Origin of the sequence: Lysinibacillus xylanilyticus (assembly GCF_001183605.1) — a bacterium.
Taxonomy (GTDB): domain Bacteria; phylum Bacillota; class Bacilli; order Bacillales_A; family Planococcaceae; genus Lysinibacillus; species Lysinibacillus xylanilyticus.
Window position 1 is genome coordinate 1 of the sequence record NZ_LFXJ01000007.1, and the last position, 57,671, is coordinate 57,671.

Below are 57,671 nucleotides of genomic sequence, written 5' to 3' on the forward strand. Positions count from 1 at the left end.
GGGGGCTTCCCCCTGTGAGAGTAGGACGTCGCTAGGCACAAAGCAACCACTGAGAAATCAGTGGTTTTTTATTATTTTAAAAATTCAGTAATAGACCCCTAAAAAATGTTAAAATTTAGTTGATCTAAATGAACAAATAAAGGGGTGTATAGAAATGGCAACAGGGTTATATAGTGAAAATATTCAAATTGAAAAAGCAAAGCTACAGGAGTTTATTCAAAATAAAGGGGAATGGGCTGTACTAATACCCGGTTATTTACATCATGAATTACCAAGTGAACAAAATATGATTTGGGTATTTAAAGGGGATTTTGGAATTATCCAAAAAGCAGTAAAGGTTGAGCTTAAGGACAAAGAATCAAATCCAAATAAAGTGATGTTTGATTTGGTAGGTTTGTCAGATCCGATAAATGGTGATGGTTACTTTGAAATTACACAAGATCAGGATGGTACATGTCAGTTAGTAGGTAATTTAACAATGAAGGCAAGTGGCTTCTTAGCGGGGATGATGAATCCAATTTTAGAGAAGTTTGTACCACTATTAGTTGAACAACTAGTACAAGAGATGGTGGTAAAGGCTAGTATCTAGTATGTTAGTAGAGAAATTAAAGCCTCCGGCAATTATACCGAGGCATAATTGATTATAGTTTGTAGTGATAAAAGTAGAATGTCATGAAATATAAAAGATTGTTGCTATTAGTGGCAATGATCTTTTTATGGTTCATCATCAAAAGTGGTGGATGACATTAGTTAATACGTATACCATTTATCTTCATTCAGTAGAAGACTCCTACCTTTGAAGGTGGTGAGATGAATGCGGATGTAGTTCCCTTTCAGTTTCAAATACCTACTGAAATATTGGAGCCCAGTCTAAGATCACCACGCCCTGTGGCAACGACTGAGTGCCCAACATTATGTTGTTGCTGTCGCTTCGTTAGCACTGCGCTTTCGCACAAAAAACATCTGCTGCTGACGCTACGCTTTCGCGCAAAAAACATCTGTTTGCCTAAAGCTTCTGGAATGCAATTATGCTAAGGCGAAATTGATATAAGTTGATTGGAGTGGAGATCGGACGCCCCCTTGGGGATTAGCGATAGAGGAACGGAGGCTAAAACCATCACGTCCTGTGATAACGGCTTCGTGACCAACATCGTGTTGGCCCGAGAGACCCTGCAGCGAAGCGAAGCGGCTCATCGGACGCCCCCAGGAAGCTCTGCTCTACGCGAAAGCAACAACAAAGCGCCCAATCGGAACAAAAATCAACCACACGTTATGATGATGAACTATTTTTTGGGGGAAACATTTGAGCGATTAAGCGATTACTCAATATATTTTATAAAGGAGGAATCATCATGGAACAATGGATAGGTATTCAAACACTTATCTGGCTATTTCCTATTATGTTTATTCTTCATGATTTTGAAGAAATTATTATGGTTGAAAAGTGGCTAAATAAGAATTCTATTATTTTGTACGAAAGATTGCCGAAAAAAATTGCTGATCGAGTTATGAAACAGTTCTCGATGTCGACAGCGCAGTTTGCGGTAGCAGTAATCGTAATATTCATCTTTGTAAGTAGTTCCACTTTTATAGCAAATCAGTATGTGAATCAAGGGCCATATGGAGATATCTACTTTTTTACTGTTGTTACGCTAACCTACTTTCTACATGCGTTCACTCATCTTGCTCAGTCTATTTTTCTTCGTTCTATTACACCCGGTGCACTCACATCTTTGATAATCGTCATTCCATACAGTTTTGTTTTGTATCATTCGTTATTAGTCAATAAAGTCATAACTTGGGACATTATTTTTGTATGCCTGCCATTTTGTCTTTTAGTGATTCCTATTGCATTACTAGCGCATTGGATTGGGAAAAAGCTTATCTGAATTTCACCTTATTTATATCCATTCAGCAAATGTTTTAGTAACGTAAGTGTTATAATTAACTAAGAATATAACGGAAATGGGTGTTTTGCTTTGCAAAAGAAAAAGCCGATTGTAGAAGGGTTAGAGCGCTTTCGACAACAACAAAATATTTCCTTTCATGTCCCAGGCCATAAGCATGGAGAACTATCTCATCTCCCTCAGCCCTTTAAAGATGTAATGCGATATGATGTAACTGAATTATCAGGTCTTGATGACTTACATCACCCAGAAGAAATAATATTAGAGGCAGAAAACTTATTGGCAGATACATATGGGGCAATGAAAAGTTTCTTTTTAGTAGGTGGATCTACAGTTGGAAATTTAGCGATGATATATGCCACATGTAAAAAAAGTGATACGATCATTGTCCAACGTAATGCACATAAGTCTATATTTCACGCAATCGAGCTTGTGGGAGCAAAGCCTGTATTTGTTTCCCCGCTATGGGATGAACGTACATTAACTGCAACACATGTTTCTTATAAAGATTTAAAAGAAGCAGCTGATTATTATCCAGAGGCCCGTGCAGTAGTTTTAACGTATCCTACTTACTATGGTATGACATCTAAAGAAATACAGCAGCAGATTGCGTATTGTCACGAGAAAGGTATTCCTGTTTTAGTGGATGAAGCACATGGAGCCCATTTTAGTGCATGTACCTTATTTCAGCCATCAGCAGTGACATTTGGTGCGGATGTAGTAGTACAGTCTGCACATAAAACATTGCCTGCTATGACAATGGCATCCTTTATGCATGTTAATTCTAACTTAATCGATGTCGATAAAATAAATCACTATTTACGAATGCTACAATCTAGTAGCCCATCCTATCTATTATTGGCTTCTTTAGATGATGCACGCTATTATATACAGACATATATGGAGAGTGATGGTGCATATATAATAGAAAAAAGGAATCAATGGATAGAGGCATTACGAGCTATTGGCTCTTTAGAAGTTATAGAGGTAGACGACCCTATAAAATTATTGTTACGTGTTGATGGTTATAGCGGTTTTCAATTACAAGAAGCGTTAGAAGCAAAGCATGTATATGCAGAACTAGCAGATGCGAATCAAGTGTTGCTTGTGCTACCTTTGTTGAAACAGGGACATAACTATCCATTTGCAGAAATACGTGTCCGTATTAAGGATGCTGTAACACTGTTATTAAGTATATCAAAGATGGAAACAATGACTGCTTCACAAACAGCTTATAATTTTGTGGCTATTTCGGAACCAGCCTATACATTTGATGAAATTGAAAAGTCGGAAAAAGAATGGTTACCGTATATGCGAACAATGGGACGTATCTCTGCTAGTATGATAATTCCTTATCCACCAGGTATTCCATTGCTTCTTCCAGGCGAAAAAATAACAGTAGCAAAGCTGAGCCAGCTAGAGGAATTACTGGTTAGTGGTGCAACGTTTCAAGGAAATCACCGTTTAGAAGAAAAGATGATTGAGATCATTAAATAGTTGGAGGCAATAACAGCATGAATTGCAATTTATTTATTACATTTGAAGGTCCAGAGGGCGCTGGAAAAACAACAGTCATTCAAAAAATAGCCGAGCGACTTGCAGAAGAAAATATTGATGTATTAGCAACGAGAGAACCTGGTGGTATTGAAATTGCTGAGAAAATTAGAAGCATTATTTTAAACCCTGAACATACAGCCATGGATGAGCGTACAGAAGCATTATTATACGCAGGGGCGAGAAGTCAGCATTATTTTGAAAAAGTAAGACCCGCGTTGGATGCTGGTAAAATGGTTATTTGCGATCGATTTATCGATTCCTCATTAGCATACCAAGGATATGCACGTGGTATCGGCGTTGATGAAGTATTATCTATTAATGAGTTTGCAATCGGCAAGAAGTTGCCTGATATGACAATATTATTTGACCTTGCACCAGAGGTTGGCTTGGCACGGATTCATGCTCATGGAGATCGAGAAGTAAATCGCTTAGATGTTGAAAGTTTAGCTTTTCATAAGAAGGTTCGAGAAGGATATTTACAGTTAGTGGAGCGTTACCCAGAGCGTATACATGTCGTCAATGCAGACCAAAATATTGAGCGTGTGGTTGAAGATGTATGGTCATTAATATATGAAGCAATACAGTAAATGCATGAAGTTGTCTACCACAATGTGATATAATGGTAACATCTATAATCATTCGGTGAATGTCTTCTGCGCGTAAGCGAAGCGACAGCAGCTGAATGCGGATATTGTTCCTATTCAGTAGATATACAAACTACTGAAATAGAGGAACACTGGCGTATGTCACGGAATCGAAAAGGAGTACTTTGTGCAAGCATAAAGCCGAATCCGGACACAATTATGCCGAGGCATAATTGATATAAGGTAACTAAAATTTATTTAGATGAATTTTATCAAAGGGGTGAGTGCGAATGAAGTTAGTCGTAGCTGTAGTGCAAGATCAGGATAGCAGCCGTTTATCGAATGCTTTAACGAAAAATCAGTTTCGCGCAACTAAATTAGCGAGCACAGGAGGATTTTTACGCTCTGGAAATACGACGTTTCTTATTGGAACGGAAGACTCTCTCATACCCAAAGTTTTAGATATTATTCGTGATAATTGTCGAGCACGAGAACAAATGGTTGCCCCTGTTTCGCCATTAGGCGGGAATACAGATTCCTATATACCTTATCCTGTAGAGGTAGAGGTAGGAGGAGCGACGGTTTTTGTATTACCAATTGAACAGTTTCATCATTTTTAACTTCTTTTAGCAAATGTCTTTTGTAACGTAAGTGAAACGGCAGTTACAGAAGTCTTCCACCTCAATAGGTGGTGAAATGAATGCGGTTTTAAGTCACTTTTCAAAGGATAACCAAACACCACTGAAATAGAGGAACTCAGTCTAAGAACGCCACGTCCTGTGGCGATGACTGAGTGACCGACATCACGTTGGCCCAAAGCCTCCGGCGGATGTCGCGGAATCGGAAAGGAGTACTTTGTGCTAGCACAAAAGCCGATTCCGGACGCAATTATGCCGAGGCATAATTGATATCAGTGCTGCGTTAAATGAGAAGTACAGCACAATATATGTATTTGATAATGAAAGCAAGTGGGGGCGAAACAGCTTGAAGATCAATCAAGATTTACGTGTCGGGTTAAATACTAATCGTAAAGAGCCACTGCATAACAATAATCAAAATAACCGATTTGGAGATATGGTCGTCAAGCAAGGAACCAAATTACAGACTGAACAGCTTACACGATTGCTAGGGGATATTTCTACAGCAGGTGATCGTGTTGCAAGATCGCGAAATTTACGAGAACTTGCTCGTTTTAAAATGCTTGTTAAACGATTCCTACAAGAAACTGTAGAGCATGGTATGGATTTAAAGCAATCACATACATGGAATCGTTTTGGTGAAGGAAGACGCTTGAAAATAATTGAAACTATTGATACGCGTCTTGTAGAGCTTGCGCAAGATATTTTAGATGAAGAAAAGGAAGCAATTGACCTTCTTGATAAAATCGGTGAGATTAAAGGCTTATTAATTAATTTGTATATGTAAAACCCGTGTCTCGTTCTCTTGTAGGCGCGGGCTTTTTTCAAATCTATTCAGCAGGCAATTTTTTTTTTGCTGAATGACATAAAACTAATCTATTTGCTCTGAAACCGCAGATATTTCTGTACTAAAATTGAGCAATAGGAAACAATTATGCTATGAGTGTAATTGATATAGGAAGGAATATAAATATATGGCCAAGAATGTTGAAGAGCTATTCACACTACAACCAGTCGTAATGAAGCAGCTTCAAACGATTTTTGACAAAAATAGATTAGCGCATGCATACATTTTTGATGGCGAAAAAGGGACAGGCAAAGTAGATATTATGCAGTTCTTTGTCAAATTAATGCTATGTGAGCAACCAAATCAAAATGTTCCATGTGAAACATGTCGAAATTGCAGACGTGTTGATTCGGGTAATCATCCAAATATTCATCAAATTTATCCAGAAGGTCAATTTATAAAAATTGATCAAATACGTGAATTAATTGCAGAAATGAAGATGATGGGTGTTGAAGAGGGGCGTAAGATTTATGTACTTCATCATGCAGACCGTCTCAATATTGCATCTGCAAACATGATACTTAAATTTTTAGAGGAACCTGAGGGTGAGGTAACTGCAATTTTGTTAACGGAGCAAATGCAGTCAATTTTACCAACGATTCGTTCTCGCTGTCAGCATATTAAATTTCAAAAAATGCCTCGACACATATTATTAAAGCATTTGCAAGATAACAATATTTCTTACTCAATGGCTTCTACAGTAAGCATGATGACGAACGAGCTCGAAACAGCTATGATTTTAGCGAATGATGAGCAGTTTGCACATGCTCGAAAAACAGTGTTAAAATTAGTAGAGGCAATTCGTCAGAATGTACATGAGGCAATGCTTGTTGTACATGAAGAATGGTTGCCACTGTTTAAAGAAAAGGGCGAGATGGAGCAAGCATTAGATTTACTACTATTTGCTTACCGTGATATAGTGTCAATAAAAGCTAATCCCGAAGCAGCTTGTACTTACCCAGACATGTTACAAACATTTAAAGAAGCTGCGCTACATTCGACTTATGAACGTCTATCTAGTCAAATGGAGTCCATCTTACAGGCACGTTCATCTTTACAGCGTAACATGAATAGGACGTTAATGATGGAGCAGTTAATGCTAAATCTGCAGGAGGGGTATACATTTGTATAATGTAGTGGGAGTCCGTTTTAAAAAAGCGGGTAAAATATATTATTTTGATCCAGCATCATATCTACTAGAGGACAGTCAATATGTCATTGTAGAGACAGCTCGCGGTGTAGAATATGGTAAAGTAGTTGTCCCTCAAAAGGTTGTTGAGGATAATGATGTTGTATTACCACTTAAACAAGTTCTACGACCAGCGGATGAACGTGATCGTATCCAAGTAGAGGAAAATGCTGCGGAATCAAAGCGCGCATTTGAACTAGCAAGTACAAAAATCATTGAGCATAATTTAGAAATGAAGCTCGTTGATGTTGAATATACATTTGATCGTAATAAAATCATCTTTTATTTTACGGCTGAAGGACGCGTTGATTTCAGAGATCTTGTAAAAGATTTAGCGTCGGTTTTTAGAACACGTATCGAACTTCGTCAAATTGGTGTACGTGATGAAGCGAAGTTGTTAGGTGGCATTGGTCCATGTGGCCGTATGCTGTGCTGTTCAACTTTTTTAGGAGATTTTGAGCCGGTTTCTATTAAAATGGCTAAAGATCAAAACTTATCTTTAAATCCATCTAAAATTTCAGGTCTTTGCGGTCGTTTAATGTGCTGCTTGAAGTATGAAAATGATGAATATGAGGAAGCAAAAGAGGGCATGCCAGACGTTGGTGAAATGACGATGACACCAGATGGCCGCGGTAAAGTTGTAGGTTTAAATGTACTGGAAAGACTCATTCAAGTATATTTACAAGAGCAGGAGCGCACAGTTGAGTATACATTAGAAGAACTGCTAGCATGCGAAAAAAATCTTATTTAAGATAGAGAATTGGACGAGGTGGCTTGGGTGAAGGACCGTAATTTCTTAGATACCGTTATGGAGTTCGAACAACAGCTCGAAGCAATGCAGGAGCAATTTGGTGCATTGAAACAATTTGTAGCGTTAATGATGGAGGAGCATAAGGCACTCGAAACAGAAAATCATCACCTTCGTACACGTCTAGAAGAACTACTTTCTAATGAAAACTCTGTACAGGCTGCTGATGAGAAGAAAGAGAATCCGTTAGATATTGGCGAAGGTTATGATAACCTAGCACGTTTATACCAAGAAGGCTTCCATGTTTGTCATGTTCATTTCGGAAGTTCCCGTAAAGGTGAAGACTGTCTGTTTTGTCTATCATTTTTAAATAAACAAAATGTGTAATAGAAGGCTGATTCCCACTATGGTGGTGTCAGTCTTTTGTTTTGTATAGTAGGAGGAAGAAACATGGAAAATTGGTTGAAGGGTGATGAACGATTAGACTATTTATTGGCTGAGAATTTACGTATTATTCAAAGTCCCTCTGTCTTTTCGTTTTCATTGGATGCAGTGCTACTTTCGAAATTTGTCAATGTTCCATATCATAAAGGGAAAATTGTTGATTTGTGCTCAGGTAATGGTGTAATCCCACTTTTTCTAAGTGCCAGAACAAAGGGACATATTACAGGAGTAGAAATTCAACCACGTTTATTTGATATGGCTGAGCGAAGTATCCGTTACAATAAATTAGAAGAACAAATTCATATGGCCCTTGGTGATGTGAAGGAAATTCCTAAGGAGCTTGGTATTGAAAAATATGATGTTGTAACGTGTAATCCACCATATTTTTTAGCACATGAAGCTAGTGATAAAAATTTAAGTGAGCATTACGCTATTGCACGTCATGAACTATATTTAACGTTAGAGGAAGCAATACAATCAGCAAGTAAATTGTTAAAACAAGGCGGAAAGGCGGCTTTTGTTCATCGTCCTGGTCGCTTACTAGATATTGTTACGGCAATGCGTGCAAATCGTTTAGAGCCTAAACGTATGCAACTTATTTACCCGAAAGAAGGTAAAGAGGCCAATACACTATTAATAGAAGGAATTAAAGACGGTAAGCCTGATCTGAAAATATTACCGCCCCTGTATGTTTATGATGCGAATAATGAATATACAGCAGAAGTGAGAGAAATCCTTTATGGAAAAGAACAATAGCCATTATTTTTATGTGTTAGAGTGTGCCGATCAATCCTTTTATGCTGGCTACACGAATAATGTAGACAGGCGTGTCGATATACATAATGCTGGTAAGGGAGCGAAATATACGAGAGCGCGAGGACCAGTGGAATGTATTTATGTAGAGGAATTCGATACAAAACAAGAGGCGATGCGTGCAGAATATGCTTTTAAACAACTAACACGAAAGCAAAAAATGAAATATATAGGGAGAGATGACGCATGATATCACAGAAAAGTACAATGCACGGTCATACAGGTTGTTTATATTTAGTGGCTACGCCTATTGGTAACCTAGAGGATATGAGCGTACGTGCGCTACGTATTTTAAAGGAAGCAGATATTATTGCTGCCGAGGATACACGTAATACAAAGAAGCTATGCAACTACTTTGATATAGAAACACCACTGATAAGCTATCATGAACATAATTTAGAGGTGGGGGGAGAAAAGCTATTAGCCTTCTTACGTGAAGGAAAAACAGTCGCATTAGTTAGTGATGCTGGTCTACCTTGTATTTCCGATCCTGGTGCAGATATAGTCGAAAAAGCAATCGAGCAGGACTTTCCAGTTGTGCCGGTGCCAGGTCCCAATGCAGCAATATCAGCATTAATCGCTTCTGGATTAACACCGCAGCCATTTTTCTTTTATGGATTTTTAAATCGAGGAAAAAAGGAACGTCGACAGCAGTTAGAGCAACTAAAAAAACGTCAGGAAACCATTTTGTTTTATGAGGCTCCGCATCGTATAAAGGACACTTTAAAAGATATGGAAGCTATTCTTGGTAATCGTCGAATTGTATTAGCTCGCGAGTTAACTAAAAAATTCGAGGAGTTTTTACGTGGTACGTTGGCTGAAGCAGTGGAATGGTCACAAACAGAGGAAATTCGAGGGGAATTTTGTATTGTCCTTGAAGGAAACGAGAATGCCGAGGAAGAAAATAGTGAAGAAGCTTATTGGATGACAATGTCTATTGTGGAACATGTCGATTATATTATTAATGATACAGGTGTTACATCAAAAGAAGCGATAAAAGAAGTAGCAAAACTACGTCAAGTAGCGAAGCGAGAAGTCTATAATGAATACCATAGTTAATGGAAAGAGGTTGCCTAAATAGGGCGACCTCTTTTTTGTATATCTATTCAAATAAGTGGCTTATTACCAGCAGTTCGGGAAGATACTGTTAAAACGCATGCCATATATCAGTTGATTGAAGCGGCTCATCGGACGCCCTAGGAAAGCGCCCAGCCGGAACGGAAATCAACCACACGTTAGATGTGAGCATATAAATCATTTAAATTGATAATAATTGTAAAAAATAGTACCCTTAATTATGAAAGGTCTGACATGGACATTATAAGGGTCTTAATAATTGGTTATATTATATTTTATTGCACTTTAAAAAAGTTAAATATTCGAACTCGATAATAAAAACAAAACACCCAAATCACTGTTCTGGATTTAGGTGTGTTTCAAATTAATTTTTTAAGTTAGATTGGATTTCTTTTACTAACATTTCTGCGCCTTCAGGGCTTAAAATTAATTTGCCTCCAACTAGACGGAAGTTATCATCAGAAACTTCACCAGTTACAGCACATGTCATGTTAGGCATATATTTTTTTAAGATGATTTTGTCATCATCCACATAGATTTCTAAAGCGTCTTTCTCTGCGATACCTAATGTACGGCGAAGTTCGATTGGAATTACTACACGACCTAATTCATCGACTTTACGAACGATTCCTGTTGATTTCATAATTATTTTTCCTCCTAATATTAAAAAGTTATATTGGTATTTCGTCAAATTTCGACATAATTTCTTTGTCTGATAGTTATCATACCAAGTAATGCCATAAACGTCAATTAATTAATACACTAATATTATTGCTTTGAAAAAATTTTTTGAGGAGAAAATAGATATTTTGGTTTTTTTAAAAGGTTTTTATTATATATTTTAATTTATAGTAAAAAAGCTTCTTATTTAAGACATTAAATGGATTGATTCTATCATTCGACATTTTTCGCCGTAAGATAAACTATTAATCAATTGTGCCTCGGCATAATTGCGTCCGGAATCGGCTTTGTACTTGCACAAAGCTGATTCTGTGACATCCGCCGGAGCCTTTAGGCCAACAGATGTTTTTTGTGGGAAAACGAAGCGGCAGCAACAACACGATGTTGGTCACTCAGGCGTTTTCACAGGATGTGAAGGCCTTAGCCTGAGTTCCTCTATCTCAGCGAGTGTTTGGACACCCGCTGAAAGAAGTTGAAACGAATTTCGTACTTAGTTAGAATAGATAGTATACTGTGAAACAATGGAGGCAGTTCTTGTGAGCGAACAAAACAAAACATTCTATATAACAACCCCTATTTATTACCCAAGTGGGAAATTCCATATCGGTACAGCGTATACAACTGTAGCATCAGATACAATTGCACGTTATAAACGTTTACGTGGTTATGATGTACGTTTTTTAACTGGAATGGATGAGCATGGGCAAAAAATTCAAGAAAAAGCTGCAGAAGCGGGCAAACATCCTCAAGAATACGTGAATGAAATTGCAGATGCTGCGAAGAAACTTTGGGCATTAATGGACATTTCATACGATGACTTTATTCAAACAACGCAAGAGCGTCATACGAAAACTGTCGAAAAGATATTCCAAAAGTTTTTAGATAATGGTGATATTTATAAAGGTGAGTATGAAGGTTCGTACTGTACGCCATGTGAATCATTCTTTACTGAGACACAATTAGTAGATGGTAACTGTCCAGACTGTGGTCGTCCAGTACACAAAGTTAAAGAGGAATCTTACTTCTTTAATATGAAGAAATACGCAGATCGCCTATTAGCTTATTATGAAGAAAACCTTGGTTTCATTGAGCCTGAATCTCGAAAAAATGAAATGATTAATAACTTCATTAAACCAGGGTTAGAAGATTTATCTGTTTCAAGAACTTCATTTGACTGGGGTATCAAAGTTCCTGGAGATCCTAAACATGTAATTTATGTATGGGTAGATGCCTTAACTAACTATATAACGTCTTTAGGTTATCTTTCAGAGGATGAAACATTATTCAATAAATATTGGCCGGCAGATGTACATGTAGTTGGTAAAGATATTGTTCGATTCCATACTATTTATTGGCCAATTTTCTTAATGGCACTAGATTTACCACTTCCGAAAAAAATATTTGCCCATGGTTTTATAATGATGAAAGACGGAAAAATGTCTAAATCAAAGGGCAATGTTATTTATCCTGAAATGTTAATAGAACGTTATGGCTTAGATGCGACAAGATATTTCTTATTGCGTGAGTTACCATTCGGATCTGATGGTGTATTTTCGCCAGAATCTTTTGTTGAACGTACAAACTTCGACTTAGCAAACGATTTAGGCAATTTATTGAATCGTACTATTTCAATGATTAATAAATATTTCGACGGCATTATTCCAACTGAAAATCTTCAGTCGACAGAATTTGATGCAGCTTTAAAAGAACAAGCGGAATCGGTACGTATTAAATATGAAGAAAGTATGGAAAAAATGCAGTTTAGTGTCGTATTAGCGGACGTATGGACGCTTGTTTCGAGAACGAATAAATATATAGATGAAACTCAACCGTGGGTGCTAGCAAAAGAGGAATCAGATAAGCCAAAACTAGGCGCTGTTATGCGAAATTTGGCGGAAAGTTTACACCAAATCGCTGTCATGTTACAACCATTTATGACATCTACTCCCAAACGAATTATTGAACAGTTAGGCTTGGATGACAAATTCTTAGCATGGGAAACAATTGAAACATTCGGCAATACTATTCCAGCAAACATTAAAGTGGTAGAAAAAGGTATTCCGATTTTCCCACGTTTAGAGAGTGAAGTTGAAATTGAATATATTCGTGAAGAAATGCGTGGTTCAGTGAAAACTCCACAAGTGGAAGAAACAAAAGATGAGCAAAAAGCTGCGGATATTCCAGAAATTCCTGAAATTACTATTGATGATTTTATGAAAGTTGATTTACGTGTAGCTACTGTAACAGGATGCGAAACTATTCCGAAGGCAGACAAATTATTAAAGCTTCAAGTAGATCTTGGATATGAGCAACGACAAGTAGTTTCAGGTATTGCAAAGTTTTATTCTCCAGATGAATTAATTGGTCAAAAAGTGATTGTAGTCACTAACTTAAAGCCAGTTAAATTACGCGGTGAATTATCGCAAGGAATGATTCTAGCTGGTGAGAAAGATGGAATTTTAAAATTAGCATCGGTTGATCCGAAACTAGAGAACGGCGCAAAAGTTAAGTAAAAAATTTTAAGAAAGCCTGCTGAGTGTAAAAAGTTCAGCAGGCTTTTAAAATCCGCTTTGAAAATAAGTAGTTTATTATCTTGAAATAATTTATACACATTATTCATTGGGTTTTTTTAGGTATATAGTAACAAGTGAGGTGTCTGAGGTTATGAGTAATGTTATAATACTAAATTGTTTGTAACAAAATTGTAACACTGGCGAAAAATATGAAATAATATTTTTTAATAAAATCTATGTTAGGAGAATGACGATGTTCATTGATACACATGTACACTTAAATGCAGATCAGTATGAAGACGATTTACAAGAGGTTATAGATAGAGCTCTTGAAGCCAAAGTAGAAACGATGGTTGTTGTTGGTTTTGACCGCAAAACTATAGAAAAAACAATGCAACTGATTGAACAATATGATTTTGTTTATGGTGTCATTGGTTGGCACCCGGTTGACGCCATTGATTGTACAGAACAGGATTTAAAATGGATTGAGGAATTAGCGGCGCATCCAAAAATAGTTGGTATTGGTGAAACTGGGTTGGACTACTATTGGGATAAATCTCCGAAAGATGTTCAACAAGCACTATTCCGCAAGCAAATTCATTTAGCGCAAAAGCTGAATTTACCAATCATTATTCATAACAGGGATGCTACTGGAGATGTTGTACAAATTTTGCGTGAGGAAAACGCTGCTTCCGTGGGAGGTGTTATGCATTGTTATAGTGGCAGTGTGGAAACCGCACAGGAATGTATTGCTATGAATTTTATGATTAGTCTTGGGGGGCCGGTGACATTTAAAAATGCACGAATGCCGAAGGAAGTGGCGACAGAAATACCTTTAGAGCATTTGATGATCGAAACAGATGCACCGTATTTAGCACCTCATCCATATCGAGGAAAACGTAATGAGCCAGCTTTAGTGCCATTAGTTGCAGAAGAAATTGCCCGTTTAAAAGAATTAACAATTGAGGAAATTGCACAGGTAACGACAGCCAATGCGAAAAAATTTTTTAGGATTGACAATTAACTAGCTGAGATGCCTCCAATACTGAGTTTGTGGTCGGCTAAAAAGGTAATGTCAATTTTCTTTGAAATACATTCGGGTTGACAGTGCCAAATCTAGTACGTATAATCCAACTTTGTATTAAGGAGGCGTTTTTTCATGTCAAATAATTCCATGAAAAACTTGTTCTTAGGATCATTGAGGAGTAAGCAAACAGTGATAAGCATTATTTCACTTGTCCTGTTTGTATCTGTAATTTCATTTGTACTTTATCAAGGTACTAAAAAGTCCGTAACGCTTGATGCGGACGGTGAAAAAATCGAAGTAACAACACATGCCAAAACTGTAGAACAATTATTACAAGATCAAAATATAGACGTAGCAGAGCATGACAAAATATCACCCTCTCTGAACACCAAAATTGTTAATGGATTAGCAATTTCATGGGAACAGGCAAAAGAAGTAACTATTTCAGTTGATGGAAATCAGTCAAAAGTTTGGACAACTGAAACACAAGTGAAAGACATTTTGAAAGAAGCAAATATCGAAGTATCAGAACATGATTCATTAGCACAAGGTCTAGATACTGAAGTAGGGGCAGACAACAAGATCGATATTCAAAAAGCGTTTCAAGTATCGCTTGTCGATGGCGTAAACAAAAGACAAGTATGGTCCACTTCGACTACGGTCGCTAACTTTTTAAAACAACAAGGAATTCAACTAAATGAATTCGATCGTGTCGAGAATAACCTGAAGGACGTAATCATTCCGCAGAGTAAAATCACAGTAGTTCGCGTAGAAAAGGTTATCGATGTAGTGGAAGAATCTTTAGATTTCGCAATTGAAAAGAAGCAGGATGCTTCATTGCAACAGGGAAAACAAAAAGTTGTAACAGCTGGCCAAAAAGGAATAATGACTAAAACGTATGAAGTCGTGAAAGAGAATGGCCAAGTTGTAGCTAAAAATCTACAATCTAAAAATGTTGTAAAAGAATCGAAAAAGCAAGTGGTTGCAGTAGGTACTAAAACTGTAGTAGCTAGTGCTGCGACTGTATCACGTGGTTCATCGGAGCCAGCTAGCGGTAAAGAGTTTTATGTAACGGCAACTGCTTATACTCCTAATTGTACTGGTTGCTCGGGGATATCTGCCACTGGCATTAATTTAAAATCAAACTCTGGATTGAAAGTAATTGCTGTGGACCCTTCTGTTATTAAGCTTGGCTCAAAAGTTTGGGTTGAAGGCTATGGAACAGCTATAGCAGGGGATACTGGTGGTGCAATTAAGGGTAATCGGATCGACATACTTGTACAATCTGAATCCCAAGCTAGTAATTGGGGAGTAAGGAAAGTGCGTATAAAAGTATTAAATTAAAAAAATTGTAAAATTAATCAAAAATTAAAAATGTTTTTCACTATTATTAGCTTTCCTGTTTTGACTGGCGGGAAAGCTTTTTTATCTTTTTTCAGTAATTTGTTCTGGAGGATAAAACCTAGCTATATCTACATAAAGTGCTGCTCGAAGGCGAAGTGTCAACGATAGCAAAATTAAGAGAGACTATTATAAGAAGGTGAATAGCCGTGTATTTCTGTACAATCGTACAGTGCAGTTGTAAAATGGTCTGAAGATAAGGTAGAAAAGAGGAGCCTTTTTGCAAATAAAAGAAATCATTGTAGTTGAAGGAAAAGATGATACAACAGCTATTAAGCGAGCTGTACAAGCAGATACTATAGAAACAAATGGATCGGCTATTTCAGAGGAAACACTGAAGAGAATTCAACATGCACAGGATAAAAGAGGCGTTATTGTTTTTACTGATCCAGATTATCCAGGACGTCGAATTCGTGCCATTATCGAAGAGCATGTAAAAGGTGTAAAACACGCTTTTTTACCGAAAGCCAAAACAATTGCGAAAAACGGTAAAGGACTAGGCATTGAGCATGCAGCAGATGAGGATATACGTGAGGCTCTGCAACATGTCTATACCCCTAATGAGGTTGTGCCAACGACAGATGATATCACTCTCGAGGATTTAATGACGGTGCATTTAATTGGCCATCCACAGGCAAAAACTCGTCGTGATCGTCTTGGGGAGATTTTGAATATTGGTGCAACAAACGGTAAACAACTTCATAAAAGATTAAAAATGTTTCAAATCACAGAAAAGCAATTTGGTGCGGCAATCGCACAGTTAGATCAGGAGGAAAACGATGCATAAGGATATTGCAACACCAATTAGAACACAGGAAATTTTAAAAAAATATGGATTTTCATTTAAAAAAAGCTTAGGTCAAAACTTTTTAATCGATCCGAACATTTTACGAAATATTGTTAGTCATGCAGATTTAACTGAAAATAGTGGTGCAATCGAAGTTGGTCCTGGCATTGGAGCGTTAACAGAGCATTTAGCAAGAAGTGCAAAAAAAGTTGTATCTTTTGAAATCGATCAGCGATTATTACCTGTATTAGAAGATACACTTAGCCCATATAATAATGTAACTATTGTACATTCAGATATTTTAAAGGCGGATGTTGAGAAGGTAATTCAGGAAGAGATGCCAGGTATTGAGGATATTATGGTTGTAGCGAATTTACCTTACTATGTGACGACACCGATTTTATTGAAATTACTTAATGATCGTTTGCCAATTCGCGGTTTTGTTGTCATGATGCAAAAAGAGGTTGCAGATCGTATTACGGCTAAACCAGGAACGAAGGAATACGGATCTTTATCAATTGCGATTCAATATTATGTAAAAGCTGATATTGCCATGACGGTACCGAAAACTGTTTTTATGCCTCAGCCAAATGTGGATTCTGCAGTGATCCGTCTTATTAAGCATGATGAACCTCCAGTAAAAGTGATTGATGAGGATTTTTTATTCGTTGTTACTCGTGCATCGTTTGTACAACGACGAAAAACAATCTTCAATAATTTACAATCAGGTTTACCAAATGGTAAGGTACACAAAGAAAAAATTATGGATGCTTTAAAAGCAGTAAATATTGAACCAACGCGTCGAGGAGAGACCCTAACCATCCAAGAATTTGGAAAATTAGCCGATGCACTATACCCTACATTTGCAAAGTGAAAAATTTTTGTTAACTTTTTTGAATATAAGTAAAAAAAACATGTTTTTTTTTGAAAAATAAGTTGACAATATTTATTAGAGGCTGATAAAATATTATATTTTGTTGACTTTTTTGGGCGAATCGCTTATACTATTTAGTAGTGAGGTGTAAGCGAAAATGCCAAAAACTTTAGCGGACATTAAAAAGTCGTTGGATTGTCATTTGGGTAAACGTTTGCAGTTAAGAGCAAACGGAGGTCGCAAGAAAACGGTCGAGTGTGCAGGGGTATTGCGTGAGACATATCGCGCTATCTTTGTAGTTGAGCTTGATCAAGAAGACAATACGTGCAAGCGCGTATCGTATAGTTACACAGATATTTTAACTGAAGCAGTAGAGATTACATTTTTAGACGAAGCAAAAGCTGCTATCGCAAAATAGTTTCTAGTACTTATTTCTATATTTTGAAACACTCATGTATGAAAAAAACTACATGAGTGTTTTTCGTTTTCTGGGACATACTAAAATCGTCAGTTGTTAAGGAGGAGTTTATATGCCTAGAAAAGGTATCATGTCACCTCGTTTAAAAGAAGAGATCGCTAAAGAACTTGGATTTTATGATGTTGTGCAACGAGAAGGCTGGGGCGGCATTAAAGCTCGAGACGCCGGTAATATGGTCAAACGTGCCATCGAAATGGCTGAAAGAGCAAATAGTGAGCAAGAGCATAATAAGTAGCCTCTTTGTGAAAATAGACTACTTATTATTTTGAATCTTTTTATTTTGCAGGAATGAAAACTTCCTGTAAACACAACAACACAACTGACGAGAAAGAACCGTTACACCAAATAGGGGTATACGGTTCTTTTTTTCCATTTTCGCTTTCCCATTATGGTAAAATAAAATGAATAATCTTGTGAAAGATGAATGACAGGTTTATCTTCACTCAGAAAATGTTTTATATAGCGAAGTGAACGCCAGCTACTGACGTTTTGTAACAGTTACAGAAGACTCCTACATCTAAAGGTGAGAGCGTGTAATTTCTATTCAGTGTGTATTAAAATATCGAACTGAATAATCTATGCGAAGGCGAAGCGTCAGCCGATTACGCTAAATGCGTAATTGATAAGTGTAGCTATAAGGAGGAAGAAAGATGCTTTATGTAAAGGCGCCTGCAAAAATAAATTTAACATTAGATGTACTTTATAAAAGACCGGATAATTATCATGAAGTAGAGATGGTCATGACAACTGTGGATTTAGCTGATCGTATTTGTCTGGAATCTCGAGAAGATGGAGTAATTGAAATATTTTCGACTGATAATTTCGTGCCAAATGATCACCGTAATTTTGCTTATCAGGCAGCGCGTCTAGTTAAAGATACATACGGCATTGGACAAGGTGTATCCATTACTATAGAAAAAGAAATACCCATCGCAGCAGGATTAGCAGGTGGTAGTAGCGATGCGGCTGCTACACTGAAGGGTTTAAATGAGCTGTGGAATTTAGGGTTATCTATAGATGAGTTAGCTGAATTAGGTGCGAAAATTGGTTCAGATGTTTCATTTTGTGTCTATGGTGGCACAGCATTAGCAACGGGGCGTGGAGAAAAAATTCAGGAATTGCCTGCACCGCCAAACTGTTGGGTAGTCTTAGCTAAACCTAAAATAGGTGTCTCTACTGCAGAAGTGTATGGAGGATTAAAGGTTGATGGGTTAGAGCATCCAAATACGAAGCAAATGATGCATGCTATTGAGACGGAAGATTATGAGTTACTATGTAAATCATTAGGGAATGTTTTGGAAACTGTAACATTTACGCTACATCCAGAAGTAGTAATGTTAAAGGAACAGATGAAACGCTTTGGAGCAGATGCAACATTAATGAGTGGAAGCGGTCCGACGGTGTTTGGATTAGTAGATAGTGAAGCTCGAGTAAGCCGCATTTATAATGGTTTACGTGGTTTTTGCGAAGAAGTATATGCCGTTCGGATTTTAGGCGAGCGAAATACGCTTGCTTAAAACCGCAAATTTATGTTAATTTTACCTATAAATATTCGTGTTTAGGAGAGGGTCGCATGAAATGGAAGCGTAGTGAACGACTAGTTGATATGACGTACTATTTACTAGAACATCCACATCAGCTGATCCCGCTAACTTATTTTTCTGAACTATATCAATCTGCAAAGTCTTCCATTAGTGAAGATTTGACGATTGTAAAAGAAACTTTCGAAGAAAAAGGAATCGGGTTATTGATGACAGTACCGGGCGCTGCAGGAGGAGTTAAGTATATTCCTAAAATGTCCGAGGCTGAGGTCCGTTTAGTTATTCATGATTTAAAGGCGGAGCTTGAGCATTCAGATCGTTTGTTACCAGGCGGTTATTTATTTATGACGGACTTACTCGGCAATCCAGATTTAATTAATCGAGTTGGAAAGGTATTTGCATCCGCATTTGCTGATCAACAAATTGACGTCATAATGACTGTCGCAACAAAGGGAATTTCTATTGCCCACGCGATTGCAAGACATTTAAATGTACCAGTTGTTGTTGTCAGAAGAGATAGTAAGGTAACTGAAGGATCTACAGTCAGCATCAACTATGTATCTGGTTCTTCCAGAAGAATTCAGACAATGGTATTATCAAAAAGAAGCATGAAGAGTGGACAACGAGTGCTAATTACTGACGACTTTATGAAGGTCGGTGGTACAATGAATGGCATGAAAAATCTATTAGAGGAGTTCGACTGTCAGCTAGCTGGTATTACAGTGCTAGTAGAGGCTGAGCATGCAGACGAAACTTTGGTAGACGATTATTATTCACTAGTAAAGCTTCATGAGGTCAATGAAAAAGACCGTACAATTGCATTAAGTGAAGGTAACTATTTTTCTAAAAGGGGAAATGACAAATGAAAGTAGTAGCAACAACAAATGCACCAGCAGCAATTGGACCATATTCACAAGGGATTATTGTTAATGGCATGTTTTATAGCTCAGGCCAAATCCCACTAACAGCAACAGGCGAATTAGTGGAAGGCGATATTACTGTTCAAACAAATCAAGTATTTGCAAATTTAAAAGCAGTTTTAGCAGCTGCTGGATCATCTTTGGACAATGTTATTAAAACAACCGTTTTTATGAAGGATATGAACGACTTTGTTGCAATGAATGAAGTATATGCTAGCCACTTTGGCGATCATAAACCGGCTCGTTCAGCAGTAGAGGTTGCACGACTACCGAAAGATGTAAGCGTAGAAATTGAAGTTATTGCCATCGTTAAATAGAAATTTTTTAGCTCACTAGAAGAGAATGATTAGTTCTTTTAGTGGGCTTTTTTTATTTTCAATCAGCTATGCTTTTTGCGCGAAAGGAAGCGAAGCGGCAGCGGCAAATGTTTTCTGCGCAAAAGCAAAGCGACAGCGGCAAATATAAACCGTTGGAATCATTAACCCAAAATTATGTTCAAAGTCATACCAATGTGGGCAACATCGTATAGGGCAACTGACAAACAATTGTCAAAATTTAAGTAAATTAAAGGAAAAATTATACTAATAAGTATTCAAATTTTTTAGAAAATTTGATAGACTATAAAAAGGAAAATATTCGGTAATAAAGAATATTATTTTTTCATTTAGGCATCTAAGAAGAGAGGTGGTGAGAAAATGGAAGTTACTGATGTGAGGTTACGTCGTGTACAGACGGAGGGTCGCATGCGTGCGATTGCTTCCATTACACTCGACAATGAGTTCGTAGTTCACGATATTCGTGTGATTGATGGCAATACAGGTTTGTTCGTTGCTATGCCAAGTAAACGAACGCCAGACGGTGAATTTAGAGATATTGCGCATCCTATCAATTCTACTACTCGTAATAAAATTCAGGAGATAATTTTAAACGAGTACCATAATTCAAGTGAAGTAGAAGCTACGGAAAAAACAGAAGAATTAGAAAGTATTGGCGTATAGTTAATAGGGAATAAATGTCGATTTAACTATCGAATTAATACTTATGGTGAAAGTAAATAAAAAGAGCTCTTCTTAATTTGAAGAGTTCTTTTTATTTTGAGAATAAGAGAAAATGAGCAATTTTAGGACATACATATTAACATTCGAGCATAAGGTGCATTTGATTTGGGAATTCATCTTTTTGTCAAGTCAACATGCCTTGAAAATAGATGGGTTTTGCTATATAGTCATAAGAGAAAATGAGCGTATTGGAGGACTTACAGATGAGCAACATTTTTGCTGTCATTTTGGCTGCAGGTCAAGGTACACGTATGAAGTCCAAATTATATAAAGTGCTCCATCCAGTATGTGGGAAGCCAATGGTGCAACATGTGGTGGATCACATTCAAACGTTAGATGTGAATCGCATTGTAACGGTTGTAGGACATGGTGCAGAAAAGGTGAAACAACAGCTTGGCGATAAAAGCGAGTACGTTTTACAGGCTGAACAGTTAGGGACAGCTCATGCTGTACAACAGGCTGAGGCAATTTTAGGTAGCGAAGAAGGGACAACATTAGTTGTTTGTGGCGATACACCACTTATTCGCCCTGAAACAATGCAAGCTTTGTTCGAGCATCATCAAGCAAAGAATGCTAAAGCAACTATTTTAACAGCTATTGCTGAAAATCCAACAGGCTATGGTCGTATTTTACGTGGCGACAATGGACAAGTGGAGCAAATTGTTGAGCAAAAGGATGCTTCAGCAGAGCAGCAATTAGTTAAAGAGATTAATACGGGCACATATTGCTTCGATAATAAAGCGTTATTTGAGACATTGAAGCTTGTGAAAAATGACAATGCACAGGGTGAGTATTATTTACCTGATGTGATTGAAATTTTACAAAAACAAGGCGATGTCGTTGAAGCATATGTAACGCGAGATTTTGAAGAAACACTGGGTGTCAATGATCGTGTTGCTCTGTCTCAAGCAGAGACGCTAATGCGTACAAGAATTAATGAAAAGCATATGCGTAACGGTGTCACAATTATTAACCCAGAAGCAACATATATTAGCGTTGACGCAATGATTGGTCGAGATACTGTCATCCAACCAGGCTCTATGATTGAAGGTACAACTGTAATTGGAGAAGATTGTATAATCGGGCCTAACACACAAATCGTAGATAGCCGCATCGGTGATCGAACAACTGTGCATTCTTCTGTTGTGCGTGAAAGCGTTGTAGCAGAAGAAACAGCTATTGGACCGTTTGCACATATTCGACCACTTTCTGACATTGGTAGCCATGTGAAGATTGGTAACTTTGTAGAAGTGAAGAAAAGTAAACTGGGTAATGACACGAAAGTATCACACCTAAGCTATATAGGTGATGCTGAAATCGGGAGTAATGTCAATATTGGCTGTGGTTCCATTACAGTAAACTATGATGGGAAAAACAAGTTCCAAACAATTATTGAAGATGATGTATTTGTAGGATGTAACACTAACTTAGTAGCGCCAGTGAAAGTTGGAAAAGGTTCATTTATTGCAGCAGGATCTACAATTACAAAAGAAGTTCCTGAGGATGCACTTGCTATTGCTCGTGCAAGACAAGAAAACAAACCGAATTATGTAAGCAAATTAAATTCAAAATAATTATCAACTAAACAGGAGGCCATCATGCCGTATCATTATGCAAACTCACAATTAAAAATATTTTCGCTTAATTCAAATAATCCACTTGCTCAAGAAATTGCGCAAGAAATGGGTGTTGAATTAGGTAAATCTTCTGTTAAGCACTTCAGCGATGGAGAGGTTCAAATTAGCATTGAAGAAAGTATTCGTGGTTGTGATGTGTTTATCGTGCAGTCTACTTCTGCACCTGTAAACGAACATTTAATGGAGCTTTTAATTATGGTAGATGCTGTAAAACGCGCATCTGCTCGTACAGTAAACGTTGTAATGCCTTACTATGGTTATGCTCGTCAAGACCGCAAAGCAAAAGCACGCGAGCCAATTACAGCTAAATTAGTAGCAAACTTACTTGAAACTGCTGGTGCAACACGTGTTATCGTTTTAGATTTACATGCACCACAAATCCAAGGCTTCTTCGATATTTTAATTGACCATTTGATGGCAGTACCTTTATTATCTGATTACTTCAAATCAAAAGGTATCCCAGAAGAAGAAATCGTTGTTGTTTCTCCAGACCATGGTGGTGTAACACGTGCTCGTAAAATGGCAGAACGTTTAAAAGCACCTATTGCAATTATTGACAAACGCCGTCCAAAACCAAACGTTGCAGAGGTAATGAACATTGTTGGTAATGTTGATGGTAAAGTGGCAATCTTGATTGATGATATTATTGACACTGCAGGAACGATTACAATCGGCGCGGATGCATTACGTGCTGCTGGTGCGAAAGAAGTTTATGCTTGCTGTTCTCACCCAGTATTATCAGGTCCAGCAATCGAGCGTATCGAAAACTCTTCAATTAAAGAATTAGTTGTAACAAATACAATCCAGCTTCCTGAAGAGAAAAAATCTCCAAAAATTACAGAGCTTTCAGTAGCTAAATTAATGGCAGATGCAATCTCTCGTGTCTATGAAAATAAATCTGTAAGTACTCTATTTGATTAATATAAATAAATAAATCCCAATATATGTCTTATTAAGGACGAATCTACGCTTGTAAGTAGATTTGTCCTTTTTTTCATGTCTATTTTGTTTGAATTTTCTTATAAAAGGGTATATGGTAATTGTGACTTAATAATATTTACACTACTTTATAAAAAATAGTTTACCGCCTAAAGTTGGGATATATTTTGTTAAAACGTAAGTTATGAATAAGTTGATTGGAGTGAAGGCTGGGCTACTCCTTGGGGATCAGCGATAGAGGAACGAAGGCTAAGAGCATCTGATAACGCCTTCACGACCTACATCGTGCGTTAGCACTACGCTTTCGCGCAAAAGACATCTGTTGCCCCAAGCAGCTTATCGGACGTCCCCAGGAATCTTTGCTCTGTGCGAAAGCGAAGCGACAGCAACAAATATTTTCTGTAGCGACAGCTACAATGTTTTAACTGTGCGAAAGCGAAGCGACAGCTACAAAGCGCCCAGTCGGTACGGAAATCAACCCCACGTTATGGTGATGAGCTAGGTAAATATTATTATAGCCTTAACAAATGTCATTGATTTTATCGAAAGCAGTGAAGCAGTGACATTTATAATAAGGCGTAAATAAATTTTTCTTGGAAGGGGAAGTATAGTATGAGTACAGTATTAAGTGTTAAAAAGCGCGAAGCTGGGCATCGTTCGACATTAACCCAACTTAGAAAAGGGGGAGCCATTCCTGCAGTTATTTACGGCTATAATTTAGATTCAACCCCAATTTCTATTTCAGAGAAGGAATTCAGAAAGTCCGTTCAAAAGAATGGGCAAAACGGTGTGTTTTCCATGGAGTTAGATGGGAAAAAAGTGAATGTTGTTGTGTCAGAAATCCAACAATGCTCTATGAAAGATGAAGTAAATCATATCGACTTTTTAGCAATTAATACGTCCGAAGTGATAGAGTCTGAGGTGCCTATTAAACTTGTTGGAGAGTCAGTTGGTATTAGTGTGGGTGGCATATTAATGCAACCTAACTTAGACGTAAAAATTAAAGTAAAGCCAGCAGATATACCAGAAGCTATTGAAGTTGATATTACTGAGCTTAAAATTGGTGAAACAATTACGGTAGCAGATATTCGAGATAAGATTGAATTTGATATTATCAGTGAAAATGATCATACATTGATAACGATTATGGCTCCGGCTGTAGTTGATGAAGAAACAGCAGACATTGCACAGGAGTAAGAGTAAATAGATATGTTAAGGAAAGGCTACTAAGGAAGGCTAAAAACTTCTTTAGTAGCCTTTTGTATCTTACATAATTGAATTTATGGCGACATTATTCGTATATTAGCTTTTGCTTCTTTAATTACGACATGTGTTATTTTACCGATATGTATGGTTAAAGTGAGGATTTCTAATAATATCAAGCTATTATTGAACTGTTTACTTTCAAAAACTGTACAAACTGCTTTCTTAGTGCATGATATGGTAAAATAATGACTATTAGATTTGAAAGAAGAGGGGTACTTATGAAAATTATCGTTGGTTTAGGAAATCCGGGTAAGCCTTATGAGCATACAAGACATAATATTGGCTTCGATGTTATCGATGCTTTAGCTGAAAAATGGGGTACGCCTTTAACTAATTCGAAGTTTAATGGTATGTATGCAACGGTACATCGTCCTGAAGGAAAGGTTCTACTTGTTAAACCTTTAACATATATGAATTTATCGGGGGAATGTGTTGGGCCCCTTATGAACTATTTTGATATTGATGTGGAAGATTTAATCGTTATTTATGACGATTTAGATTTAGAAACAGGGAAATTACGCCTTCGCCAAAAAGGAAGTGCGGGTGGACATAATGGTATTAAATCATTAATTCAGCATTTAGGCACACAAGAATTTGATCGCATACGTGTTGGGGTTAATCGCCCGCCAGCTGGGATGAAGGTAGCGGATTACGTGTTGTCAAAATTTACAAAAGAAGATCAAGTTATTGTTGGCGAAGCTATTGAAAAGTGTGTAAATGCTGTAGAAGGATCTCTTTCAAAGCCATTTCTTGATGTGATGAATCACTTTAACGGGTAACAATAAGTTAAAGTGTAGTATGGATATTAAAGTAATCTAGGATGACGATTAAAATGGTTTTTCCTGCGACTACAGCTAATTAAATATATAGTATAGTCTTAAACACAATGCAAAAACTATTCTCTATTCTAAATGGCGCTAAGGCAAAATTGGAAGTGCATAATCTGTTTTAGAAATGTCTATACTTTAAGTAGTAAGTTGCTTAAAGGAGGATGATTTGGAGATGTCAGTTCGCTATCGATGTCGGCATTGTGAAGTAGAAATAGGAACGCTACCATTTGATGCAGATGATACAATTCGAAAACTTCATATTTTCGAATTGGGTGAAGCGGATGATTATGTTGAAAAAGATCAGCATGGTCACACAACGGTGCACTGCATTTGTGAGCAATGTGAGGATTCGCTGAAACAATATCCAGATTATCACGCACTCAATAAATGGATTCAATAATTGGAAGGATGCTTTGGCGTACATCACGTGCGTTCAAAGCTTTTTCCATTGATAAATATACAATAAAGATGCATATTATAGTACTAGATTACTAGTAATGGCGAATAGAATTATGCGCTGAAAGGAGCTTTTGACATTGGAAGTTTTACGACAGCTTGTGATGCAGGACAAACATATCACATCATTTTTACAGGAGATTCAGAGCGGTCAATCTGCTACACAGCTTATAACAGGATTAACAGGAAGCGCGCGCCCGGTAATGGTCGATGCGTTATTTGAATATGTAAAAAAACCTATTTATATTGTATCTCCTAATCTATTGCAGGCACAAAAAATGGTTGACGAGCTGGCGGGACTTTTAGGTGAGGAGCATGTCCATTATTATCCTGCCGATGAGTTTATTGCTGCCGATTTGGCTGTTGCCTCTCCAGAGTTACGTGCTGAGCGTATCGCTACACTTGATTGCCTAGCTAGAGGTGAAAAAGCTGTTTATGTGATACCAGTTGCGGGCTTACGCAAAATGATGCAGCCTAAAGAGCATTGGCTACAGTATTTTTTACAAATTGCAGTAGGCGAAGATATTCAAATTGATGAATGGTTACAAACGTTAGTAGAGATGGGGTACGTGCGTAATTCGATGGTGACAACACCTGGAGAGTTTGCGCTACGTGGGGGCATATTAGATATATATCCACCATATTTAGAGGCGCCGATTCGTATAGAATTATTTGATACGGAAGTTGACTCAATTCGAACATTTTCTGCGGATGACCAACGTTCCATTGATAAATTGCAGAAGGTTCGTATTCTACCAGCATCAGAAGTTATTTTGACGAAAGCAGAAAGAATAGCATTGGCAGGCCGTTTAGAAACTGCTTTAGCGACAAGCTTAAAGAAAGTCAAAAAGCAGGAGACGAAGGAATTACTGTATCAGCATATTCAATATGATATTGAGTTGTTACAGCAAGGGAATTTGCCAGATTACGTAAATAAATATGGTTCGTTATTGTATGAGAAAACATCATATTTAGGAGATTATTTTGTACATGATGGCATTGTATTGTTTGATGAGCTCGGACGTATTCAGGAGGTTATGGATGCCTGGGAGCGTGAAGAGGATGAATGGTTTTTATCATTAATTGAAGAAGGAAAGATGGTGCATGATGTCAAGCCAGCATTTTCTTTGAAAGAAATTCTAGCAATGTTGTCTCAGCAAAAACTATATTTCTCATTATTTTCACGAACATTTGCAGGTGTATCCTTTAATAAGACGACGAACTTTTCTTGCAAGCCAATGCAGCAGTTTCATGGCCAAATGTCATTATTACAAAGTGAGGTTGAACGCTGGCTATTTGGTAAATTTACAGTACTAATTGTTGCGAGAGATAAAGATCGTGTTAAACGTGTACAGCAAATGCTTGAAGAATATGATATTCATACGACAGTCGGTAATCCGACAGAAGCGGGTATTTATATTGTAGATGGCTCACTATCTAGTGGCTTTGAATTACCACTACAACGCTTGGTGATTGTCACAGAGGATGAGCTATTTAAACAACAGGCGAAGAAAAAAGCGCGTCCTCAAAAAATGACAAACGCAGAACGTATTAAAAGCTATACAGAAATTAAACCAGGTGACTATGTTGTACATGTACATCACGGTATTGGGAAATATATTGGCCTGGAAACATTAGAGGTAAATGGTACACATAAAGATTACTTACACATTCGATACCGCGCTGATGATAAGTTATATGTTCCAGTAGAGCAAATAGATTTAATCCAAAAATATGTAGCATCTGAAGACCGAGAACCGAAGCTACATAAACTAGGTGGAGCAGAGTGGAAAAAAGCTAAAGCAAAGGTATCCTCTGCTGTACAAGATATTGCAGATGATTTAATTAAGCTGTATGCGAAACGTGAAGCAGAGAAAGGCCATGCATTCGCGATTGACAATGACGATCAGCGCAGTTTTGAGGATTCTTTCGCTTATGAAGAGACAGAGGATCAGTTACGTTCAATTATCGAAGTAAAACGTGATATGGAGCGTGAGCGTCCGATGGATCGTCTTGTATGTGGAGACGTAGGATATGGTAAAACGGAGGTAGCGATTCGTGCGGCATTTAAAGCAATTCAAGATGGCAAGCAGGTAGCTTTCCTTGTGCCGACAACGATTTTAGCGCAGCAACATTACGGAACGATTCGTGAGAGATTCCAAGACTTTGCTATTAATGTAGGTCTCTTGTCTCGTTTCCGCACAAAAAAAGAGCAAACAGCGACGTTAAAGGGTTTAAAAGAAGGGCAAGTTGATATTGTCGTTGGAACGCATCGCATTTTATCTAAAGATTTAATATTCCAAGACCTTGGACTGCTGATTGTTGATGAGGAGCAGCGTTTTGGTGTAACGCATAAAGAAAAAATTAAACAACTAAAGACGAATGTTGATGTACTAACGCTAACGGCAACTCCGATTCCAAGAACACTTCATATGTCGATGGTAGGTGTTCGTGATTTGTCGGTAATTGAAACGCCACCAGCAAACCGTTTCCCTGTGCAAACATATGTAATGGAGCATAGCGGTGCATTAGTGCGGGAAGCTATTGAGAGAGAAATGGCGCGTGGTGGGCAAGTATTCTACTTATACAATCGTGTAGAAGATATGGCTCGTAAGGTTGATGAAATTCAAATGCTTGTTCCAGAAGCGCGTATTGGGCATGCGCATGGCAAAATGACGGAATCAGAATTAGAATCTGTCATATTAGCCTTTTTAGAAGGTGACTATGATGTGCTTGTAACGACAACCATTATTGAGACAGGCGTGGATATACCAAACGTTAACACATTGATTGTTCATGATGCTGATCGAATGGGCTTAGCGCAGCTTTATCAATTGCGTGGGCGCGTTGGGCGTTCTAATAGGGTGGCATATGCTTACTTTATGTATCAACGAGATAAAGTTCTTACAGATGTAGCTGAGCAAAGGTTACAGGCGATTAAAGAATTTACAGAGTTAGGTTCAGGATTTAAAATCGCTATGCGTGACTTATCTATTCGTGGTGCGGGTAACCTGCTTGGAGCGCAACAGCATGGCTTTATTGATTCTGTTGGTTTTGACTTGTATTCACAAATGCTGCAAGAAGCGATTGCTGAGCGTCAAACAGGTGTGAAAAAAGAAGAGAAGCCTGACATTGAAATTTTATTGAGTGTTGATGCATATATTCCGGATGTATACATTCCTGATGGCTATCAAAAAATTCAAATGTATAAACGTATTAAAGCAATGGATCAAGTGGAGGAGTACAGCGAAATCATGGAGGAATTACAAGATCGTTTCGGTGATCTTCCAATTGAAACAGAGCGTTTATTGCGAATTGCACGTATGAAGGTATGGGGCTTAGGTACAGGCGTATTTTCTGTAAAAGAAAAGCAAAAAATTATCACAATATTGTTGTCTGAAGAAGGTACAGGACAAGTTGACGGTGGTAAAATTGTGGAAGAATCCATGAAATTTGAACGTGCTGTCGGTTTTGGTATGGATGGTATGCAATTGAAATTAACGATTGATGAACGAAAGTGTGGGAAATATCAACCCTTTGATATTTTAGAAGAAATGATGCATATTATTGCTAACGCCAAAAAACAACAGTAGAAAAAAGCTGATCTTATTCTCTAGGAGAATGATCAGCTTTTTTTGTTGAAGAACAAAAAATACAAGGAAATCTTTGTGAATGTTGTGGCACTTTATCTTCATTTGATTATTGGACTTTAGACTGTATGACTCCTTAGAGATCGATATCGCAAATTGAGACTCATAAGCTAGATAGTAGGGAAAATAAGGTTAAAAGTATTACCTGTTGTGGTGGTAATTTTATGATAAACATCCTTTTGTCTTATTGACGAAATGATGAAGGTTGAATTATTATTATTTTTTGTTAAAAATATTTTATAAAATATTTATAAAAATTTGTTTTTGTGGTTAATCTAATATAAGTTGATTGAAGTTGAAAATTCTACATGTTTTATGTATTCGCTTAGGGGTTTTTAAGGCCTTTTGAAAATATTGTTGGGTGTGAAATCCTTTTTCTTCAGTTTTTGCATAGATTGCTTCATAAAATACCATACTAAAATTGAAAAAAATTTCATGTAGCGAAAGCGAGGATTTAGAATGAAGGCAACAGGGATTGTTCGTCGTATTGATGATTTAGGGCGTGTGGTTATTCCAAAAGAAATCCGTAGGACGCTACGTATTCGTGAGGGTGACCCGCTAGAAATTTATACAGACCGTGAAGGCGAAGTCATTTTAAAGAAATATTCTCCAATTAATGATTTGGGAGAATTTGCAAGAGAATATGTAGAAACATTATATGAAACGTTAGGTACTCCAGCATTTGTAACCGACCGAGATGAAGTAATTGCTGTCTCAGGAATCGGTAAGAAAGAGTATATTAATCGTCGTATTACATCCTTTGCGGAAGGTTTTATGGAAGAGCGTTCAACAAAAATAGAAAAAATGGAAACAACTATCGAGATTGTTCCTGGTCAATATGAGCAAGTGAAGTCTTATTGTGCAGCGCCAATTACGGTAAATGGTGATCCGATCGGCTGTATTATCGTATTGTCTAAGGTACATTTTGTCGGCGAGGTTGAAGTAAAAGTCGTAGAAACAGCTGCCAACTTCTTAGCTAAACAAATGAATAGTTGATGAGATTTGAAAGTTATTGCGCTGACCTTTTTAGGGATGACAATAACTTTTTTTTCGTACATAGTTTAATGATAGTGCTACCCGCGCGCGTCAAACTTTGGGGATATGCTATACTATTGGCATTGTTAAGAAGGAAAGAGGGCAATTTATGTCGGAACGTTTTGGCATGAAAAGCTACATGAAAGGCGCGGCCTTACTTACAATTGCTGCTCTTATTGTGAAGGTTCTTAGTGCAATTTATCGTGTGCCTTTTCAAAATCTTGTTGGTGATGAAGGGTTTTATATTTATCAGCAGGTATATCCAATTATATCTATTTTTGTCGTATGGACATCTAGTGGATTTGCAGTAGCTATTTCTAAAATGCTTGCAGATAATGATTGTAATTTAGATCCGCTAGAGCGAAATCAGAAGCGAAGCAGTATTATGCGTATTGTTTTTCGTTATTTAACAATGCTTTCGTTGTTATTTTTTGTTGTTTTATTTAGTGGTGCTGAAATAATTGCACAACTTATGGGCGATACCCAGCTTGCGCCTTTAATACGAACGGGTTCATTTATAGTTCTTGTCATGCCTGCTCATGCTATTTTAAAGGGCAGCTTCCAATCAAGAGGCATTATGGAGCCAATTGCTTATGCGCAAGTCCTAGAACAAGCTGTGAGAGTATTTGTCATTTTAGCAGGAACATTTATCATTATGAAGACGACAGAATCACTCTATAGTGCTGGACAAATGGCCATTATAGGTACAGTTATCGGTGAAATTGTGGGCTTTGTATTACTTGCGTTAATCTTTAAGAAACGTTTTGGTCTATTGAAAGATAAGAAACAACAGCAACGTATCGAAAGTTTTACCGTTATTAAAGAAGTAACATTGCTAAGTTTAAGTGTAAGCATGAGTGGCCTGTTGTTACTTGGCTATCAACTAGTTGATTCCTTTACAATTTATTCACTATTAATCGATGGTGGAATGGATCAAACGGTAGCTAAGGCGACAAAAGGCGTTTATGACCGTGGGCAGCCATTGGTACAGCTCGGAGTTGTCATTGCTTCTTCGCTTTCGCTTGCTATTGTGCCACTTGTCGCGCATATGTCCAAAAAACAGGAAGGGCGTAGTGCAATACCATTTATACAATTAACGTATAAAGCGTCTGTATTATTTGGGTGGGCAGCATCTCTAGGTTTAATACTCGTTATGCCTTATATTAATGCAATGCTCTTTAAAACAGATACACTGTCGGAAGTACTTATGGTATATGTATTACAAATTGTGCCTTTGTCGATTATTTTAACATTTACAGCTATTTTGCAAGGCTATGGAAAATTAAAAAAGCCGGCTCTATTTTTGAGTATCGGTTTTTTATTAAAAATAATATTGAATGTGCTGACAATTAGTTTATTTGGTGTATTAGGTGCAGCTATTGCTAGTAATGCAGGTCTTTTGTTTACTGCCCTAATGCTTATTTTCTATTTAAAAAGACTGACTGCCATTCAATTAGCGCCAGCCAATTTTTACAAAAAAGTTGGGATTGCATCACTTAGTATGGCAGCTGTAGTGTTAGTTTGGCTACAGTTTATACCATCGTTGTTAAACCAATTTTTATCACCTCGATTTGTCGCGGTGGTAGCAGGTTTTTCAGCCGTGTGTTTAGGAGCGTTTGTAATGATCACAATAATTGCTAAGTTACGAGTACTAGTCGAAAAAGAGTGGTACTTACTACCGTTTGGGCGCAAAATGGCAGTTTATCAATTATGGTTAAATCGAAAGAAGTAGGTGGATTGATTGAATACTTTAACAGTTATTGGTCTGGGTGCGGGTGATTTTAATCAGCTGCAAATGGGCGTCTATAAAAAACTCAAAGCGGCTAGAAAATTATATGTTCGTACAGTGGACCATCCTGTATTAGAAGAATTATCGGCTGAGGGCTTACAATTTGAAAGCTTTGACGCAGTCTATGAAAAACATAATTCATTCCAGCCTGTGTATGAGGAAATTGCAGAAAAGCTTGTGGCTGCTACAGCAAATGAAGATGTAATGTACGCTGTACCGGGGCATCCACTTGTCGCGGAGCAGACTGTGCAATTGCTTATTGCCGCTGCGGATGAAGAAAAAGTAAAACTAGTTATTGAAGGTGGACAAAGCTTCTTAGATCCAATATTTGGCGCGTTAAAAATCGACCCAATTGAGGGTTTTCAATTGTTGGATGGCACTAGCTTTTCTATGCATGACATTAACATGCGTCAACATATTTTAATAGCCCAAGTATATGATACATTTAGTGCATCAGAAGTAAAGCTAACTTTAATGGAGAAATACGATGACGAATACCCTGTTACAGTCGTTACAGCAGCGGGCTCGTCGCAGGAGAAGTTAGTGACGGTACCACTTTATGAGCTCGACCAAAGCGTTGAGGTGGACAATTTAACAACGGTATATGTGCCACCTGTGAAATCACAAGAGGACGCTTTACGAGACTGGACAACTTTCCGTCAAATTATTGCTGTTTTACGAGGTCCGAATGGCTGTCCGTGGGATCAAAAGCAAACACATGAGTCACTGAAAAAATATTTACTAGAAGAAGCGCACGAATATTTGGCGGCGGTAGATGCAGAGGATGACTTTGCGATGATCGAGGAGCTTGGGGATGTACTGTTACAAGTGTTCCTTCATGCACAAATCGGAGAAGATCAAGGTTACTTTACATTGGAAGATGTATTGGCTTCAATAAGTGAAAAAATGATTCGTCGACACCCACATGTATTTGGAGATGTATCGGTGGAAGATGCAGAGGGTGTTGTAGCAAATTGGGAAGTTATAAAAGCAGAAGAAAAGGGTATAAGTGATAAGCCACTATTAAAAGAGGAATACCGGGCTTCCTCTGCTCTACAAACAGCATATAATTATCAAAAAAGAGCTGCGAAGGTAGGATTTGATTGGCCTGATGTAGATGGAGCATGGGACAAGTTTGCGGAGGAATGGCAGGAATTTCGTAATGAGGTGACGAAAGGTACAAGTGCGTCACGTCTTGATGAATTTGGAGATGTCTTGTTTACACTTGTGAATTTAGCACGTTTCTACAAGCTATCTCCGGAAGAGGCTATGTTACATGCGAATGAGAAGTTTGCGAGCCGTTTTGGCTATGTGGAAGCAAAGGTAAAGGAAAGTGGAAAACCGTTTTCTGATTATACATTAGAACAATTAGATGCTTTCTGGAATGAAGCAAAGCAGTTAGAAAAGGAGTAAAAATATGCGATTAGATAAATTTTTAAAGGTATCGCGTTTAATTAAACGTCGTACATTAGCGAAAGAAGTGGCAGACCAAGGCCGTATTACAATCAATGGTAAGATCGCAAAAGCTAGTAGTGCTGTTAAAGCTGGCGATGAGCTAGCCATTCGTTTTGGACAAAAAATTGTGACAGCACGTGTAGAGGAATTACGTGATACTGTGAAAAAAGAAGATGCCGCAAAAATGTTTACAATTTTGAAGGAAGAACGTCTTGAAAAAATTGAACCTGAATTTATTGATGACGAGGACTAATTAATAATAGTGTAGGAGTCTTCTGAGGTTGTCGCTTGGCTTTTGCCATAAACGTGCTGGAGATAAAAGTGTAGCAACTTTAATAAAGTTTGTCATGCTTTTAAGGTTGTCCGCATAAAGTGAACAGAAGCTAGGACGACTAAAGGAGGAAAAAAATGACGCTACATCAAGAAAGTAACCGTTACACAATTCCATCTGGAGAGCATATTTTAACGATTCGTAATCGTAAAAGAATGGACATGACTTCTGTAAAATCGATTGAACGCTTTGATCAGGAAGAGTTTTTTATCAAGACGTCCCAAGGGCATTTGTTAATCCGTGGAGAAGAACTGCATATCGTTCATTTAGATGTTGACAAAGGGTTATTGACGCTTGAAGGAACTGTAAAAACCTTGCAGTACGACGAGGAGGAAAGTGGCTTCTCGAAAGGTTTCCTTCATAAATTGTTTGGATGATTGTTAGTGAACAATTTGTTCAGCTATTAGTCATGGTTTTGAGCGGTATAGCAGTCGGGTTCATTATTGATAGTGTAAGGCTCATTGTTTTTTCAACTCCAAAAAGGTCAAGCCTTCGAAGATGGATGATGGTATTTGAACTACTTACCTGGATTCTGCTCGGAGGCCTGACATACTATTTATTATTTTGGCTAAAAGATGGCGCTTGGCGGGCTTATGACCCGCTAGCGCAAATAGCCGGAATTTTTTTGTATCAAACGTTTTTTCAAACTTTTTTACGTTTCGTCGCAAGGGTTTTAGTGAATATAACATGGAGACCCCTGTGGTTCATCATACGATTAATAAGTGCTATGATTCGACAAATATTTAAATTCTTAATAAGTATTGGAGCGTTTCTTTTAAGACCTTTTGTCAAAATTTATTCGTATTTGTCCAACACTTTTTTTAAAAAAATTCGATTTATCAAGTATAATAAAAGACAACAATAATTTTCGGAGGTGCGGGCATGCCTAAACGTCGTTCATCAAATGATGACCAACAAAACTATACTAAACTTGATAATGACTATGTCCGTAACACGGATAAAGCTATGAATCGTAAAATTCAAGCGCGGAAACGGAAAATGCGCCGTATTGTCTTTTTTGCGATTGTGCCAGTCGTTATTATTGCCTTTCTCATTAATATACTTTTGAGTCAAAATGAAACTCTAGCTGCTAAAGAGCAAAAAAAGGTTGAAGCGAAGGAACGTCTTTCTGAATTGAAAGATGAGCGAGACTCGTTAAATCTTAAAATTAAACAGTTAGAGGATCCTGAGTATATCGCAAAGCTATTACGCAAAGATTATTTTTTATCCGAAGAAGGTGAAGTGATTTTCATTATGCCGGACGAAAAAGATAAAAAAGGCGATATACCGGAGAAAAAAGATAAAAAAGACAGCATAACAGAAAAGAAAGGTAAAAAAGAAGACTGAAAAGCTATGTATTGTTGACACTCTTTTATTGTTATATATAATGAAAAGAGAAACTTATTGCAGTAAAAAGTTTGAATAAATTGATTACATGACTCAAATGAGTCGCTTAATTTTTAAGGAGGAGCATTTTTTTTATGTCAATTGAAGTAGGCAGCAAGGTACAAGGTAAAGTAACAGGAATCACAAATTTTGGAGCATTCGTTGAGCTGCCAGACGGCAAAACAGGCTTAGTACACATCAGTGAAGTTGCTGACAATTATGTAAAAGATATCAATGAGCATCTAAAAGTTGGAGATGAAGTTGAAGTAAAAGTGATGAATGTTGAAGCGGACGGAAAGATCGGTCTTTCAATCCGTAAAGCAAAGCCTCAAGCAGAGCGTCCAGAGCGTCCAGAGCGTCCGGAACGTCCAGCACGTCCACGTCGCGATAATCGTTCTAATGATCGCAACGATCGTCATCAGCCAAAAGAGAATTTTGAGCAAAAAATGGCGCGTTTCTTAAAAGATAGTGATGAACGCCTAGCAACAATTAAACGTGCTACAGAATCAAAACGCGGTGGTCGTGGAGCTAGAAGAGGGTAGTTTGCTGACTGTTTTAATCGTAGAAAAAGTGTATTAGATAGAGTAGGGATTAGCTTTTTAATAAAGCTAATCCCTTTTTTATTAATCAATGCAGACATCTCATCTCAAACTTTTCTAGTAAGGATTTACGAATCGTCCTAGAACGTAGATGTCGGTCTTTTCTTTTTTTTAGGAGCTTGCGTAGGAGCTTGTTCTGTTAACGTTTCTGAAGTCTTTTCGGCTGGATTAGCAACCATTTTAACAAGTAAAAATACACCGTAAACACTAACCACTAATCCGGTAATGAGTAAAAGCATTTGTACGGCAAATGGTAAATTAATAAGAATAGATACGAGAATAATCATAGAGCCACTTCCACAAGTTAAAGCAGCTTTAGTTAATGAACCCAAAGGAAATAAACCTCCTAGTTTACACTCTTTTTTAATTATTAGTATGCCATATTTTTAAGCGCATCACCATAACTTGGACTGGGCGCTTAGGTGCAACAAATGCTTTTTTATGCGAAAACGAAGTATTGACGTAGCAACAGCGACGGCAATGGGGAACTGTTCGCTCCTGGGTCTCGGGTAGTAAAAAATAAATTCGATATTTCTAGTAGTCTCGCTACTAAATCTGCAAAAAAAATAGGCGCCTCAGAAATCGTTCTGAGACGCCTATTTGAGATGACCCCTACGGGATTCGAACCCGTGTTACCGCCGTGAAAGGGCGGTGTCTTAACCACTTGACCAAGGGGCCTACTATGGTGGCGGCCGAGGGGATCGAACCCCCGACCTTACGGGTATGAACCGTACGCTCTAGCCAGCTGAGCTAGGCCGCCATTAAGTTTATGGAGCGGAAGACGAGGTTCGAACTCGCGACCCCCACCTTGGCAAGGTGGTGTTCTACCACTGAACTACTTCCGCATTTTGTCTTAAGCAACAAGTTAAATAATACATGCCTTTGTAACTAACGTCAAGTAGTTTTTTTGGAAAAATTAATAAAAATATATGGTTTTATAAACTATTTAAAGATTTGATAACAAAAGAGGGAGTATTATCTTTTATTTGCTCATCACCAAAACGTGTGGCCGATTTCTGTTCCGACTGGGCGCCTCCGCTCCAGGGTCTTTTTGTTCTTAAGTAGAAAAGTATCAGCGTACTGCTGACTATAGCATTCTTGACGAAATAGGGAGCATCGATCAATGAAAAAGTAAGGGGAACATGTACTAGACCTGTAGGGCATAGATTTTGTAGCGTATTTAAGCAACAATGCTGGAACTAAGTTATATAATTTTCGTAATTTTTAAACAAATTATACAAAAAGAGATGTTTTTAATTTTGTGCAGCTTATCGTTTTTGTAGAAATTGTTGCCATTTCTCGTATTTATGCATATGTATTCGTCGAAATGTTTATATTTTTTTATGTCACCGTCAGACAATCTTTCCGCACATAATTTCTTATAATAGGTCCAAAAGTGCGGAAAGGGGATAGTGAAATGACTAGTATTGAATGGTATAACACGGCAAATGTAGACGAACAGAAATTAGGAATGAAAAAAAGGCAATTGTTAATAGGCTCTTTATTTTTTTTAACATCCTTCTTTTTAGCTCAGTCTGTTGTATTTGAAGCAGCCGTACCTTTCTCAGTTCCTTTTTGGGCAATTATTCGAACGAAGTATAAGGAATATGCCAAATATGTCTTGTTCGGTGGTTTGATAGGATGTGTTTTCCTTGGTCTTGGACAAGTCTTCATTTTAGCATTGCAGATCGTCATGTATGAATGTATTATGCGCTTCCGTTATTGGCAGCTGCCACAAAGTATAGTGGTATCTTTAGCGGTACTGCTTGTGCAGATAATGTGGCAGGGAGTTATGTATCAAGGTTTACCTCCGGTGCTTGTGCAATTTTATGTAGGCTGTGAAGCGGCTTTAGCCCTTATTATGACGCTTTTTATGCAAGTGTTGTTTGTCAATTCTCATGAATGGTTTACGAGTCATTGGACTTATGAGAAGTTAGGCTCTGGGTTAGTTGTATTTGCTGCTATGCTTACAGGAATGCAAGCGATTGTCATTAGTTATTTTTCACTCCCCATTTTTTTGTTGCAGCTATTCATTTGCTTCGGTGCGTTAGTAGGAAGTGTACCATTAGCGACGGTTATCGGAGCTGTGCTCGGGACTCTTATTGGTGTAGCAAAACTTTCATTTACGGGTATGCTGTCCGTAGCCACCTTAACGGGATTGTGTGCCGGGATGGGGGCTCGTGTTGGAAGATTTGGTGTAGCAATTGGTAGTATTTTGCCAAGTGTGTTTTTTTTATTTTACGATGCAACATTGCCGTTAGATAGCGTTTATTTTACATCGATTGCTGTAGGGAGTATCGTTTTTCTAACTATCCCGAATAAATATTCCGAAAAGGTACGGGACAAGCTGTTTCCACAGCGTGAGGAGATCTTACTCGCCCGTCAAAATTGGTTAACAGAGCATGTTACGTTTAAATTAGAGCATTTTCAGCATTTTGTACAATTTATGAAGGAACTTGTGTTTGAGCGTTTTATGACAGCCCCGATAGAAGAGGCGAAAGAAGTGTCACCGATGAATACATGTTTGAGCTGTTTCCGCTATGATCGCTGTTGGGGAGCGCAAAATAACGGAATGGACAAGCTCATGACAGACTGGTTTCACATGAAAGGAGTTGGAAAAGATTCTGGTATTCATCGTGTCGAAGAACAAATACGCTATAAATGTGTGAAATCAACGAAAATTTTCGAAGAATTGGAAACAGAGCTGTACAGAGAGCGCATTAATGGCCAGTATTTTCATGGTAAGAAAATGATTGCGCTTCAGCTACGTGATATGAGCAATCATCTAAATCAGTTAATAGCGGAGATGAAAGAAGAGACTATTTCATTCGTTAGTGTGGAGAAGGACATTACTCAACGATTAAAAGAAGCTCATATCGAATGCTTTCAACTAGATGTGCTTAGTAATAAGCCTGGAGCACGAAAAATTGTCTGTGCTTTAGCACCAGCACGAGTCAATTGGGAGGAAGACACAACATTAGCTGAACGGATGATATTGCCGATTTTATATGATATTTTTGAAGAACCGTTTGAAATTGAAAAAGTAGTAGCAAGTGATAAACCATTTCGTCACATTCAAGTAAGCTTTAGATCAGCTATTAGCTTTGAAGTAGAGTATGATATATATAGCATGTCTAAAGATGCGACGTTATATTCCGGTGATTCCCATGCGTTATTCCAATTACATCCAGGACTATTTGCAATTTTATTGTCAGATGGTATGGGTCAGAGTAAAGAAGCACAGCATGAGAGTAGAAAGTTAATACATTTAATGCGAGAATGTTTAAATTACAATATGAACCCAGAGACTGCGATGCACACGTTGCATTATGTCATGTCCTTGAAGCAACAAGATGATATGTATGCAACGCTTGATTTTGCACTTGTCGATTTACAACACGGTGATTTATGGTCGTGGAAGGCTGGGGGAATGTCTACGTACATTTTACGTGGGAAAGAGGTACTGAGGGTTGAAAGTAATGCAGCGCCTGTAGGTTTTTTATCCATTTCAGCAGTCGAGGCTGAAAAAAGAAAGCTTAAAGCGGGCGATGTAATTTTGATGCACTCTGATGGATTATTTTCAAGTGTTGATGATTGGGACGAGCAAGAAGAGGTATTTTTAGCGTATGCGCAGCAAGTTGCAGGCACTACTAAAACCATCCAGGAAAAACTGACAACGATTATGCAATCTTTCCAATCTTACTATGACATTGAAGACGATTGCACTGTATTGATGCTAGAGGTTACACATGTTGTACCTACATGGGCTGTGTTTAGGCCGGTTCAACACTCTATGAGCAATTCATCATAAAAAAGAACGAAAAGGGGAGGAGAAGCGTTTGTCACTTGAATTAAAGGTCAAAAAATTTATCGAAGAAGAGCAATTATTACAGCAAGACGACCATCTTCTCATCGCCGTTTCGGGTGGAGTGGATTCAATGGCTTTGCTCCATTATTTTGTCAAAACAAAAGAGCAGTGGGGAATTACGGTAGAAGCCGTACATGTTGATCATATGTTAAGGGGTGAAGCATCTGCTGAGGACAGAGCTTTTGTCCAGAAATATTGTGATGAGTATGGTGTATACTTATATGCAAAGGCAATTCCAATACCAGAGATTATGGCTTTAGAAAATGGGAATACACAGCTTATATGTCGTAGAGAGCGGTATCAATACTTTAAAGAAATCATGGAACAAACAGATGCTAGAAAGCTTGTAACTGCACATCATGCGGACGACCAACTGGAGTCAGTATTAATGGCCTTGACAAAAAATGCAACGATAAATGGTATGCAAGGTATACGTTCACAACGTATTTTTGAAGGAAAAACATTAATTCGTCCGTTTTTAACGGTTACAAAGTCCGAAATAAGGGAATATTTACTTAAGCAAGGTATTGATTATAGGGAAGACGCTAGCAATGCTAAGGACACTTATGTACGCAATCGTTTTAGACATCATGTGGTGCCTTTGTTGGAGGCAGAAAACCCACGAGTAACAGAGCAGGTAACCCATTTTACTAAACAATTGCAAGAAGACGATGCCTATTTAATGACATTAGCGAAGGATGTATTTTCTAGAACAGTAAAAAGAATTGACGGAAATACATATAGCATGGAAATTAAGGCTCTTCAATTGGTACCACTTGCTTTACAAAGGAGGCTCATTTTAATACTATTAAACTATCTTTACAAAGATTCAAATACGATACAAAGTTATGCTTTATTGACTTCAATTTCAAAGCTTTGTGATACGACAGCTGGGTATGCTGAAGTTCACTTGCCAGAAGATTTTATAGCAGTTCGCCGTTACGGAAAATTAACGATTCAGAAGGAAGAGCTATTTGAAGGTCAAGCTTCTTTTGAGAATAAGATTATTTCGACTGCTAATGGGTGGACAACGCTGACAAATGGTGAACGTTTATGCGTAGTCGAATTGCCAGATTTATCGTCTGAAATGCTGACGGATACTGCACAACTTTTTTATTTTAACGCTAGCAAACTCCAACTTCCACTCTATGTTAGAGCGCGTAAGGAAGGGGACAGAATGCTGTTAAAAGGAATGGATCAGCCAAAACGCTTATCTCGCCTTTTTATAGATGAAAAGATTCCTTTAAATGAGCGGAATAGCTGGCCGTTACTGATTTCTCAATCTGATGAGGTCGTAGCGGTAATTGGTGTGCGTATGGGGATGTTTTTTTCAACCTCTCCGCAACCAAACGATGATACAGTGCTCATCGTAGACTAAGGTCTTTGTAAAATTTCACCGCAAATGGTAGGACATTTTTTTATACACTCAAGGAGGAATCGACATGTTACAAAAAGACATCGAAAAAGTAATGATTACAGAAGAACAATTACAAGAAAGAATCGCTGATTTAGGGGCACAATTGACAGAGGAATACAAAGATTCATTCCCACTAGCAGTTGGTGTTTTAAAAGGGGCAATGCCTTTTATGACAGACTTAATGAAACGTTTCGATTCTTTCATTGAGCTAGATTTTATGGATGTTTCTAGCTACGGCAATGCTACAGTTTCATCAGGAGAAGTTAAAATTCTAAAGGATTTAAATACAAGCGTTGAGGGACGTGACGTATTAATCATCGAGGATATTATCGATAGCGGCCTAACGTTAAGCTATTTAGTAGACTTATTTAAATACCGCAAAGCAAAATCCATCAAAATTGTTACATTGTTAGATAAACCATCTGGTCGTAAAGTAAACTTAGATGCTGATTATGTTGGTTTTGAAGTGCCGGACGGTTTTGTTGTAGGGTATGGTTTAGACTACGCTGAAAAATACCGTAATTTACCGTATATCGGTATTTTAAAGCCAGAAGTTTATTCTTTCTAACAGGTAAGAAGTTAACGGAAGAATACCAGCTATGAGAAGTAAGAGCATCTAGCGAAACATGATTCAAGATCTAGGTACTTTGTTAGATACAGATACGCTGGAACATACTTGTATAAATATTTTCGATTTCGACAAAATTTGGACGAAACTTTTTTTATGTAGGGCTTTTCGTTGTATGATGAAATCATGATATGTTAAGATTTTACTTATAATTTTTCTGTTTGTAATGAGGAGGCTGGAGATGAATCGAATATTTCGATATACCATATTCTATTTACTGATTTTCTTAGTGATTATCGGTATTTTTGGTACTTTCAATGGTGGAAATGCACCAACGAAAGAGTTAACTTATAATGAGTTTCAAGAAGCTCTAGATAAGAATCAAATAACAAGTGCTACAATTCAACCTGATAAATCAGTATACACCGTTGAAGGTACATTGAAGGGGTATGAAAAAGGGGAAAGCTTTACTGCAAACATCCCTACCAATAACCCAGATTTAATGGCCCGCATCGATGAGGCTGCTAAGGATAAGAATAGTAATATTAAATATTTAACAGCGCCAGAAACAAGTGGATGGATTCAGTTCTTTACAGGGATTATTCCTTTCATCATTATCATTTTCTTATTCTTCTTCCTAATGAGTCAATCTCAAGGTGGCGGTAATAAAGTGATGAGCTTTGGTAAAAGTAAAGCTAAACTTTATGATGATCAGAAGAAAAAAGTTCGTTTTACAGATGTAGCGGGTGCTGATGAAGAGAAAGCGGAGCTTGTAGAAGTTGTTGACTTTTTAAAAGACCACCGCAAATTCACTGAAATCGGGGCACGTATTCCGAAAGGTATCTTACTTGTAGGTCCTCCAGGTACAGGTAAAACATTACTTGCACGAGCAGTAGCGGGTGAGGCAGGCGTACCATTCTTCTCGATTTCAGGTTCTGACTTCGTAGAAATGTTCGTCGGTGTCGGTGCATCACGTGTTCGTGACTTATTTGAAAATGCAAAGAAAAACGCACCATGTATCATCTTTATCGATGAGATTGATGCAGTAGGTCGTCAACGTGGCGCAGGTCTTGGTGGTGGTCATGACGAGCGTGAACAAACGTTGAACCAATTGTTAGTTGAAATGGATGGTTTCGGAGCAAACGAAGGTATTATTATTATCGCTGCAACAAACCGCCCAGATATTTTAGATAAAGCGTTATTACGACCTGGTCGTTTTGACCGTCAAATTACAGTAGGACACCCTGATGTAAAAGGTCGTGAAGCGATTCTAAAAGTACATGCGCGTAACAAGCCTTTATCGGATACAGTGGATTTAGCAGCTGTTGCACAACGTACACCTGGATTCTCAGGTGCCGACTTAGAGAACTTGTTAAATGAAGCTGCACTTGTAGCTGCTCGTAAAAGTAAACGTACGATTAATATGGCAGATATCGATGAGGCATCTGACCGAGTAATTGCAGGTCCAGCAAAAGCTAGCCGCGTTTACTCAGCGAAAGAAAAGAAACTTGTAGCCTTCCATGAGGCCGGCCACGTAGTCGTTGGTTTAGAGCTAGATGAAGCGGATACAGTACACAAAGTAACAATCGTTCCTCGTGGTCAAGCTGGAGGTTACGCGATTATGTTACCGAAGGAAGAACGTTTCTTCACAACAAAACAAGAACTATTAGACCGTATTGCTGGACTTCTTGGTGGTCGTGTAGCAGAGGAAATCGTACTTGGCGAAGTATCTACTGGGGCACATAACGACTTCCAAAAGGTAACAAGTATTGCACGTGCCATGGTCACTGAATATGGTATGAGTGAAAATCTTGGTGCAATGCAGTTTGGTTCAAGTCAGGGTGGGAATGTATTCCTTGGTCGTGACTTTAATTCAGATCAAAACTACTCTGATTCAATCGCTTATGAAATTGATAAGGAAATGCAAAAAATTATTGATTCACAATATGAGCGTACTAAACGAATCCTAACTGAAAAACGCCATTTACTTGATTTAATTGCAAGCACATTAATGCAAAAAGAAACATTGAATGCGCAAGAAATCGAGCACTTACGTGATCACGGTGTCTTACCGGAACCTGAGGTAGAACCGGTTGTGGAAAAAGCTCCTAAAGCTGAAGCTCAACCAATATTGGATGTAGTTGGTGAACAGGCTGTTCAAAAAGAATTGCTTAGCAATGAGCCAGATCCAACAACAGCTGATTTACCTAAAGAAGGTAGAGAGTCGATTGATACACCAAAAGGTATCGATGAAAAGCGTGACTAATATAGGAAAGACTGTTTACGATTTTTGTAAGCAGTCTTTTTCTTTGCCTTTTTTCGGTAATAGATATTACGATAGAACCTATATGACGCAGCTGCGTATATAGGTTCTTTTAGGACCAAAATAGATAGGAGTGTTGAAAAGTGGGAAATGTAACATTGAATAATGGTTTAGAGATGCCGATAATCGGCTATGGCGTTTTTCGAGTACCTGAAGGGGATGACTTGGCTGAAGCGGTAAAAACAGCTATTGCAAAAGGTTACCGTAGTATTGATACAGCCCAAGTATATCGCAATGAAGAAAGTGTTGGGCGAGGAATTCGTGCGGCGATTGACGAGGGCTTAGTAACACGTGAAGAACTATTCGTAACATCAAAGGTTTGGAATGATGGACTTTCCTATGAAGAAACACTTGCAGCTTATGATAGTAGTTTAGAGAAATTAGGATTAGATTATTTAGATTTATACTTAGTTCACTGGCCGGGTATAGATACAAATTATATTAATGTTTATAAAGCGCTTGAAAAAATCTATCAAGATGGACGTGTACGCTCAATTGGTGTTAGTAATTTCCATGTTCACCATTTAGAAAATTTATTAAAGGAAGCATCAGTTGTTCCTGTTATTAATCAAATTGAATTCCATCCGCACTTAACTCAAGAGGAAGTACGTGCCTATTGTAAGGAAAAAGGAATACAGGTAGAAGCATGGTCACCACTAATGAATGGTTCTTTGTTGGAAGAAACTTTGATTCAGCAGCTAGCTTCTAAATATGGCAAAACACCAGCACAAATCGTGTTACGCTATGATGTGCAACATGGTGTAGTCACTATTCCAAAAACAATGACTCCTGCACGTATGACGGAAAATCTAACGGTCTTTGACTTTGCATTAACAGAGGAAGAAATGGCTCAGTTAGATACACTAAATGATGGACTACGTTGCGGACCAGACCCAGAAAAATTTAATTTTAAATAATATGAAAGGAGCTACCTAATATGAGGGTAGCTCCTTTAGTACGGTTCTTCGGCAAAATGATGGGTTGATTTCCGTTCCGACTGGGCGCTTTGCCGCTGACGCTTCGCTTTCGCGCAGAGCAGAGCTTCCTGGGGGCGTCCGATGAGCCGCTTGGGGCAGCAGCAGGATGTTGGTCACGAAGGCGTTATCACAGGACGTGATGGTTTTAGCCTTCGTTCCTCTATTGCTGATCCCCAAGGAGTCGCCCAGTCTCCACTCCAATCAACCAATGCGCAAAGATGTATTTTCTGGTAGGGCATAGTTTATAGTTATAAAACGAAACTACAGCAATATTGTTTATCTGTGTGCGAAAGCGAAGCGTTAGCAATAACAGTTGTACGATTACTTCACTGTTATAAGTCGCAATATTACTCACTTTTGAATGAATTAAATTAATAAAAGTTCTACGCTATCGTTGTTTGGAGTGGAAGGCTACTCGACTCCCGCCCACAGGAAAACGAGTAGCCTGGAACGGAAATCACCCCGCTTTTTAATATGAGATTTCAATTTTAAATAATATGAAAGGAGCTACCTAATATGAGGGTGGCTCCTTTTTAGAGTGAGCATGTATGCTATTTCATAGGAATAAAAATGTGGTATCATTTTCTAAAGTGTTTTAACTTTACTTTTTGTGAATGAGTATGCATTGTTTTAGTTGTATCAATCGCATAATGACAGGTACAATTATGATGAGGGGCAATAAATAGGAGGCATCAACTATGATTTTAGTTTTAGATGCAGGAAATTCGAATATCGTATTAGGTGTCTATGATGAAAACGATCAATTGGCCTTCCATTGGCGTATGGTGACAGACCTTCACAAAACAGAAGATGAGTACGCAATGCAAGTATTATCTTTCTTTAATCATGCAGGCATTTCATTTGAACAGGTTACAGGTATTATTATATCCTCTGTTGTACCACCAATAATGTTTTCTTTAGAAGCGATGTGTCAAAAGTATTTTTGTAAAAAACCGCTCGTTGTAGGACCAGGTGTGAAAACAGGATTGAATATTAAATATGAAAACCCACGTGAAGTTGGCTCAGACCGCATAGTGAACGCTATTGCAGCTCTTGATGTTTATAAAGCACCACTGATTATTGTTGATTTTGGTACTGCCACAACATATTGTTACTTAAACGAAAAGGGCGATTATATGGGCGGTGCTATCGCTCCAGGTATTTCGATTTCAACGGAGGCGCTTTATACGCAGGCAGCAAGATTGCCACGTATTGAGATATTGCGCTCTACACATATTGTTGGAAAGACAACCGTATCTGCGATGCAGGCCGGGATATTTTATGGCTTCGTTGGACAAGTTGAAGGAATTGTTAATCGCATGAAAGCACAAAGTAAGGAAGAGCCTTTAGTAATTGCTACTGGAGGATTGGCAAATTTAATTGCTGGGGAGACGCAAGCTATTGATGTAGTCGATCCGTTTTTAACATTAAAAGGCTTATATAAGCTATATAAACGCAATCAATAAGAAATGAGGGACATTTCATTTATGAAAGACTATTTAGTACGAGGTTTAGGGTTCAACGGACAGGTTCGTGTTTTTGCAGCTTGTACAACAACTACTGTAGGAGAAGCGCAACGTCGTCATAATACATGGCCTGTTGTGTCTGCAGCCCTTGGTCGTTCTATGACTGCTGCGGTGATGATGGGTGCCATGTTAAAAGGTGAGGAAAAAATCACTGTTAAAATTGAGGGGAACGGTCCAATCGGTCCAATCGTGATTGACAGTAATGCGCACGGTGAAGTACGTGGCTTTGTAACAAATCCTCACGTTCATTTCGATTTAAACGAGCACGGTAAGCTTGATGTTCGAGCAGGTGTTGGGACAGAGGGTTCATTAACAGTTGTAAAAGATCTTGGTTTGAGAGACATGTTCTCTGGACAAACACCAATTGTATCAGGAGAAATTGCTGAGGACTTTACTTACTATTTCGCTACATCGGAGCAAGTGCCTTCATCAGTTGGATTAGGAGTTTTAGTAAATCCTGATAATACAATTCTTGCAGCTGGTGGCTTTATCCTACAATTAATGCCAGGCTGTGAGGAAGAGACAATCAATGAAATTGAGCAGCATCTAGCTACTATAGAGCCTGTTTCAAAAATGATTGAAAAAGGTTTTACACCGGAGCAAATTCTAGAAGCTGTATTAGGAAAAGGCCATCTACAAATTTTAGATTCCATGCCGGTAGAATTTAAATGTCAATGTTCAAAAGAGCGATTTGGTGCAGCGATTTTAGGGTTAGGGACACAGGAGATTCGAGAAATGATTGAAGAGGATAGCGAAGCAGAAGCACAATGTCACTTCTGTTTAGAAACATACCACTTCTCAAAAGAAGAGTTAGAAGGATTCATCGATGAGCTCAACGCGTAATCGACGACCTTTATCCGCTGCAACACCCAACCAAACGCCCTTATTGCAACGTCGTCTGAAGACAAAACCTGCTTTAACAGTTATTGCAATCTTATTATTAGGAAACATTTTATGGTTTATTTCTTGGTTAATTCCTAATAAAGACCTGGAAATTGGTAGCGACGAGCAAGTCGCTGCCGTTGATGGGGATACTATTACGCGCCAAGAGTGGATGGTTGCCATGGAAGAACGCTATGGTAAAGAGACGCTACAAAATTTAGTGAATGAATCTGTTATGGAGAAGGCAGCTAAAAAATTTAAAATACAAGTAACGGATAAAGAGATTGATTTAGAGTTAGCCTTAATGCGTTCTGCTCAAGATAAATTTGATACTGCAATGCAAAACCTTTCATCAGAGCAACTGCGACAAAAAATTCGCTCACAGCTTATTTTGGATAAGGTACTGACAAAAGATATGGTTATAAAAGAAGACAGTATTGAAAAATATTATGAGGAAAATCAGGCGCTATACAATACGAAAACAAGCTATCGTACGAATTTTATAGAAGTGGATTCAAAAAAAGCTGCTGAGGAAGCATTAAAGGAATTAAAAGATCCCTCTGATTTTTCGGTGCTAGCACGTGAAATTTCAGTAGACAGTGCGTCAGCTAGCTTAGGTGGAGATATTGGTTTCCTCACAGAAAAACAGGAAAATGTCGATCCTGCCATTTTAAAAGCAGTGAATGAATTAAAAGCAGGTGAGGTTAGTAAAGCATTTAAGCTTGCTAACGGTCATTACGGAATTGTACAAGTTCAAGAGATAACAGAAGGACAATCCTTTACATATGATGATGTGAAAGAACATATTGAACGTGAGCTTGCGTTAGAGCAACTGCCACAACATGTTACACCGGAAACGTTTTGGTCTGAATTTAACGCAACTTGGTATTACGGAGAAGCGAAAAAAGGTAAATAACAGATGCTCTAAAATGGGCTTAAAGGATCTGCGAAATATCTGCGGGAAAAGTGAGCCGGGGGAACCCCTACAGACGTTTAGCGTCAACAGAGTAACGGCCACCCCAGCATATTGAGCAGATTTTTGTTTCCTTGAATTTGCAAATGAGGGCCAGAAACCTTTGACTTTATTACGACAAGGCGAATCAATAAATATTCTGAAAATATAAGTTGTATTTATTGACAATCTAATGGAAAAATTGATAAAATCAAAAATAAGTAAAACCTATAAAAATAGTAGGGATTGGGAGTGGATTGATAAATGAGTAGATTAGCAAACTCAGTAGCTGAATTAGTTGGTAAAACGCCAATTGTTAAATTAAATCATGCAACAGGTGAAAACGAAGGTACTGTTTATGTAAAATTAGAATATTTTAACCCTGGTAGCTCAGTGAAAGACCGTTTAGCTTTAGCGATGATTGAAGCGGCTGAAAAAGACGGTACATTAAAGCCAGGTGGTACAATTATTGAACCTACTTCTGGTAATACAGGTATTGGTCTTGCGATGATTGCTGCTGCTAAAGGTTATAAAGCGATTTTAGTAATGCCAGAAACAATGAGCTTAGAGCGTCGTAACTTATTACGTGCATATGGTGCAGAACTTGTATTAACACCTGGACCAGCAGGTATGAAAGGTGCAATTTCTAAGGCGGAGGAATTAGCTGCAGAGCATGGCTACTTCTTACCACAACAATTCACGAACCCAGCTAATGCCGTTGTTCACCGTTTAACAACTGGTCCTGAAATTGTAGAAGCATTTGAAGGTTTAAAATTAGATGCATTTGTTGCTGGTGTAGGTACAGGTGGTACAATTACGGGTGCTGGTGCCGTGCTAAAAGAGAAATATCCAGAAATTGAAATTATTGCTGTTGAGCCAAAAGATTCACCAGTACTTTCTGGTGGTCAACCAGGGCCTCATAAAATTCAAGGCATCGGAGCTGGTTTCGTACCTGAAGTATTAGATACAGGTGTATATTCTTCGGTATCCCCAGTTGAAAATGAGGTTGCTTTTGAGGTAGCTCGTAAAGTAGCGCGTGAAGAAGGTATCTTATGTGGTATTTCATCAGGTGCAGCTATTCATGTTGCCATTGAAGCAGCAAAACGTTTAGGTAAGGGTTCAAATGTTCTTGCAATCGTACCTTCTAATGGGGAACGTTATTTATCAACACCTTTATATCAATTTGAAGACTAATCCAATTATTTGTATGTAAGGACTCCTTTAACGAGGGGTCTTTTTTTTAGTCGATTTGCACAAAATTTGTGCCAAATGAAAAGTATGATTTTGCAATCAATAATTAAAAAAAACTGCCCGTAAATGTTAGTAGTATAACTAACCTCTATGGAGCAGTTCAAAAAATATGATTAGGATAGACCTCTATACAACTGTATTACTTAAGACTTTTACGAAGCCATTGTTAGTGGCAGTATTAATTAATTGATTAATAGATTCACGTGCTTTAACAGTGGATAAATACCATTTATCTGCAGTAACATCATGAATTAATACTTCTGGGTATCCTTTCAATTCTTCATCCGAGAAGGGGCCATTTAAAGAATAAAGGTCAAACTGTTGAATGCTTTTATTTTCATGAATCATAAAATTATATTGTCCATCCTTATAATAGGAACCCGGATCGTCTAGATTAATTTGCCATGAATAGTTAGCAGGGGCATCAACAACTTTTCCTTTATTTTCAGTGAAAACTTTATATAAGGCTTTATTATAGGTGTTCCCTTGGATCTGTTGTACGATCCCACCCATTGTCATGTGGTATTCATATTGAGTAGCTTTTACTTTTACATTGTTTATAAGCAATGGCGCAGTATCTACTGTTACTGTGGAATTTTGATAATTGACCTGACAACCAAAAGTCTCTGCAATAAATCGAATAGGAACAAATAGTCTATTGTTCTTTAAATACGGTTTGACATCAAGTAATTCAGTTTTACCGTTTTTTATAACGGTGTTGCTATTCGGTTGTAACGTTATCTGCATTTTGTTATTAGTTAGTGTAACTTTTGAGTCTTTCCAATTTACTGTTGCTCCCAAATTTTCACTGATAACACGCAAAGGCACCATTGTTCGATTGTTCTTAACTTCTGGTGCCGCATCTGTAGTAACGACAACACCATCTATCTTAATAGTACTATGTGCTGCATATGCAGGTAGAGAAGTCAGCATGAGTATCATTGCGAGGAAAACCCCTGAAAAAATCTTTTTCATTGTGTAACAGCTCCTTTTTATAAAGTAAGTATACATAATTAGAAAATATTTCTATTTACTATTAATATAGCAAAGGCCCTTCTTTTAGACAAATTATAAAGTAAAAACACATATTTACTCTTTCGGTCAAATGACACTTGTGGCTGACGCTACATAAAACAATTGCTAAAAGGGTTTAATTTTATATGGTAATTGAAAAATATTCGCTTCAAAACAATATTCAAGTTAAGATGGAATCACATCATATGACTTAAAGGGGAATAGCAACTTGAAGACAATACTGACGAAAACAATATCGATGGATGCAGACTCGTTTTTTTATAGTTATAAGAAGCAAACAGAAGCAGAACAAGCACATGTATTTTTAGAAAGTGGACGCGGAGGAAATTTTACAATAGCTGCTTGGAATCCGCTGGCTATAGCACGATCAATCGAGAATGGTTTACTTGTAAATTGGAGAAATGGTGAGACTGAAAATTTAAACGGTGAACCTCTTGTTTTGTTAGAGAAATTAGTGGAGAACTATCACATTTCATATAATTCTGAGCTTCCTGTTTTTCAAGGTGGAGCTATCGGGTTTGTAGCATACGATTACGCTCGTAAAATTGAAGTGTTACCTAATACTGCTGTAGATGATTTACAAATACCAGATATCTATTTTTATATTTTTGATTGCTGGGCAGTACACGATGTGAAAACAAATAAAGTAACACTTATGAAGCTAGAAGACTGTAATGTGAATTTGGAAGAATGGGCTAATGTGTGGCAAGAGGCCGCGCAAGAGGGATTGCTTACACGTAAATTTGAAAAAACAAGCGCTGTAGAAATAGTGAATGACGAAAGTGAATTGTTAGTATCATTTGCTGGGACTGCCTTTGAGGAAGCGGTAAGTAAAATCCAAACATACATAGCGCAAGGCGATGTATTTCAAGTGAATTTGTCGGTACGTCAATCAAAAAAGTTAAACGCAACTGCAATGGATGTATATGAAGCATTACGTGCATTTAATCCTTCGCCTTACATGGCTTATATAGAAGCACCTGATTTTGCTGTCGTTTCTGGTTCACCTGAGCTTTTGGTGAAGCGTCACGGTAATGAGTTGTCTACTCGACCAATCGCTGGTACACGACCAAGAGGGAAATCTGAGGCAGAGGACTTAGCGTTAGCGCAGGAATTGATTGATAACGATAAGGAACGTGCTGAACATGTAATGCTTGTTGATTTAGAGCGCAATGATTTAGGGAGAGTATCTACATACGGGACTGTTGAAGTAGATGAGTTCATGGTGATTGAACGCTATTCACACGTGATGCACATTGTTTCCAATGTACGAGGAGAAATAGCTGAAGGGAAAACGAATGCAGATGTTGTCCGAGCCATGTTCCCAGGAGGAACAATAACAGGTGCACCTAAAATTCGTACGATGGAGATTATTGAAGAATTAGAACCTGTAAGACGAGGATTATATACGGGTTCAATTGGCTGGCTTGGCTACACAGGTGATATGGAGTTTAACATTGTTATTCGTACAGCATTTGTTAAAGATGGAGTAGCTCATATTCAGGCAGGAGCAGGCATTGTTATTGATTCTGTACCGGAAAGAGAATACCAGGAATCTTTAAATAAAGCGAAGGCGATGTGGCAGGCAAAGGCCATGGCAGAGGAGCGAGCAAAATGATTTTAATGATTGATAACTACGATTCTTTTACGTATAACCTTGTACAGTATTTTGGGGAATTTGGTCATGAATTAGTGGTAAAAAGAAACGATGCATTAACGGTGAAAGATATTGAGCAGCTTGCACCAGATATGATTGTCATTTCACCAGGCCCATGTAGCCCGAATGAAGCGGGTGAAAGTCTGAATATTATTAAGTATTTCGCGGGAAATATTCCGATTTTAGGCGTTTGTCTTGGCCATCAAGCCATTGCCCAAGTATTCGGAGGGAATGTTGTACGAGCTGAGCGTTTGATGCATGGTAAAACATCACCTGTGCTACATGCTGAAATAGGTTTGCACAAGGGGATGCCAAATCCATTTGCAGCTACCCGTTACCACTCCTTAATTGTAGAGAAGGAAACGTTACCGGCATGTTTTGAAGTGACGGCATGGACAGAAGAAGGGGAAATTATGGGCATTCGTCATAAGGACTATCCAATTGAGGGAGTGCAATACCATCCTGAATCGATTATGACGGAGCAAGGTAAAAAGCTTCTACGCCAGTTTATAGATTTGTATGTTGGGGGAGCGAAGTAAATGCTGTGCTGGATGAATGGAGACTACCTAGCGGCGCAGGATTTGCGCGTTTCACCATTTGATCATGGATTTTTATACGGTTTAGGCTTTTTTGAAACGTTTCGAACGTATAAGGGAAAGGTATTTTGTTGGGAAGCGCATATGGAAAGGTTGCAAATCGCGCTTTCTCAATATCGTATTCATATGCCGTATACCGAAGAGGATTTACTTAATGTTGTTCAGCGATTAAATGAACAGGACGATGGACAGGATGGGTATTTCCGAATAAATGTCTCAGCTGGAGAGCATAGCATCGGTTTACAGCCTACTGAGTATAGACAACCGAATGTTATTGTTTTTCGCAAAGAATTACATGACGCACCTCGAGGTATGGAAAAAAACGCACAGTGGCTAGTAACACCGCGTAATACTCCTGAAAAAGGGCTTCGAGTGAAATCGCACCATTATGGCAATAACGTTCTTGGGCGTTTTGAGATGCCATCTTTGGTGCAACAAGAGGGCTTTTTTTTAACGGAAAATGGTTTTGTTGCTGAAGGTGTAACATCAAATATCTTTTGGGTGAAAGATGATATACTATATACGCCTTCCTTAGAGACTGGTATTTTACCTGGAATTATCCGAGCGTGGGTAATTGAGCGAGCGCAATCTCTAGGGATTAAGGTAAAAGAAGGTTTCTTTACTAAAGAGGATGTAGAGCAAAGTTCAGAGTGCTTTATTACGAACTCTATACAAGAGCTTGTTCCAATTCTTAATTTAGAGAGCAAGCAGTTATTAGGCAATAAAGGGCCTGTTTATTCGCGTTTACATGAAGCATTTGTCGATGAAGTGGAACAAGAATAGAAGGAGAGTTAACATGCTAGAAAAATATACAACACCATTAACTATTAACGGTATCACGTTAGACTATACAGCAGAAACTTTTGTGATGGGTATTTTAAATGTCACACCAGATTCATTTTCAGATGGAGGAAAATACAATAACGTTGAAGCTGCTATTGCACAAGCGAAAAAAATGGTAGCTGAGGGCGCTAAAATTATTGACGTTGGCGGAGAATCAACACGCCCAGGTTATGAACGTGTTTCCGATGAAGATGAAATTGCACGAATTGTACCAGTTATTCAAGCTTTAGTAGCCGAAGTGCCAGCAGTTATATCGGTTGATACGTATAAAGCGAATGTAGCTCGTGCAGCCATTGAAGCTGGTGCGCATATTATTAATGATATTTGGGGAGCGCAAGCTGAACCTGGGATCGCTCATGTTGCTGCAGATTTAAATGTACCGATTATTTTAATGCATAATCGAGACAACACTGATTATGGTGCTAACCTCTGGATGGCGGCAAAGGCCGACTTAGAGAAGAGTATTGCTATTGCCAGGGATGCAGGTATACCAGATAGCCATATTATTTTAGATCCGGGCATAGGCTTTGCGAAAACTACCGCTCAAAATATAGAAATGATGCAGCATTTAGATGACTTAGTTGCAATGGGTTATCCTGTTTTGTTAGCTACTTCACGTAAATCAATGATTGGTAATGTCTTAAAGCTACCAGTTGAGGAGCGTTTAGAAGGAACAGGAGCAACGGTTGTTTACGGTATTGAAAAAGGCTGCCATATGATTCGTGTGCATGATGTAAAGGAAATGGCGCGAGCTACACATATGGCTGATATTTTAGTTGGTAAGCGTATTTTTAAGGAGGAAGAGTGATGGACTATATTCATTTAAAGGATATGCAGTTTTACGGCTATCATGGTGTGTTAGCAGCGGAAACAACACTCGGTCAACGCTTCCGTGCCAATGTTTCACTTGCTGTAGATATGACAAAGGCTGGAGAGACTGATGACTTAAATCATACGGTAAACTATGCAGAGGTTTATGCGTTATGCCGTGACATCGTAGAAGGAGAGCCGTTCAAGCTTATTGAAGCACTTGTATCCAAAATAGCAAACAGTATTTTAGAGACATACTCAGAAAAGGTTAAGGGTGTTCGCGTGGAGCTTATTAAACCAGACCCGCCAATCCATGGTTATTATAAAGAAGTATCGGTAGAGGTAACGAGAGGTGATTTCTAATGAATGATGTGTATTTATCAATCGGCACAAATATGGGAGATCGATTTGAAAACTTACAAGATGCTGTTACCCTTTTAAAGGGCAAAGAGGAAATTGAAGTTGTACACATTTCTTCTGTTTATGAAACAGCTGCTGTAGGCTACACTGACCAAGCAGATTTTTTAAATATTGCTGTTAATATTAAAACGAGTTATTCATCTTCCGATATGCTGAAAATTTGCCAATGGGTTGAAAGTGAACTTGGGCGTGTTCGTGAATTTCGATGGGGCCCTCGAATCATAGACCTTGACATTCTACTGTACAATCACGAAAATATTGAAACAGAGAGCTTAATTGTTCCACATCCAAGAATGTTCGAGCGAGCTTTCGTATTAGTACCACTAATAGAAATTACGCCTGCACCAGTTGGAAAACAACTGCAAAGGGCGCATGATATAATGCAACAGATGGATTGTGAAAAAGAAGGCGTAAATTTATGGCTTGCATCAGCAGAGCTAAAAATTATGCAGTCTGTTAATTAAGTTTCTAATCTGGTAGTCAAAGATTATTGCTGAATGGATTGCCTATAACTTATGTCAGTGGGTATCCGAACATCCGGTTAAAGCCTATGGACGCAGTTATACCGAGGCATAATTGATTTGCATAGCATTAACGATAGATATTTATATAGAGGAAAGTTGAAAACCTCTAGAAGGAGGAAAACAACGTTGAGTCAGACAACTGAGAAGCCGTTTCAAATTGGCGATATAGTTATGGACAACCGTGTCGTATTAGCACCAATGGCAGGAATCTGTAACTCTGCTTTCCGTTTAACTGTTAAGGAGTTCGGAGCAGGGCTAGTATATGCAGAAATGATTAGTGATAAAGGGATTGTCCAGAAGAATGCAAAAACACTAGGCATGCTTTATATCGATGAGCGTGAAAATCCACTTTCATTGCAAATTTTTGGTGGTGATAAGACAACTCTAGTGGAAGCGGCCAAGTATGTAGATGAAAACACAACTGCAGATATTATCGATATTAATATGGGTTGCCCAGTTAATAAGATTATTAAATGTGAAGCGGGTGCCCGTTTACTTTTAGATCCGAATAAATTATATGAAATGGTAGCAGCTGTTGTAGATGCAGTAAAAAAACCTGTCAGCGTAAAAATGCGTATTGGTTGGGATGACGAGCATATCTTTGCTGTTGAGAACGCACAAGCTGCCGAACGTGCTGGTGCTTCAGCGGTAGCTGTTCACGGACGTACACGTGTACAAATGTACGAAGGAAAAGCAAATTGGGATTACATTCGTCAAGTGAAAGAAAATGTGAAAATTCCTGTGCTTGGTAATGGTGATGTAGAAACTCCTCAAGATGCAAAACGTATGCTTGATACTACTGGGGTGGATGCGGTAATGATTGGACGCGCGGCTTTAGGTAATCCATGGATGATTTATCGTACAGTTCAATACCTTGAAACTGGTGAGCTAAAGGAAGAACCAAGTGTACGTGAAAAAATTGATGTGTGCTTGCTTCACTTTGAACGCCTTATGCAATTAAAGGGAGAATCTGTGGCGGTACGTGAAATGCGTAAACATGCTTCGTGGTATTTAAAAGGTATTCGTGGTAATGGTAAAGCGCGTAAAGCGATTAACCAAACGGAAACTGCGGTAGAGCTTCGTGCGCTATTAAATGGAATTGCACAAGACTATGAAGAGTTTGAATCTAAATTAATAGTACCAGAAGCGAAACAATTAATTCTTTAATTTCTTTCAGCAATTTTTTTCGGTAGCGACAGCTACAATTATGCGAAGGCTAAAGAGGCGTCTCGATGTTCGTGTTGAGACGTCTCTTTTTTTGCTAACATCAATTTTTAGAATTATTAATCATTTCTTCTCTTATGGAAATTAAAACGAAACAGATGATTACAGCAATAAAATTGTGTACAATAGAAATATTATGGACGTAAACGCAACGCGGACAATTTAATAAGGAGTGAAACAAGTGTCAAACATAGAAGAATTAAATGATCAGCTTTTGGTGAGACGCCAAAAAATGACGGCTATTCGAGAAAATGGTCAAGATCCATTTGGTAGTCGTTTTGAACGTACGCATTTATCAACAGAAGTACGTGAACAATTTGCAGATCAAACGAAAGAGCAGC

The 57,671-nt window shown here is 38.1% G+C and carries 58 protein-coding genes and 3 tRNA genes (1 of these 61 running past the window's edge); 55 read left to right on the forward strand and 6 right to left on the reverse strand.

Annotated features, from left to right (window positions below):
• The first annotated feature begins 154 nt into the window (after positions 1–154).
• From ACZ11_RS14850 to rsmI, 12 genes are all read left to right on the forward strand, one after another.
• The gene (locus ACZ11_RS14850; protein ID WP_049667337.1) at positions 155–589 is read left to right on the forward strand and encodes a hypothetical protein; all 435 of its coding nucleotides are present in this window, start codon (positions 155–157) and stop codon (positions 587–589) included.
• A gap of 763 nt (positions 590–1,352) precedes the next feature.
• Positions 1,353–1,889 carry an HXXEE domain-containing protein gene (locus ACZ11_RS14860; protein WP_049667339.1) on the forward strand — a complete coding sequence of 179 codons (537 nt, stop codon included), beginning with the start codon at positions 1,353–1,355 and terminating at the stop codon, positions 1,887–1,889.
• Positions 1,890–1,979: 90 nt separating this feature from the next.
• On the forward strand, positions 1,980–3,404 hold the full coding sequence (locus ACZ11_RS14865; RefSeq protein WP_049667340.1) for an aminotransferase class I/II-fold pyridoxal phosphate-dependent enzyme: 1,425 nt from the start codon (positions 1,980–1,982) through the stop codon (positions 3,402–3,404).
• Positions 3,405–3,421: 17 nt separating this feature from the next.
• Positions 3,422–4,051: a dTMP kinase gene (gene tmk, locus ACZ11_RS14870; protein ID WP_049667341.1), complete on the forward strand. Its 630-nt coding sequence runs from the start codon at positions 3,422–3,424 to the stop codon at positions 4,049–4,051.
• A gap of 287 nt (positions 4,052–4,338) precedes the next feature.
• On the forward strand, positions 4,339–4,668 hold the full coding sequence (locus ACZ11_RS14875) for a cyclic-di-AMP receptor (RefSeq protein WP_049667342.1): 330 nt from the start codon (positions 4,339–4,341) through the stop codon (positions 4,666–4,668).
• A 364-nt stretch (positions 4,669–5,032) separates the two neighbouring features.
• Entirely contained in the window at positions 5,033–5,473 is a 441-nt protein-coding gene (locus ACZ11_RS14880) for a YaaR family protein (protein ID WP_049667343.1), read from the forward strand.
• 187 nt (positions 5,474–5,660) lie between these two features.
• Positions 5,661–6,665: a DNA polymerase III subunit delta' gene (gene holB / locus ACZ11_RS14885; protein ID WP_049667344.1), complete on the forward strand. Its 1,005-nt coding sequence runs from the start codon at positions 5,661–5,663 to the stop codon at positions 6,663–6,665.
• On the forward strand, positions 6,658–7,473 hold the full coding sequence (locus tag ACZ11_RS14890; protein ID WP_049667345.1) for a PSP1 domain-containing protein: 816 nt from the start codon (positions 6,658–6,660) through the stop codon (positions 7,471–7,473). The genes holB and ACZ11_RS14890 overlap by 8 nt, the downstream gene beginning before the upstream one ends.
• 27 nt (positions 7,474–7,500) lie before the next feature.
• Entirely contained in the window at positions 7,501–7,857 is a 357-nt protein-coding gene (yabA, locus tag ACZ11_RS14895) for a DNA replication initiation control protein YabA (protein WP_049667346.1), read from the forward strand.
• Positions 7,858–7,920: 63 nt separating this feature from the next.
• Positions 7,921–8,670: a tRNA1(Val) (adenine(37)-N6)-methyltransferase gene (locus tag ACZ11_RS14900; protein ID WP_049667347.1), complete on the forward strand. Its 750-nt coding sequence runs from the start codon at positions 7,921–7,923 to the stop codon at positions 8,668–8,670.
• Complete coding sequence (locus ACZ11_RS14905; RefSeq protein WP_049667348.1) at positions 8,654–8,917, forward strand: GIY-YIG nuclease family protein; 264 nt, start codon at positions 8,654–8,656, stop codon at positions 8,915–8,917. The genes ACZ11_RS14900 and ACZ11_RS14905 overlap by 17 nt, the downstream gene beginning before the upstream one ends.
• Positions 8,914–9,786 carry a 16S rRNA (cytidine(1402)-2'-O)-methyltransferase gene (gene rsmI / locus ACZ11_RS14910; protein WP_049667349.1) on the forward strand — a complete coding sequence of 291 codons (873 nt, stop codon included), beginning with the start codon at positions 8,914–8,916 and terminating at the stop codon, positions 9,784–9,786. Before ACZ11_RS14905 ends, rsmI begins: the two co-directional genes overlap by 4 nt.
• A 382-nt stretch (positions 9,787–10,168) precedes the next feature.
• Here rsmI and ACZ11_RS14915 read toward each other — a convergent pair whose 3' ends face one another.
• The gene (locus tag ACZ11_RS14915) at positions 10,169–10,447 is read right to left on the reverse strand and encodes an AbrB/MazE/SpoVT family DNA-binding domain-containing protein (RefSeq protein WP_049667350.1); all 279 of its coding nucleotides are present in this window, start codon (positions 10,445–10,447) and stop codon (positions 10,169–10,171) included.
• Between the two features lie 574 nt (positions 10,448–11,021).
• Between ACZ11_RS14915 and metG the strand changes: the two genes are divergently transcribed.
• The 25 genes from metG (at position 11,022) to ACZ11_RS15040 (ending at position 36,400) form a co-directional block, all read left to right on the forward strand.
• The gene (gene metG, locus ACZ11_RS14920) at positions 11,022–12,998 is read left to right on the forward strand and encodes a methionine--tRNA ligase (protein ID WP_049667351.1); all 1,977 of its coding nucleotides are present in this window, start codon (positions 11,022–11,024) and stop codon (positions 12,996–12,998) included.
• A 253-nt stretch (positions 12,999–13,251) separates the two neighbouring features.
• Complete coding sequence (locus ACZ11_RS14925; protein WP_049667352.1) at positions 13,252–14,022, forward strand: TatD family hydrolase; 771 nt, start codon at positions 13,252–13,254, stop codon at positions 14,020–14,022.
• A gap of 135 nt (positions 14,023–14,157) precedes the next feature.
• A complete protein-coding gene (locus tag ACZ11_RS14930) occupies positions 14,158–15,369 on the forward strand; it encodes a G5 and 3D domain-containing protein (protein WP_049667353.1) in 1,212 nt (403 codons plus the stop codon).
• Between the two features lie 277 nt (positions 15,370–15,646).
• Entirely contained in the window at positions 15,647–16,213 is a 567-nt protein-coding gene (rnmV, locus tag ACZ11_RS14935; RefSeq protein ID WP_049667354.1) for a ribonuclease M5, read from the forward strand.
• A complete protein-coding gene (rsmA, locus tag ACZ11_RS14940) occupies positions 16,206–17,087 on the forward strand; it encodes a 16S rRNA (adenine(1518)-N(6)/adenine(1519)-N(6))-dimethyltransferase RsmA (protein ID WP_049667355.1) in 882 nt (293 codons plus the stop codon). The genes rnmV and rsmA overlap by 8 nt, the downstream gene beginning before the upstream one ends.
• A gap of 157 nt (positions 17,088–17,244) precedes the next feature.
• Positions 17,245–17,505: a biofilm formation stimulator Veg gene (gene veg / locus ACZ11_RS14945; protein WP_049667356.1), complete on the forward strand. Its 261-nt coding sequence runs from the start codon at positions 17,245–17,247 to the stop codon at positions 17,503–17,505.
• A gap of 112 nt (positions 17,506–17,617) precedes the next feature.
• Positions 17,618–17,800, forward strand: a complete 183-nt coding sequence (locus tag ACZ11_RS14950) for a small, acid-soluble spore protein, alpha/beta type (protein ID WP_049667357.1) — start codon at positions 17,618–17,620, stop codon at positions 17,798–17,800.
• A gap of 415 nt (positions 17,801–18,215) precedes the next feature.
• On the forward strand, positions 18,216–19,082 hold the full coding sequence (gene ispE / locus ACZ11_RS14955; protein ID WP_049667358.1) for a 4-(cytidine 5'-diphospho)-2-C-methyl-D-erythritol kinase: 867 nt from the start codon (positions 18,216–18,218) through the stop codon (positions 19,080–19,082).
• Positions 19,083–19,138: 56 nt separating this feature from the next.
• Positions 19,139–19,972 carry a pur operon repressor gene (gene purR, locus ACZ11_RS14960; protein WP_049667359.1) on the forward strand — a complete coding sequence of 278 codons (834 nt, stop codon included), beginning with the start codon at positions 19,139–19,141 and terminating at the stop codon, positions 19,970–19,972.
• A complete protein-coding gene (locus ACZ11_RS14965; protein ID WP_049667360.1) occupies positions 19,969–20,343 on the forward strand; it encodes a RidA family protein in 375 nt (124 codons plus the stop codon). The genes purR and ACZ11_RS14965 overlap by 4 nt, the downstream gene beginning before the upstream one ends.
• 378 nt (positions 20,344–20,721) lie before the next feature.
• Positions 20,722–21,024, forward strand: coding sequence for a septation regulator SpoVG (gene spoVG / locus ACZ11_RS14970; protein WP_049667361.1), 303 nt, complete (start codon positions 20,722–20,724; stop codon positions 21,022–21,024).
• 263 nt (positions 21,025–21,287) lie between these two features.
• On the forward strand, positions 21,288–22,658 hold the full coding sequence (gene glmU, locus ACZ11_RS14975) for a bifunctional UDP-N-acetylglucosamine diphosphorylase/glucosamine-1-phosphate N-acetyltransferase GlmU (RefSeq protein WP_049667362.1): 1,371 nt from the start codon (positions 21,288–21,290) through the stop codon (positions 22,656–22,658).
• Positions 22,659–22,682: 24 nt separating this feature from the next.
• The gene (locus ACZ11_RS14980; protein WP_049667363.1) at positions 22,683–23,642 is read left to right on the forward strand and encodes a ribose-phosphate diphosphokinase; all 960 of its coding nucleotides are present in this window, start codon (positions 22,683–22,685) and stop codon (positions 23,640–23,642) included.
• A gap of 630 nt (positions 23,643–24,272) precedes the next feature.
• A complete protein-coding gene (locus ACZ11_RS14985; protein WP_049667364.1) occupies positions 24,273–24,857 on the forward strand; it encodes a 50S ribosomal protein L25/general stress protein Ctc in 585 nt (194 codons plus the stop codon).
• 287 nt (positions 24,858–25,144) lie between these two features.
• On the forward strand, positions 25,145–25,705 hold the full coding sequence (gene pth, locus ACZ11_RS14990) for an aminoacyl-tRNA hydrolase (RefSeq protein ID WP_049667365.1): 561 nt from the start codon (positions 25,145–25,147) through the stop codon (positions 25,703–25,705).
• 223 nt (positions 25,706–25,928) lie between these two features.
• The gene (locus ACZ11_RS14995) at positions 25,929–26,156 is read left to right on the forward strand and encodes an anti-sigma-F factor Fin (protein ID WP_049667366.1); all 228 of its coding nucleotides are present in this window, start codon (positions 25,929–25,931) and stop codon (positions 26,154–26,156) included.
• Positions 26,157–26,292: 136 nt separating this feature from the next.
• Positions 26,293–29,805, forward strand: a complete 3,513-nt coding sequence (gene mfd, locus ACZ11_RS15000; protein WP_049667367.1) for a transcription-repair coupling factor — start codon at positions 26,293–26,295, stop codon at positions 29,803–29,805.
• A gap of 516 nt (positions 29,806–30,321) precedes the next feature.
• On the forward strand, positions 30,322–30,858 hold the full coding sequence (spoVT, locus tag ACZ11_RS15005; protein WP_049667368.1) for a stage V sporulation protein T: 537 nt from the start codon (positions 30,322–30,324) through the stop codon (positions 30,856–30,858).
• A 148-nt stretch (positions 30,859–31,006) separates the two neighbouring features.
• A complete protein-coding gene (locus ACZ11_RS15010; protein ID WP_049667369.1) occupies positions 31,007–32,629 on the forward strand; it encodes a putative polysaccharide biosynthesis protein in 1,623 nt (540 codons plus the stop codon).
• 9 nt (positions 32,630–32,638) lie between these two features.
• Entirely contained in the window at positions 32,639–34,099 is a 1,461-nt protein-coding gene (yabN, locus tag ACZ11_RS15015; RefSeq protein ID WP_049667370.1) for a bifunctional methyltransferase/pyrophosphohydrolase YabN, read from the forward strand.
• Between the two features lie 4 nt (positions 34,100–34,103).
• Entirely contained in the window at positions 34,104–34,394 is a 291-nt protein-coding gene (locus tag ACZ11_RS15020) for an RNA-binding S4 domain-containing protein (RefSeq protein ID WP_049667371.1), read from the forward strand.
• Between the two features lie 155 nt (positions 34,395–34,549).
• Entirely contained in the window at positions 34,550–34,849 is a 300-nt protein-coding gene (gene yabP / locus ACZ11_RS15025) for a sporulation protein YabP (RefSeq protein WP_004229167.1), read from the forward strand.
• Positions 34,846–35,337, forward strand: coding sequence for a spore cortex biosynthesis protein YabQ (gene yabQ, locus ACZ11_RS15030; protein ID WP_049667372.1), 492 nt, complete (start codon positions 34,846–34,848; stop codon positions 35,335–35,337). The genes yabP and yabQ overlap by 4 nt, the downstream gene beginning before the upstream one ends.
• A 17-nt stretch (positions 35,338–35,354) precedes the next feature.
• The gene (locus ACZ11_RS15035; protein WP_082172816.1) at positions 35,355–35,819 is read left to right on the forward strand and encodes an FtsB family cell division protein; all 465 of its coding nucleotides are present in this window, start codon (positions 35,355–35,357) and stop codon (positions 35,817–35,819) included.
• Between the two features lie 134 nt (positions 35,820–35,953).
• Positions 35,954–36,400, forward strand: coding sequence for a S1 domain-containing RNA-binding protein (locus ACZ11_RS15040; protein WP_049667373.1), 447 nt, complete (start codon positions 35,954–35,956; stop codon positions 36,398–36,400).
• A gap of 137 nt (positions 36,401–36,537) precedes the next feature.
• Here ACZ11_RS15040 and ACZ11_RS15045 read toward each other — a convergent pair whose 3' ends face one another.
• The 4 genes from ACZ11_RS15045 to ACZ11_RS15060 form a co-directional block, all read right to left on the reverse strand.
• A complete protein-coding gene (locus tag ACZ11_RS15045) occupies positions 36,538–36,789 on the reverse strand; it encodes a hypothetical protein (protein WP_049667374.1) in 252 nt (83 codons plus the stop codon).
• A 274-nt stretch (positions 36,790–37,063) separates the two neighbouring features.
• Positions 37,064–37,135 (reverse strand) — tRNA-Glu (locus tag ACZ11_RS15050).
• A 5-nt stretch (positions 37,136–37,140) separates the two neighbouring features.
• Positions 37,141–37,217, reverse strand: a tRNA-Met gene (locus tag ACZ11_RS15055).
• Positions 37,218–37,227: 10 nt separating this feature from the next.
• Positions 37,228–37,302 (reverse strand) — tRNA-Gly (locus ACZ11_RS15060).
• Between the two features lie 572 nt (positions 37,303–37,874).
• Between ACZ11_RS15060 and ACZ11_RS15065 the strand changes: the two genes are divergently transcribed.
• The 10 genes from ACZ11_RS15065 (at position 37,875) to cysK (ending at position 50,164) form a co-directional block, all read left to right on the forward strand.
• A complete protein-coding gene (locus ACZ11_RS15065; RefSeq protein WP_049667375.1) occupies positions 37,875–40,268 on the forward strand; it encodes a SpoIIE family protein phosphatase in 2,394 nt (797 codons plus the stop codon).
• A gap of 28 nt (positions 40,269–40,296) precedes the next feature.
• Complete coding sequence (gene tilS / locus ACZ11_RS15070; RefSeq protein WP_049667376.1) at positions 40,297–41,703, forward strand: tRNA lysidine(34) synthetase TilS; 1,407 nt, start codon at positions 40,297–40,299, stop codon at positions 41,701–41,703.
• A gap of 64 nt (positions 41,704–41,767) precedes the next feature.
• The gene (gene hpt, locus ACZ11_RS15075; RefSeq protein WP_049667377.1) at positions 41,768–42,310 is read left to right on the forward strand and encodes a hypoxanthine phosphoribosyltransferase; all 543 of its coding nucleotides are present in this window, start codon (positions 41,768–41,770) and stop codon (positions 42,308–42,310) included.
• A gap of 241 nt (positions 42,311–42,551) precedes the next feature.
• Positions 42,552–44,576, forward strand: a complete 2,025-nt coding sequence (gene ftsH, locus ACZ11_RS15080) for an ATP-dependent zinc metalloprotease FtsH (RefSeq protein WP_049667378.1) — start codon at positions 42,552–42,554, stop codon at positions 44,574–44,576.
• 140 nt (positions 44,577–44,716) lie between these two features.
• Positions 44,717–45,550 carry an aldo/keto reductase gene (locus ACZ11_RS15085; RefSeq protein WP_082172817.1) on the forward strand — a complete coding sequence of 278 codons (834 nt, stop codon included), beginning with the start codon at positions 44,717–44,719 and terminating at the stop codon, positions 45,548–45,550.
• 141 nt (positions 45,551–45,691) lie between these two features.
• Complete coding sequence (locus tag ACZ11_RS26660; RefSeq protein ID WP_169776086.1) at positions 45,692–45,844, forward strand: hypothetical protein; 153 nt, start codon at positions 45,692–45,694, stop codon at positions 45,842–45,844.
• A gap of 464 nt (positions 45,845–46,308) precedes the next feature.
• A complete protein-coding gene (locus ACZ11_RS15090; RefSeq protein WP_049667379.1) occupies positions 46,309–47,076 on the forward strand; it encodes a type III pantothenate kinase in 768 nt (255 codons plus the stop codon).
• A 21-nt stretch (positions 47,077–47,097) separates the two neighbouring features.
• Positions 47,098–47,979 (forward strand): Hsp33 family molecular chaperone HslO, encoded by an 882-nt coding sequence (hslO, locus tag ACZ11_RS15095; protein ID WP_049667380.1) that lies wholly within the window; start codon positions 47,098–47,100, stop codon positions 47,977–47,979.
• Positions 47,963–48,934, forward strand: a complete 972-nt coding sequence (locus tag ACZ11_RS15100; protein WP_049667381.1) for a peptidyl-prolyl cis-trans isomerase — start codon at positions 47,963–47,965, stop codon at positions 48,932–48,934. Before hslO ends, ACZ11_RS15100 begins: the two co-directional genes overlap by 17 nt.
• Before the next feature lie 300 nt (positions 48,935–49,234).
• Complete coding sequence (cysK, locus tag ACZ11_RS15105) at positions 49,235–50,164, forward strand: cysteine synthase A (protein ID WP_049667382.1); 930 nt, start codon at positions 49,235–49,237, stop codon at positions 50,162–50,164.
• A 183-nt stretch (positions 50,165–50,347) separates the two neighbouring features.
• Here the strand turns inward: cysK and ACZ11_RS15110 are convergent, their stop codons facing one another.
• Complete coding sequence (locus ACZ11_RS15110) at positions 50,348–51,196, reverse strand: copper amine oxidase N-terminal domain-containing protein (RefSeq protein WP_049667383.1); 849 nt, start codon at positions 51,194–51,196, stop codon at positions 50,348–50,350.
• Between the two features lie 268 nt (positions 51,197–51,464).
• Between ACZ11_RS15110 and pabB the strand changes: the two genes are divergently transcribed.
• From pabB to lysS, 8 genes are all read left to right on the forward strand, one after another.
• Positions 51,465–52,874, forward strand: coding sequence for an aminodeoxychorismate synthase, component I (pabB, locus tag ACZ11_RS15115; RefSeq protein WP_049667384.1), 1,410 nt, complete (start codon positions 51,465–51,467; stop codon positions 52,872–52,874).
• Positions 52,871–53,452, forward strand: a complete 582-nt coding sequence (gene pabA, locus ACZ11_RS15120; protein WP_049667385.1) for an aminodeoxychorismate/anthranilate synthase component II — start codon at positions 52,871–52,873, stop codon at positions 53,450–53,452. Before pabB ends, pabA begins: the two co-directional genes overlap by 4 nt.
• The gene (gene pabC, locus ACZ11_RS15125; protein ID WP_049667386.1) at positions 53,453–54,292 is read left to right on the forward strand and encodes an aminodeoxychorismate lyase; all 840 of its coding nucleotides are present in this window, start codon (positions 53,453–53,455) and stop codon (positions 54,290–54,292) included.
• A gap of 13 nt (positions 54,293–54,305) precedes the next feature.
• Positions 54,306–55,160, forward strand: coding sequence for a dihydropteroate synthase (gene folP / locus ACZ11_RS15130; RefSeq protein WP_049667387.1), 855 nt, complete (start codon positions 54,306–54,308; stop codon positions 55,158–55,160).
• Positions 55,160–55,525, forward strand: a complete 366-nt coding sequence (gene folB, locus ACZ11_RS15135) for a dihydroneopterin aldolase (protein ID WP_049667388.1) — start codon at positions 55,160–55,162, stop codon at positions 55,523–55,525. Before folP ends, folB begins: the two co-directional genes overlap by 1 nt.
• Positions 55,525–56,046, forward strand: a complete 522-nt coding sequence (folK, locus tag ACZ11_RS15140; RefSeq protein WP_049667389.1) for a 2-amino-4-hydroxy-6-hydroxymethyldihydropteridine diphosphokinase — start codon at positions 55,525–55,527, stop codon at positions 56,044–56,046. The genes folB and folK overlap by 1 nt, the downstream gene beginning before the upstream one ends.
• Positions 56,047–56,232: 186 nt before the next feature.
• Positions 56,233–57,273 carry a tRNA dihydrouridine synthase DusB gene (gene dusB / locus ACZ11_RS15145; RefSeq protein WP_049667390.1) on the forward strand — a complete coding sequence of 347 codons (1,041 nt, stop codon included), beginning with the start codon at positions 56,233–56,235 and terminating at the stop codon, positions 57,271–57,273.
• A gap of 229 nt (positions 57,274–57,502) precedes the next feature.
• A protein-coding gene (gene lysS, locus ACZ11_RS15150) for a lysine--tRNA ligase (RefSeq protein ID WP_201778537.1) crosses the window boundary here: on the forward strand, positions 57,503–57,671 show its start. Its footprint extends 1,334 nt past the window's final position; 169 of the gene's 1,503 nt are visible here — the first part of the coding sequence; it begins with the start codon at positions 57,503–57,505; the stop codon falls past the right edge of the window.

Coding starts and splice junctions, on each gene's coding strand:
- ACZ11_RS15040 (WP_049667373.1), top strand. CDS start 35,954: ATGTCAATTGAAGTAGGCAGCAAGGTACAAGGTAAAGTAACAGGAATC.
- hslO (WP_049667380.1), top strand. CDS start 47,098: ATGAAAGACTATTTAGTACGAGGTTTAGGGTTCAACGGACAGGTTCGT.
- ACZ11_RS14875 (WP_049667342.1), top strand. CDS start 4,339: ATGAAGTTAGTCGTAGCTGTAGTGCAAGATCAGGATAGCAGCCGTTTA.
- yabP (WP_004229167.1), top strand. CDS start 34,550: ATGACGCTACATCAAGAAAGTAACCGTTACACAATTCCATCTGGAGAG.
- ACZ11_RS14905 (WP_049667348.1), top strand. CDS start 8,654: ATGGAAAAGAACAATAGCCATTATTTTTATGTGTTAGAGTGTGCCGAT.
- spoVT (WP_049667368.1), top strand. CDS start 30,322: ATGAAGGCAACAGGGATTGTTCGTCGTATTGATGATTTAGGGCGTGTG.
- rsmA (WP_049667355.1), top strand. CDS start 16,206: ATGCATAAGGATATTGCAACACCAATTAGAACACAGGAAATTTTAAAA.
- folB (WP_049667388.1), top strand. CDS start 55,160: ATGGACTATATTCATTTAAAGGATATGCAGTTTTACGGCTATCATGGT.
- ACZ11_RS14930 (WP_049667353.1), top strand. CDS start 14,158: ATGTCAAATAATTCCATGAAAAACTTGTTCTTAGGATCATTGAGGAGT.
- rsmI (WP_049667349.1), top strand. CDS start 8,914: ATGATATCACAGAAAAGTACAATGCACGGTCATACAGGTTGTTTATAT.
- ACZ11_RS15020 (WP_049667371.1), top strand. CDS start 34,104: ATGCGATTAGATAAATTTTTAAAGGTATCGCGTTTAATTAAACGTCGT.
- ACZ11_RS15065 (WP_049667375.1), top strand. CDS start 37,875: ATGACTAGTATTGAATGGTATAACACGGCAAATGTAGACGAACAGAAA.
- ACZ11_RS15090 (WP_049667379.1), top strand. CDS start 46,309: ATGATTTTAGTTTTAGATGCAGGAAATTCGAATATCGTATTAGGTGTC.
- ftsH (WP_049667378.1), top strand. CDS start 42,552: ATGAATCGAATATTTCGATATACCATATTCTATTTACTGATTTTCTTA.
- ACZ11_RS15110 (WP_049667383.1), bottom strand. CDS start 51,196: ATGAAAAAGATTTTTTCAGGGGTTTTCCTCGCAATGATACTCATGCTG.
- tmk (WP_049667341.1), top strand. CDS start 3,422: ATGAATTGCAATTTATTTATTACATTTGAAGGTCCAGAGGGCGCTGGA.
- ACZ11_RS14965 (WP_049667360.1), top strand. CDS start 19,969: ATGAAAGTAGTAGCAACAACAAATGCACCAGCAGCAATTGGACCATAT.
- ACZ11_RS14980 (WP_049667363.1), top strand. CDS start 22,683: ATGCCGTATCATTATGCAAACTCACAATTAAAAATATTTTCGCTTAAT.
- veg (WP_049667356.1), top strand. CDS start 17,245: ATGCCAAAAACTTTAGCGGACATTAAAAAGTCGTTGGATTGTCATTTG.
- purR (WP_049667359.1), top strand. CDS start 19,139: ATGAAATGGAAGCGTAGTGAACGACTAGTTGATATGACGTACTATTTA.
- pth (WP_049667365.1), top strand. CDS start 25,145: ATGAAAATTATCGTTGGTTTAGGAAATCCGGGTAAGCCTTATGAGCAT.
- ACZ11_RS14860 (WP_049667339.1), top strand. CDS start 1,353: ATGGAACAATGGATAGGTATTCAAACACTTATCTGGCTATTTCCTATT.
- cysK (WP_049667382.1), top strand. CDS start 49,235: ATGAGTAGATTAGCAAACTCAGTAGCTGAATTAGTTGGTAAAACGCCA.
- ACZ11_RS15035 (WP_082172816.1), top strand. CDS start 35,355: ATGCCTAAACGTCGTTCATCAAATGATGACCAACAAAACTATACTAAA.
- ACZ11_RS14925 (WP_049667352.1), top strand. CDS start 13,252: ATGTTCATTGATACACATGTACACTTAAATGCAGATCAGTATGAAGAC.
- holB (WP_049667344.1), top strand. CDS start 5,661: ATGGCCAAGAATGTTGAAGAGCTATTCACACTACAACCAGTCGTAATG.
- ACZ11_RS14985 (WP_049667364.1), top strand. CDS start 24,273: ATGAGTACAGTATTAAGTGTTAAAAAGCGCGAAGCTGGGCATCGTTCG.
- folP (WP_049667387.1), top strand. CDS start 54,306: ATGCTAGAAAAATATACAACACCATTAACTATTAACGGTATCACGTTA.
- ACZ11_RS15100 (WP_049667381.1), top strand. CDS start 47,963: ATGAGCTCAACGCGTAATCGACGACCTTTATCCGCTGCAACACCCAAC.
- ACZ11_RS14995 (WP_049667366.1), top strand. CDS start 25,929: ATGTCAGTTCGCTATCGATGTCGGCATTGTGAAGTAGAAATAGGAACG.
- ACZ11_RS14915 (WP_049667350.1), bottom strand. CDS start 10,447: ATGAAATCAACAGGAATCGTTCGTAAAGTCGATGAATTAGGTCGTGTA.
- ACZ11_RS14900 (WP_049667347.1), top strand. CDS start 7,921: ATGGAAAATTGGTTGAAGGGTGATGAACGATTAGACTATTTATTGGCT.
- hpt (WP_049667377.1), top strand. CDS start 41,768: ATGTTACAAAAAGACATCGAAAAAGTAATGATTACAGAAGAACAATTA.
- spoVG (WP_049667361.1), top strand. CDS start 20,722: ATGGAAGTTACTGATGTGAGGTTACGTCGTGTACAGACGGAGGGTCGC.
- yabQ (WP_049667372.1), top strand. CDS start 34,846: ATGATTGTTAGTGAACAATTTGTTCAGCTATTAGTCATGGTTTTGAGC.
- ACZ11_RS14950 (WP_049667357.1), top strand. CDS start 17,618: ATGCCTAGAAAAGGTATCATGTCACCTCGTTTAAAAGAAGAGATCGCT.
- folK (WP_049667389.1), top strand. CDS start 55,525: ATGAATGATGTGTATTTATCAATCGGCACAAATATGGGAGATCGATTT.
- ACZ11_RS15010 (WP_049667369.1), top strand. CDS start 31,007: ATGTCGGAACGTTTTGGCATGAAAAGCTACATGAAAGGCGCGGCCTTA.
- ACZ11_RS26660 (WP_169776086.1), top strand. CDS start 45,692: ATGAGCCGCTTGGGGCAGCAGCAGGATGTTGGTCACGAAGGCGTTATC.
- pabA (WP_049667385.1), top strand. CDS start 52,871: ATGATTTTAATGATTGATAACTACGATTCTTTTACGTATAACCTTGTA.
- pabC (WP_049667386.1), top strand. CDS start 53,453: ATGCTGTGCTGGATGAATGGAGACTACCTAGCGGCGCAGGATTTGCGC.
- ispE (WP_049667358.1), top strand. CDS start 18,216: ATGCTTTATGTAAAGGCGCCTGCAAAAATAAATTTAACATTAGATGTA.
- ACZ11_RS14850 (WP_049667337.1), top strand. CDS start 155: ATGGCAACAGGGTTATATAGTGAAAATATTCAAATTGAAAAAGCAAAG.
- glmU (WP_049667362.1), top strand. CDS start 21,288: ATGAGCAACATTTTTGCTGTCATTTTGGCTGCAGGTCAAGGTACACGT.